General features: G+C 70.2%; 43 protein-coding genes and 3 pseudogenes (1 of these 46 only partly in view). 22 read left to right on the forward strand and 24 right to left on the reverse strand.

Translation table 11 applies throughout. The features are described 5' to 3' along the window. Positions 1–129: 129 nt before the first annotated feature. On the forward strand, positions 130–1620 hold the full coding sequence (locus AB5J53_RS33135; RefSeq protein WP_369249281.1) for an AAA family ATPase: 1491 nt from the start codon (positions 130–132) through the stop codon (positions 1618–1620). 9 nt (positions 1621–1629) lie between these two features. On the opposite strand, the gene AB5J53_RS33140 is transcribed toward AB5J53_RS33135, so the two are convergent. Both AB5J53_RS33140 and AB5J53_RS33145 read right to left on the reverse strand, forming a co-directional pair. Continuing rightward, positions 1630–2520 carry an aldo/keto reductase gene (locus tag AB5J53_RS33140; RefSeq protein ID WP_369249282.1) on the reverse strand — a complete coding sequence of 297 codons (891 nt, stop codon included), beginning with the start codon at positions 2518–2520 and terminating at the stop codon, positions 1630–1632. 1 nt (position 2521) lies between these two features. Then, a complete protein-coding gene (locus tag AB5J53_RS33145) occupies positions 2522–3457 on the reverse strand; it encodes an NAD-dependent epimerase/dehydratase family protein (protein ID WP_369249283.1) in 936 nt (311 codons plus the stop codon). Positions 3458–3522: 65 nt separating this feature from the next. Here AB5J53_RS33145 and AB5J53_RS33150 point away from each other — a divergent pair, with 65 nt between their 5' ends. After that, positions 3523–4044 (forward strand): Lrp/AsnC family transcriptional regulator, encoded by a 522-nt coding sequence (locus AB5J53_RS33150; RefSeq protein ID WP_369249284.1) that lies wholly within the window; start codon positions 3523–3525, stop codon positions 4042–4044. On the opposite strand, the gene AB5J53_RS33155 is transcribed toward AB5J53_RS33150, so the two are convergent. Beyond that, positions 4031–5020 (reverse strand): hypothetical protein, encoded by a 990-nt coding sequence (locus AB5J53_RS33155; protein ID WP_369249285.1) that lies wholly within the window; start codon positions 5018–5020, stop codon positions 4031–4033. The two genes, AB5J53_RS33150 and AB5J53_RS33155, sit on opposite strands and share 14 nt — an antisense overlap. Before the next feature lie 68 nt (positions 5021–5088). Between AB5J53_RS33155 and AB5J53_RS33160 the strand changes: the two genes are divergently transcribed. The 3 genes from AB5J53_RS33160 (at position 5089) to AB5J53_RS33170 (ending at position 8321) form a co-directional block, all read left to right on the forward strand. Further along, entirely contained in the window at positions 5089–5574 is a 486-nt protein-coding gene (locus AB5J53_RS33160; RefSeq protein ID WP_369249286.1) for a MerR family transcriptional regulator, read from the forward strand. Between the two features lie 5 nt (positions 5575–5579). Continuing rightward, positions 5580–5912: a thioredoxin gene (gene trxA / locus AB5J53_RS33165; RefSeq protein ID WP_369252619.1), complete on the forward strand. Its 333-nt coding sequence runs from the start codon at positions 5580–5582 to the stop codon at positions 5910–5912. Between the two features lie 180 nt (positions 5913–6092). Then, entirely contained in the window at positions 6093–8321 is a 2229-nt protein-coding gene (locus AB5J53_RS33170) for a UvrD-helicase domain-containing protein (RefSeq protein ID WP_369249287.1), read from the forward strand. Between the two features lie 166 nt (positions 8322–8487). Here the strand turns inward: AB5J53_RS33170 and glgB are convergent, their stop codons facing one another. The 5 genes from glgB to AB5J53_RS33195 form a co-directional block, all read right to left on the reverse strand. After that, on the reverse strand, positions 8488–10968 hold the full coding sequence (gene glgB / locus AB5J53_RS33175) for a 1,4-alpha-glucan branching enzyme (RefSeq protein ID WP_369249288.1): 2481 nt from the start codon (positions 10966–10968) through the stop codon (positions 8488–8490). 44 nt (positions 10969–11012) lie between these two features. Further along, positions 11013–12446, reverse strand: coding sequence for a maltokinase (locus AB5J53_RS33180; RefSeq protein WP_369249289.1), 1434 nt, complete (start codon positions 12444–12446; stop codon positions 11013–11015). Between the two features lie 132 nt (positions 12447–12578). Further along, entirely contained in the window at positions 12579–14279 is a 1701-nt protein-coding gene (gene treS, locus AB5J53_RS33185) for a maltose alpha-D-glucosyltransferase (RefSeq protein ID WP_369249290.1), read from the reverse strand. Then, positions 14276–16432: an alpha-1,4-glucan--maltose-1-phosphate maltosyltransferase gene (locus tag AB5J53_RS33190; protein ID WP_369249291.1), complete on the reverse strand. Its 2157-nt coding sequence runs from the start codon at positions 16430–16432 to the stop codon at positions 14276–14278. The genes treS and AB5J53_RS33190 overlap by 4 nt, the downstream gene beginning before the upstream one ends. Before the next feature lie 196 nt (positions 16433–16628). Further along, positions 16629–17831: a S8 family peptidase gene (locus AB5J53_RS33195; RefSeq protein WP_369249292.1), complete on the reverse strand. Its 1203-nt coding sequence runs from the start codon at positions 17829–17831 to the stop codon at positions 16629–16631. Between the two features lie 370 nt (positions 17832–18201). Here AB5J53_RS33195 and AB5J53_RS33200 point away from each other — a divergent pair, with 370 nt between their 5' ends. Continuing rightward, the gene (locus AB5J53_RS33200) at positions 18202–20820 is read left to right on the forward strand and encodes a glycosyltransferase family 1 protein (protein WP_369249293.1); all 2619 of its coding nucleotides are present in this window, start codon (positions 18202–18204) and stop codon (positions 20818–20820) included. A gap of 63 nt (positions 20821–20883) precedes the next feature. Here the strand turns inward: AB5J53_RS33200 and AB5J53_RS33205 are convergent, their stop codons facing one another. The 8 genes from AB5J53_RS33205 to AB5J53_RS33240 form a co-directional block, all read right to left on the reverse strand. Next, on the reverse strand, positions 20884–21384 hold the full coding sequence (locus AB5J53_RS33205; RefSeq protein ID WP_189188825.1) for a DUF1990 family protein: 501 nt from the start codon (positions 21382–21384) through the stop codon (positions 20884–20886). 92 nt (positions 21385–21476) lie between these two features. Further along, positions 21477–23135 (reverse strand): M4 family metallopeptidase, encoded by a 1659-nt coding sequence (locus AB5J53_RS33210; RefSeq protein WP_369249294.1) that lies wholly within the window; start codon positions 23133–23135, stop codon positions 21477–21479. A 300-nt stretch (positions 23136–23435) separates the two neighbouring features. Beyond that, positions 23436–25478, reverse strand: a complete 2043-nt coding sequence (locus AB5J53_RS33215) for a M4 family metallopeptidase (RefSeq protein ID WP_369249295.1) — start codon at positions 25476–25478, stop codon at positions 23436–23438. A gap of 531 nt (positions 25479–26009) precedes the next feature. Further along, positions 26010–26435, reverse strand: a complete 426-nt coding sequence (locus AB5J53_RS33220; protein WP_369249296.1) for a zinc-binding dehydrogenase — start codon at positions 26433–26435, stop codon at positions 26010–26012. A 212-nt stretch (positions 26436–26647) separates the two neighbouring features. Beyond that, entirely contained in the window at positions 26648–28405 is a 1758-nt protein-coding gene (locus AB5J53_RS33225; protein ID WP_369249297.1) for an ABC transporter ATP-binding protein, read from the reverse strand. Then, complete coding sequence (locus AB5J53_RS33230; RefSeq protein ID WP_369249298.1) at positions 28402–30189, reverse strand: ABC transporter transmembrane domain-containing protein; 1788 nt, start codon at positions 30187–30189, stop codon at positions 28402–28404. The genes AB5J53_RS33225 and AB5J53_RS33230 overlap by 4 nt, the downstream gene beginning before the upstream one ends. Before the next feature lie 178 nt (positions 30190–30367). Then, a complete protein-coding gene (locus AB5J53_RS33235) occupies positions 30368–32239 on the reverse strand; it encodes an ABC transporter ATP-binding protein (protein WP_369249299.1) in 1872 nt (623 codons plus the stop codon). After that, the gene (locus tag AB5J53_RS33240) at positions 32236–34182 is read right to left on the reverse strand and encodes an ABC transporter ATP-binding protein (protein WP_369249300.1); all 1947 of its coding nucleotides are present in this window, start codon (positions 34180–34182) and stop codon (positions 32236–32238) included. Before AB5J53_RS33240 ends, AB5J53_RS33235 begins: the two co-directional genes overlap by 4 nt. A 183-nt stretch (positions 34183–34365) precedes the next feature. On the opposite strand from AB5J53_RS33240, the gene AB5J53_RS33245 reads away from it, so the two are divergent. From AB5J53_RS33245 to AB5J53_RS33260, 4 genes are read left to right on the forward strand one after another with little or no spacing between them, the layout of a single operon-like run. Then, a complete protein-coding gene (locus AB5J53_RS33245) occupies positions 34366–35268 on the forward strand; it encodes an ABC transporter ATP-binding protein (RefSeq protein ID WP_369249301.1) in 903 nt (300 codons plus the stop codon). After that, on the forward strand, positions 35265–36041 hold the full coding sequence (locus AB5J53_RS33250) for an ABC transporter permease (protein ID WP_369249302.1): 777 nt from the start codon (positions 35265–35267) through the stop codon (positions 36039–36041). Before AB5J53_RS33245 ends, AB5J53_RS33250 begins: the two co-directional genes overlap by 4 nt. 26 nt (positions 36042–36067) lie before the next feature. Next, a complete protein-coding gene (locus tag AB5J53_RS33255; protein ID WP_369249303.1) occupies positions 36068–37324 on the forward strand; it encodes a sensor histidine kinase in 1257 nt (418 codons plus the stop codon). Beyond that, positions 37314–37955 carry a response regulator gene (locus tag AB5J53_RS33260; protein ID WP_369249304.1) on the forward strand — a complete coding sequence of 214 codons (642 nt, stop codon included), beginning with the start codon at positions 37314–37316 and terminating at the stop codon, positions 37953–37955. Before AB5J53_RS33255 ends, AB5J53_RS33260 begins: the two co-directional genes overlap by 11 nt. A gap of 16 nt (positions 37956–37971) precedes the next feature. Here AB5J53_RS33260 and AB5J53_RS33265 read toward each other — a convergent pair. The 3 genes and pseudogenes from AB5J53_RS33265 to glgX form a co-directional block, all read right to left on the reverse strand. Beyond that, positions 37972–39383 (reverse strand): annotated as a pseudogene (locus tag AB5J53_RS33265) (sulfatase). A gap of 81 nt (positions 39384–39464) precedes the next feature. Next, the gene (locus AB5J53_RS33270; RefSeq protein ID WP_369249305.1) at positions 39465–39560 is read right to left on the reverse strand and encodes a putative leader peptide; all 96 of its coding nucleotides are present in this window, start codon (positions 39558–39560) and stop codon (positions 39465–39467) included. A 214-nt stretch (positions 39561–39774) separates the two neighbouring features. Then, the gene (glgX, locus tag AB5J53_RS33275; protein WP_369249306.1) at positions 39775–42042 is read right to left on the reverse strand and encodes a glycogen debranching protein GlgX; all 2268 of its coding nucleotides are present in this window, start codon (positions 42040–42042) and stop codon (positions 39775–39777) included. 151 nt (positions 42043–42193) lie between these two features. Between glgX and AB5J53_RS33280 the strand changes: the two genes are divergently transcribed. The 7 genes and pseudogenes from AB5J53_RS33280 (at position 42194) to AB5J53_RS33310 (ending at position 50273) form a co-directional block, all read left to right on the forward strand. Continuing rightward, positions 42194–43411 carry an Ig-like domain-containing protein gene (locus tag AB5J53_RS33280; RefSeq protein ID WP_369249307.1) on the forward strand — a complete coding sequence of 406 codons (1218 nt, stop codon included), beginning with the start codon at positions 42194–42196 and terminating at the stop codon, positions 43409–43411. A 178-nt stretch (positions 43412–43589) separates the two neighbouring features. Continuing rightward, complete coding sequence (locus AB5J53_RS33285; protein ID WP_369249308.1) at positions 43590–44837, forward strand: Ig-like domain-containing protein; 1248 nt, start codon at positions 43590–43592, stop codon at positions 44835–44837. Between the two features lie 78 nt (positions 44838–44915). Continuing rightward, positions 44916–45683, forward strand: coding sequence for an enoyl-CoA hydratase/isomerase family protein (locus AB5J53_RS33290; protein WP_369249309.1), 768 nt, complete (start codon positions 44916–44918; stop codon positions 45681–45683). A 331-nt stretch (positions 45684–46014) separates the two neighbouring features. After that, on the forward strand, positions 46015–46518 hold the full coding sequence (locus AB5J53_RS33295; RefSeq protein ID WP_369249310.1) for an ATP-binding protein: 504 nt from the start codon (positions 46015–46017) through the stop codon (positions 46516–46518). A 1111-nt stretch (positions 46519–47629) separates the two neighbouring features. After that, positions 47630–48387, forward strand: a pseudogene (locus AB5J53_RS33300) (polysaccharide deacetylase family protein). Between the two features lie 5 nt (positions 48388–48392). Beyond that, entirely contained in the window at positions 48393–49574 is a 1182-nt protein-coding gene (locus AB5J53_RS33305) for a YncE family protein (protein WP_369252621.1), read from the forward strand. Positions 49575–49664: 90 nt separating this feature from the next. Then, a complete protein-coding gene (locus tag AB5J53_RS33310) occupies positions 49665–50273 on the forward strand; it encodes an ADP-ribosyltransferase (RefSeq protein WP_369249311.1) in 609 nt (202 codons plus the stop codon). A 190-nt stretch (positions 50274–50463) separates the two neighbouring features. Here the strand turns inward: AB5J53_RS33310 and AB5J53_RS33315 are convergent, their stop codons facing one another. After that, entirely contained in the window at positions 50464–51102 is a 639-nt protein-coding gene (locus AB5J53_RS33315) for an N-acetyltransferase family protein (RefSeq protein ID WP_369249312.1), read from the reverse strand. An 81-nt stretch (positions 51103–51183) separates the two neighbouring features. Here AB5J53_RS33315 and AB5J53_RS33320 point away from each other — a divergent pair, with 81 nt between their 5' ends. Next, entirely contained in the window at positions 51184–52098 is a 915-nt protein-coding gene (locus tag AB5J53_RS33320) for a MerR family transcriptional regulator (protein ID WP_369249313.1), read from the forward strand. 48 nt (positions 52099–52146) lie between these two features. Then, positions 52147–52359, forward strand: coding sequence for an EF-hand domain-containing protein (locus tag AB5J53_RS33325; protein WP_369249314.1), 213 nt, complete (start codon positions 52147–52149; stop codon positions 52357–52359). A gap of 69 nt (positions 52360–52428) precedes the next feature. Here AB5J53_RS33325 and AB5J53_RS33330 read toward each other — a convergent pair whose 3' ends face one another. Next, positions 52429–53349 (reverse strand): AraC family transcriptional regulator, encoded by a 921-nt coding sequence (locus tag AB5J53_RS33330; protein ID WP_369249315.1) that lies wholly within the window; start codon positions 53347–53349, stop codon positions 52429–52431. 101 nt (positions 53350–53450) lie between these two features. Between AB5J53_RS33330 and AB5J53_RS33335 the strand changes: the two genes are divergently transcribed. Next, a complete protein-coding gene (locus AB5J53_RS33335; protein WP_369249316.1) occupies positions 53451–54446 on the forward strand; it encodes a zinc-dependent alcohol dehydrogenase family protein in 996 nt (331 codons plus the stop codon). A gap of 78 nt (positions 54447–54524) precedes the next feature. Beyond that, positions 54525–55208 (forward strand): annotated as a pseudogene (locus tag AB5J53_RS33340) (NADPH-dependent F420 reductase); the annotation flags it as partial. An 11-nt stretch (positions 55209–55219) separates the two neighbouring features. On the opposite strand, the gene AB5J53_RS33345 reads toward AB5J53_RS33340, so the two are convergent. Next, the gene (locus tag AB5J53_RS33345) at positions 55220–55768 is read right to left on the reverse strand and encodes an MOSC domain-containing protein (RefSeq protein WP_369249317.1); all 549 of its coding nucleotides are present in this window, start codon (positions 55766–55768) and stop codon (positions 55220–55222) included. Between the two features lie 38 nt (positions 55769–55806). Here AB5J53_RS33345 and AB5J53_RS33350 point away from each other — a divergent pair, with 38 nt between their 5' ends. Continuing rightward, positions 55807–56481 carry an HAD-IA family hydrolase gene (locus AB5J53_RS33350; RefSeq protein ID WP_369249318.1) on the forward strand — a complete coding sequence of 225 codons (675 nt, stop codon included), beginning with the start codon at positions 55807–55809 and terminating at the stop codon, positions 56479–56481. Here the strand turns inward: AB5J53_RS33350 and AB5J53_RS33355 are convergent. Together AB5J53_RS33355 and AB5J53_RS33360 are read right to left on the reverse strand one after the other, a co-directional pair. After that, entirely contained in the window at positions 56455–57012 is a 558-nt protein-coding gene (locus tag AB5J53_RS33355; RefSeq protein ID WP_369249319.1) for a glycoside hydrolase family 25 protein, read from the reverse strand. The two genes, AB5J53_RS33350 and AB5J53_RS33355, sit on opposite strands and share 27 nt — an antisense overlap. 213 nt (positions 57013–57225) lie before the next feature. Further along, positions 57226–57671 carry the 3' portion of an L-serine ammonia-lyase gene (locus AB5J53_RS33360; protein WP_369249320.1) on the reverse strand. 922 nt of this gene lie beyond the right edge of the window, so the window shows 446 of its 1368 coding nt (coding positions 923–1368); its start codon lies beyond the right edge, outside the window; its stop codon occupies positions 57226–57228.

Below are 57671 nucleotides of genomic sequence, written 5' to 3' on the forward strand. Positions count from 1 at the left end.
GGGTCATCGGCCTCATGGAAACGCACACTTGGTGACACTCGCCCCAAATGCTTTGACCAGCCATCGCGTTCGGGCCCACGCTGGGAGATCTCGGATTCTGAGAGTGGGCCGGACGGCGCGGAGGCGGGCATGGACGAGACCGAGATCATCAGTAGTTCGGAGCACAAGGCCCGGCGCGCCGCGGAGGGGGAGAGTTCGCCGCTGTCGCTGGAACAGGTCGGCGAGCTGTTCAACCAGTTCCTCGACGCGGTCGCGCGGCCAAAACCCCAGGTCGCGGACGGCCGCAATCTCGCCGAGCGGATGCGCGCGCATCTGGGCACGGCACCCGGGGACCAGCCGGTGGTCAAAGCCGCGTACGCCCCCTACGACCTGCCCAATGTGCATCTGGCGGTGGAGCGCTGGTTCGCGGCCGAGGGGCGTTCGTACGAGCTGATCGGCATGCGGGGGTCCTCGCACCACGGGGATCTGACACTGGGCGAGATCCTCGAATCCGCCGACCGTTACAACCGGTTCGTGATCGGCGCGGTCGACTACGCGCATCTGCCGATCTCGCCCGACGAGGAACTCGCCTGTGTCTCCTTCGGGTTCTACCTCGGCCGGGAGGGCGACGAGCGGTTCGCGGTGCTGCTGCGCGGGCCGGCGGACGAGTACGGACGCAACAAGGTCGAGATCGAAGTCCTCGCCCAGGGAAAGGAGTTCGCGGACCGGCTGCTCGCCGAGATCGACGCGCTGGTCCGCGAACACAACATCTTCCGCGGACAGGTCCTCTCCTTCGAGGGCTCCGACTTCGGCCACGGCCTGGGCCCGTTCCGCTTCCACCGGCGTCCGGGGCTCACTCGCGAGGAGATCGTGCTGCCGGAAGGACTCTTGGACCGGGTGGAGCGGCAGGTGGTCGGGGTGGCGCGCCGCCGCGAGCGCCTCCGCGCCGCCGGTCAGCACCTGCGCCGCGGCCTCCTCCTCTACGGCCCGCCCGGCACCGGCAAGACCCATACGATCCGCTACCTCCTTTCCCACCTCCCGGAGTTCACGGTCGTCGTCCTGGCCGGCACGAGCATCGACGCCATCGGCCCCGCCTGCGCACTGGCGCGCATGCTGCAGCCCGCGCTCGTCGTCCTGGAGGACTGCGACCTGATCGCCGAGGCCCGCGACTACGGCGGCGGCGAACAGCCCCTGCTCTTCCAGGTGCTGAACGAGATGGACGGCCTCGGCGACGACGCCGACGTCGCCTTCCTGCTCACCACCAACCGCGCGGATCTGCTGGAACCCGCCCTCGTCCAGCGCCCCGGCCGCGTCGACCTCGCCGTCGAGATCCCCGTCCCCGACGCCGAGGGCCGTGCCCGCCTCCTGACCCTGTACGGCTCCTCCCTCGACCTCGGCAAGGACCTCACCGACGAGATCGTCACCCGCACAGAGGGCACGACGGCATCGTTCACCAAGGAGCTCGTACGACGAGCCGTACTGATCGCGGCCGAGCGGGAGGCGGAGCGGACGGAGCCGGAGGACCTGCGGGCGGCGGTGGACGAACTCCTGTCCGACCGGGACCGTTTGACGCGTCGGCTGCTGGGGGTGCGCGATCCCGACCAGGACGACGAGTTCATGCTGACGCGCGATGACGACTGAGCCTGCCGCTCAGCGGCCCGCCGCCGCGTCCAGCCGCGTCAGCTCCTCCGCGTCCAGCACCAGGTCCGCCGCCCCCGCCGAGTCCCGGATCGTCTCCGGGCGGCTGGCGCCCGGGATCGGGATCACGTTGGGGGAGATAGCCAACAGCCAGGCCAGACAGATCTGCTGGGGGCTCACGCCGCGCTCGCGGGCCACCGCGTGGAAGGCGCCGAAGGCGTCGTCGGACGCCACCGTCGAGGGGCCGTCCAGGGAGCTGCGCGAGATGCCGCCGAGGGGGCTCCATGGGAGGAAGGCGAGGCCGAGTTCGGCGCAGAGGCGTAGCTCCGGCTCGCTGTGCCGTCCCGCGGGGGAGTACTGGTTCTGGACCGAGACGAGGCGGTCGCCGAGGATCGCGTGGGCCCGGCGGATCTGGTCGGTGGTCGTGTTGGAGATGCCGGCCAGGCGGATCTTGCCCTCGTCGAGGAGTTCGCGCAGGGCGCCGAGCGAGTCCTCGAAGGGGACGGTGGGGTCGGGCTTGTGGAGTTGATAGAGGCCGATCGCCTCGACGCCGAGCCGCTTCAGGGACGCCTCCGCGGCCGACTTCAGGTGCCGTGGGGACCCCGTCACCGTCCAGCTGCCGTCGCCAGGTCTGCCGCGGCCGCCCTTCGTGGTCACCAGCACCTCGCTGGTGTCGCTGCCGTACGTCGCCAGGGCGCGGGCCAGGAGCCGTTCGTTGTGGCCGGGCTCGGCGCCGGGCAGGTGGTACGAGTCCGCCGTGTCGAGGAGGGTCACGCCCGCGTCGAGGGCGGCGTGCACCGTGGCCAGGGCCCGCGCCTCGTCCGGGCGGCCCTCGATGGACAGGGGCATCGCGCCGAGGCCGATCGCGCCGACGCGGAGATCTCCAAGAGGTCTGGTTCGCATGTCAGTCGTCCTTTCCGAGCGTCTCGGCGACCGCGCGCGGCAGCCAGTCCCTCGACTCACCGAAGGTGAAACCGAGCCGCGTGGCCCGGGAGTTGTCCATCCCGTACGAGCGGGCGAACGAGAACGGCGAGACCTCCCCGACCTCGACGCTCCGGAAGACCGTCCTGCCCTCCGGGATGTGCACGGCCACCGCCTCGCACAACTCCTCGGTGCTGAGCACCCCGTGGGAGGCGGCGTTCACCGGCCCGGTGAAATCCTCGCCCGCCGCCCAGGCGAGGAAGTCCGCGACCTCCTCGACATGGATGTACGTCGCCGGGTGGTTCACGGCGGGCACGGCGATCGGTTCGCCCGTGCGGATACGGTCGGTGTAGTGGTCGAGGCGGCCGGTGAAGTCGTCGTTCCCGCCCAGGACATGGGCGACGCGGACCGCCACGTACGGGAACGCGGGCTCGGCCCCTCGGGTGCCGGCGAAGACCGCCTCGGCCTGCCGCTTGCCCTCGCCGTAGTGCGAGTCGAGGAACTCCGGGTCGTCCCAGGGGAGTTCGAGATCGAAGGCGACGGTACGAGGGTCCACGGCGTCCTCGCGTACGAGGGCCGCCGAGTCCTCGTACTCGTACACCTCGACGGTGGACGTCATGACGTACCGCCGCGCGCGCCCCGCGAATACCCTTCGGGCGATCTCCGCCTGCCGGGGCGTATAACAGACCTGGTCGATGACGACGTCGAAAGTCCGCGAACCCAGCGCCTTCTCCAGGGAATTCTCGTCATTGCGGTCGGCGACCAGGTGAATTGCCCCCTCGGGCGGCGCCGACGAACCGCGATTGATGACGGTGACCCGGTCCCCGGCGGCCATCAGCCGCGCTGTCAGACGCTTTCCGAAATACCGGTTCCCGCCGATGACGCATATCTCGCGCACGGTGCCCTCCCCGCTTCTCATTCCTTGTGCTCCTGCGCTGTGGTCATAATTCTCCCGACATAGGGGTGAGCTCTGAAGGGGGAGTCATGGGAGATCCGGCCGCGGCACCGAAGGAACCACGGCAGCTGCGCGCCGCCGCCAACGAAACGTCGGTGGCCTTCGACGCGCTCGACCGGCAGATCCTGGAGCTGTTGCAGAGCGATGGCCGGATCAAGCTCAGCGAGCTGGGCCGCCGCGTCCGGCTGAGCCCGGCGGCCGTCGCCGAACGCGTCCGGCGCCTGGAGTCCACGGGCGCCATCACCGGCTACGGCGCCCACGTCGCACCGGCCCGCCTCGGCTACGGCATCCAGGCCTTCATCCGCGTCAACCCGCACGGCGGCTACACCCTGAAGCACCCCAGGACCCTGGAGCTCCTGTCCCGCCCCGAGGTCGTCGAGGTCCACCACGTGGTCGGCGAGGACTGCTGGATCCTCAAGGTCGCCGTCGAGGACACGATCCACCTGGAGGACGTCCTGGAACAGACCTCCGCCCTGGGGCGTACGACGACCTCGATCGTGCTGTCCTCACCGGTGCGCCGGAAGCCGCTGCTGCCGCCTATTGGACGCTGACGCGGTGGGGGTGGGCGGGGTCGGCGGGGCACACGAAGAGGTACCCGGTGCCCCAGCGGCCGACGGCGACCTCCGTCGGCGTCTTGATGCCATCCGCACCGACGAGGGGGAGATCCTCCAGCGGTGTCCAGCTGGACTCACGCCCGTCCCACTCGTAACTGGCGATGGCGAGCAGCATCTCCATGGGCTGCCGGCACTCGGCGCAGTCCGTGCGGGCCGGGTCCGTCACGTGCCATGAGGCGTACCCGCCGACCTTCCAGCCAGGCGCGATCGACAGATCGGTCTGGTATGTGAAGTCCTCGGTGTCCCACTCGTCGATCACGTCCCGCAGCGGCTCCGGGAGCAGATCGGAGTACTGGTGCTCCACCACCTGTTCCGGATGCAGGACGCATGGCTCGGGTACATAGACGTCCGACCCGACGACTTCCGGCTCGGGCTGTGGGTCCAACACATGTGTGACGGCACTGGAGTCGCGCCAGCGCAGCTGCAGCGACATCCCGTATCCGGTCGGGCCGTGCCGGTCGAACGGGCACCAGAACACCTGGAGGAGGTCGCGGTCGGGCGGCCCGGCGGTCAGGTCGGGTATGTCACGCCGGTAGAGCTGCGTCAGACCGATCATCGGGATCGGGTCGGTGTCCGTCAGCCACGGCGCGTGGCGCCCGCGCCGCAGCGAGCCGAGGATCTCGCGTTCCTCGTCGGTGGGCCCGGGCCGTTCCGTACGCGCCCACGCCTCGGCCAGAATGCGCCGCCGGCGCCTGATGTCCGCGGGCCGCTCCCCGCTGCTGCGCCGATGCGGCTCCGTGCACGCCGGCCAGGGTTCGTCGGCGGGCCACAGCAGCGGCCCGCCGACCGAGCTGTCCGCGGCAGAGGGCTTCCCGGGGCGCGGGTGCAGACGCGTGGTCGTACGCCGGTGGGCGTCCAGCCCGGGAAAGAGTGCCTCCACGTCGAGGGGGCGCGGCGGGGTCGTACGCCTCATCGGGCCAGTCACAGGATCGGGTCCTCACTGTTTGCATTGACGTCGGCGTCAAGGATTACCGTCAATGCATGCGAATCGGCGAGCTGGCGGCGCGGGCCGGGACGACCACGCGGACTCTGCGTTACTACGAGTCGCGGGGACTGCTGCCCGCGCGGCGGGGCGAGAACGGGTACCGGACGTACGACGAGCACGACCTGAGGCTGCTGCGGCAGATCAGGACGTTGCAGGACTTCGGGTTCGACCTGGAGGAGACGCGGCCCTTCGTGGAGTGTCTGCGGGCGGGGCACCCGGAGGGCGACTCGTGCCCCGCTTCGCTCGCGGTCTACCGCCGCAAGCTCGGCGAACTCGACGCGCTGATCGACGAGTTGCAGTCGGTGCGCGCGAAGGTCGGTGAGCAGCTGGCGCGGGCGGAGCGGGCGCGCGACGAGCTGGCGGCCGACGCGGAGGTTCCGGGCGGTCCGCAACCCGTATGCGCTGTGTTTTCCCGGGGGACGCAGCATCCCATGGCCGCTGCGCGGCGGGCCGGACCGCCGGCAGGAAAAACAGAAGGGTGACCGGAGTGTTGAACGTGGCAGGCGTGGCCGAGGTGACGGACGCGGACTTCGAGGCGGAGGTGATCGGGGCGGATCTGCCCGTGCTGGTGGAGTTCACGGCCGACTGGTGCGGACCGTGCCGGCAGCTGGCACCGGTGCTCAGCGACATCGCCTTCGAGGAGGGCGACCGGCTCAAGATCGTGCAGCTGGACGTGGACAGGAACCCGCAGACGACCATCGCGTACGGCGTCCTGTCGATGCCCACGTTGATGGTGTTCCGTGACGGCGAGCCCGTGAAGTCGATGGTGGGTGCCCGGCCCAAGCGACGGCTGCTGGAGGAGTTGTCCGACGTGCTGTAACCCGCCGGACCACAAGAAATCCCCCGAGCGCAATTGCGCTCGGGGGATTTCTTTGCGTATATTCAATGGTTCGCGACTTCAAGGGGATTGAGTCGCGGAGAAGTTCACAGGGCAGAGTATATCCGGGCGGGAGTGGAATTGTCAAACAGGGGCTCACACACAGAATTTCCCGACGATGAATTGCGGCAAGAGCAAGAATTCATCGACGGGCTGTACGCGCGCGTGGACGCCCTGCGCGGTGTCACGGAGGCATCCGTGGGGGACGCGCTCGCGCAGGGCAACACGCCCATGCAGGCCAGGCTCGAACGGGACGTCCTGGTCGCCGAGCGCTCGGGCCTGCTCGCCGCGCTGAACGCCGTGGACGGTTCGCTCTGCTTCGGCCGCATCGACCTCACCAGCGGCATCAGCCACCACATCGGCCGGATCGGCATCCGCGCCGACGACACCGAGCACACCCCGATCCTCATCGACTGGCGGGCCCCGGTCGCCCGCCCCTTCTACCTGGCCACCGGCCACACCCCCATGGGCCTGCGGCGCCGACGGCACCTCACCACCGACGGCCGGCGCGTCACCGACCTGCACGACGAGATCCTCGACCTGGGGGACCACGAGCGGACCGGGCACGAGGACCCGACCGGTGACGCGGTGCTCCTCGCCGCGCTCAACTCGGCGCGCACCGGACGCATGAGCGACATCGTGCAGACCATCCAGGCCGAGCAGGACCAGATCATCCGCGCGCCGTACCGGGGTGTGCTGGTGGTGGAAGGCGGTCCAGGCACGGGCAAGACGGCCGTGGCGCTGCACCGCGCCGCGTACCTGCTCTACGAATACCGGGAACTGCTCGCCAAGCGCGCCGTCCTCATCGTCGGCCCCAACCCGGCCTTCCTCGGCTATATCGGCGAGGTGCTGCCCTCGCTCGGCGAGACCGGCGTCCTGCTGGCGACGGTCGGCGAGCTGTTCCCCGGCGTGAAGGCGACGGCGATCGACACCCCCGAGGCGGCTGCCGTGAAGGGCCGCGCCGACATGGCCGAGGTGCTGGCCGCCGTGGTCCGTGACCGCCAGGCCCTTCCCGACCCGGTCATCGCGATCGAGCACGACCGGGACATCCTGATGCTCGACGCCGGGCTCGTCCGGGTCGCCCGCGAGCGCACCCGCGAGACCGAACTGCCCCACAACGTCGCGCGTGAGCACTTCGAGGGCCACATCCTCAACACCCTCACCGACATGCTGGCCGAACGCATCGGCACGGATCCGTTCGACGGCTCGAACCTCCTCGATGCGAGCGACATCACGCAGATCCGGGACGAGCTGGCCGAGAACCCCGAGGTGTGGGGCGCGATCGACCAGCTGTGGCCGCGGCTCACCCCGCAGCGGGTGGTCGCGGACTTCCTTGCCGAGCCGGAGGGATACGTCTCGCAGGAGGAGGCGGTGGCGATTCGGCGACCGGTCACCCGGGAGTGGACCACCGCGGACGTCCCCCTTCTCGACGAGGCCGCCGAGCTGCTGGGTGAGGACGACCGGGTGGCCCGGGCGCTTGCCGACCAGGAGCGTCGCACCCAAGTCGCGTACGCCCAGGGCGTCCTGGATGTCTCCTACGCCTCTCGTACCTACGAGTTCGAGGACAAGGACGAGGAGGACTCCGAGGTCCTGTCCGCGCACAACATCATCGACGCCGAGCGGATGGCCGAGCGGCACGAGGAGGATGACCACCGCAGCGCCGCCGAGCGGGCGGCGGCCGACCGGACCTGGGCCTTCGGCCACATCATCGTCGACGAGGCGCAGGAGCTGTCGCCGATGGCGTGGCGATTGCTGATGCGGCGGAGTCCTACGCGGTCGATGACGCTCGTCGGCGACCCCGCGCAGACCGCCGAGGCGGCGGGGGTGGGGTCGTGGGAGGAGATCCTCTCCCCGTACGTCGAGGACCGGTGGGAGCACACGCGGCTCGCCGTCAACTACCGGACCCCGTCCGAGATCATGGACGTCGCGGCGGGGGTGGTGCGGGCGGAGCGTCCCGGGTTCGAGCCGCCTCGGTCCGTACGGTCCACCGGGGTACGGCCGTGGGTGCGCGACGCGGGTGACGATCTTCCCGGCGCCGTCGCCAAGGCCGTGGCCGAGCTGACGCCGGTGGAGGGCCGGGTCGCAGTCATCGCCCCGCGTTCCCTGCACGCCTCGCTCGCCGGGCGGCTGGACGGGGTGACGGCGGGTGCCGAGCCCGACCTCACCCGCGCCGTCGTCCTTCTCGACCCTCGGCAGGCCAAGGGGTTGGAGTTCGACTCCGTGCTCGTGGTCGAGCCCGCGCTGTACGGGACGAGCGACCTGTACGTCGCGCTGACCCGGGCTACGCAGGCGCTGGGGGTGCTCCACACCGGGGAGTTGCCCGAGTCGCTGAGGGGGCCGGGGCTGGTGTAAAGGCGGGTTTCTTCGCCCCCTCCGCCCCTTCCCGTCCCGTATCTGGGGCTCCGCCCCAGACCCCGTTCGCGCAGTTCCACGCGCCCCTTTTCGGGGGCGCGGGGAACTGCGCAGTCTTTTGGCGGGGGTCTGGGGGCGGCAGCCCCCAGGTAGGGGCGGAGGACGCTTAGGCGGGTCGCAGCCAGATGGTGGCCAGGGGTGGCAGGGTCAGTTGGATGCTGGCGGGGCGGCCATGGGCGGCGTGGGGTTCGGGTTTGATGGGGTCGGGGTTGAGGACGTCGCTGCCGCCGTAGCGGGCGGTGTCGGTGTTGAGGATTTCGTGCCAGGCGGGGATGTCTTCGGGGACGCCGAGCCGGTAGCCGTGCCGGACGACGGGGGAGAAGTGGGAGAGGGCCAGCAGGGGGGTGCCGTCGGCGGCGTGGCGCAGGAAGGCGAAGACGTTGTCGTCGGCGGCGTCGCCGGTGATCCAGGCGAAGCCGGCGGGTTGGGTGTCGCGTTGCCACAGGGCGGGGGTGTGGCGGTAGATGCCGTTGAGGTCGCGGACGAGGTCGCGCACGCCGCGGTGGTCGGGTTCGGCGCTGTAGGCGGGGTCGAGGAGCCACCAGTCGGGGCCGTGTGCCTCGGACCATTCGGCGCCCTGGGCGAACTCCTGTCCCATGAAGAGGAGTTGTTTGCCGGGGTGGGCCCACATGAAGCCGAGGTAGGCGCGGGTGGTGGCGCGTTGCTGCCACCAGTCGCCGGGCATCTTCGACACGAGTGAGCGTTTGCCGTGGACGACTTCGTCGTGCGAGATGGGCAGGACGTAGTTCTCGCTGTAGGCGTACACCATCGAGAAGGTCATCTCGTTGTGGTGGTACTTGCGGTGGATGGGCTCATGGGCCACGTAGTCCAGCGAGTCGTGCATCCAGCCCATGTTCCACTTCAGCCCGAAGCCAAGACCCCCGAAGCCACCGGGGCCGATGTGGTCGGTGGCCCGCGTGACGCCGTCCCACGCCGTGGACTCCTCGGCAATGGTCACGACTCCGGGGTTGCGGCGGTAGACGGTGGCGTTCATCTCCTGGAGGAAGGCGACCGCGTCGAGGTTCTCCCGGCCGCCGTGTTCGTTGGGGACCCATTGGCCCGGCTCGCGGGAGTAGTCGAGGTAGAGCATGGAGGCGACCGCGTCCACCCGCAGCCCGTCGATGTGGAACTCCTCGCACCAGTACACCGCGTTGGCGACCAGGAAGTTGCGCACCTCGCGGCGTCCGTAGTCGAACTCCAGGGTGCCCCAGTCGGGGTGCGCGGCCCGCAGCGGGTCCTCGTGCTCGTACAGGGTCCGTCCGTCGAACTCGGCCAGGGCCCAGTCGTCGCGCGGGAAGTGTGCGGGCACCCAGTCCATCAGCACGCCGATCCCGGCCCGGTGCAGCGCGTCGACCAGGTGCTTGAAGTCGTCCGGGGTGCCCAGCCGGGCCGTGGGCGCGTAGAACCCGGTGACCTGATAGCCCCACGACCCGCCGAAGGGATGCTCGGCGATCGGCATCAGCTCCACGTGGGTGAAGCCCAAGTCCGAGACGTAGGAGGGAAGTTGATCGGCCAGCTGGCGGTACGTCAGCCCGGGCCGCCAGGACGGCAGATGCACCTCGTAGACCGAGAACGGGGCTTCGTGTGCGGGCCTCAGTGCCCTCCCGGACATCCACTCCGCGTCCCGCCACACATGATGGGAGGCGTGGACGATCGACGAGGTGTTCGGCGGAGCCTCGGTGCGGCGGGCCATCGGGTCGGCGCGCAGCGTGCGCGTACCGTCGGGGCGGGTGATGTCGAACTTGTACAGCTCGCCCTCGCCGATCGAGGGCACGAACAGCTCCCACACCCCGGAGGAGCCCAGCGACCGCATCGGGTATCCCGTGCCGTCCCAGAAGTTGAAAGTGCCGGCCAGGCGTACGCCGCGTGCGTTGGGGGCCCACACCGTGAAGCGGGTGCCGGTCACGCCCTGGTGCACCATCGGCTCCGCGCCGAGCGCCCGCCACAACTGCTCGTGCCGGCCCTCGCCGAGCAGATGCAGATCGAACTCGCCGAGCGCGGGCAGGAAACGGTACGCGTCCTCGGTCTCCAGAACCGTCCCCTCGTACGCCACGACCAGCCGGTACGACTCCGGGACCGCGCGCAGCGGCAGCAGACCCGAGAAGAAACCGTCCCCGTCGTCGTGCAACTCGGCGCGCAGGTCGTCCGTCACGACGGTCACCGCCAGCGCGTACGGGCGGAAGGCGCGGAAGGCCACCCCGCCCTGCACCGGATGGGCTCCCAGCACACCGTGCGGATCGTGATGTGTGCCGTTGAGCAGTCGCTCCCGGTCACCGGGGTCGACGCCGGCGAACACGGGAGCGCTGTCGGCGGCAGGCTCCGGCGCCTTCTTCGAAACCTTCGCGGCCTTGCTCACGGTGGCCTTCTTCCCGGCAGCCGCGCTCCCGGCGACCTTCTTTGCAGCGGCCTTCTTACCCACGGCAGCCGTCTGCGCGGCGGCGGCCTTCTTACCGGCGGCGGACTTCTTGGCCGTCGTTTTCCCCTCAGCGGCCTTCTTCACCGCCGTCTTCTTCGCGGCAGCCGACTTCTTCGTACCGTTCTTCTTCGGACTGTCGGGACTGTCGTCGGACGGAGGGCGGGGAGTCACGGGCAGGGCCTCCTCGGCAGGATGAGGTGGGGAAGGGGGAAAGGTCAGGGCGATGCGGCGAGTCGGCGTATCGCCGCCATCGGCACCGGCAGCCAGTCGGGCCGGTGCCGGGCCTCGTACAGGACTTCGTAGACCGCCTTGTCCGTCTCGTAGGCGCGCAGCAGTAAGGGGTCGGTGCGCGGGTCGACGCCGGAGACCTCGGCGTACCCGGTGCAGTAGGCGGCCCGGCAGGCGTCGGCCCAGCCGGCTACCGGGGGACGGTGCGAGTGGGCCGCGTAGTCGAAGGAGCGGAGCATGCCCGCGATGTCCCGCGCCGGAGGCTGTGGCATGCGGCGTTCGGCCAGGGGTTTCGACGGCTCGCCCTCGAAGTCGATGAGGGACCACTGCCCGGACGGTGAGCGCAGGCACTGGCCGAGGTGCAGATCGCCGTGGATGCGCTGCGCGGTCCAGGTGTGGCCCTCGGCGGCGAGGTCGGCCAGCGCCTCGAAGGCGCTCCGCAGCCCGGGAGCGTACGGACGCAGCGCCGGCACCGCCTGCGCGGCCGCCTCCAGGCGCTCGGTCATGCCGTCGACCAGCAGTCGCATCTGAGCGTGGCCCAGCGTGACCGTGGGCAGCGCGCGGGCGAGCGCCGTGTGCACCTCGGCGGTCGCACGGCCCAGCGCCCGCGCCTCGGAACCGAAGCCACCGGGGTCGCCGAAGCCGCTGAGGTCGCCGAAGTCCTCACCCTTGGCCAGCTCGCGCAGCGCCAGCTCCCAGCCGTCCGTGGCGCCCCGCACGAAGGGCTGGAGCACACCGAGTACGTACGTCTCCTCGCCGAGGTCCGCCATCATCCACGCCGCCGGAGCCGGTACGCGGGCGCAGCCCTCGCGGGACAGCATGAGCGGAAGCTCCAGGTCCGGGTTGGTCCCCGGCACCATCCGGCGCAACAGCTTCAGGATGAACGTATCTCCGTAGACTATGGACGAGTTGGACTGCTCCGAGGTCACCAGGCGCGGCACCAGATCGTCCCGGATCTCCTGCCGCCGGTCACGCTCGAAGCGCAGCTCCCCGATGCGGGCCTGTGTGCGCAGCGCTTCGAGGAGGACGTCGGCGGGGCGCGGGTCGTGCAGCGCCTCGTACACCGTGCGACCGGCCAGCGGCCCCTCCTCCAGATGCCCGATCAGCGCGGGCGCGAGCCGCGGCGGGAGAGCCTCGCGTACGCCGATCAGCAGCTGGTAGCAGTCCCCGGGGTGCGGGGCGGCACCCTGGGTGGGGGTGAGCGGCTGATGTGCGCGAACGAGCAGGTGCAGCAGACCCAACGTGGCCGTGGGTGGCAGTAGTTCCACCCCCGCCACCAGCGAGAATCCGGTCACCGGACGCCCTTTGCCCGCGAACCACCGCTGCCGCGGCAGCCACTCCCGCAGCAGCGGATCGAGGGAGTCGAGCAGTTCGGGGCGTGCGACGGCGGCCGTGGAAGAGTGGGTTACGGCTTCCGACATGGCGTCGCGTCCTTTCCCCAGAGATCCAGGGACCCACAGACCCAAGACCCGGAGATTCGGGACCGGGGGAGTCGGGGTGTTAGTGATGCGTGCCCAGGGCGGGGCGGGAGAAACCGCCCCGCCGTCCGGGTTCTAGACGGCGTCCTTGCGGAGCCGGAACCAGTAGAAGCCGTGGCCTGCGAGGGTGAGCAAGTACGGCAGCTCACCGATGGCCGGAAAACGCACTCCGCCGATCAGCTCGACCGGGTGCCTCCCGTTGAACGCCCGCAGGTCCAGTTCGGTGGGCTGGGCGAAGCGGGAGAAGTTGTGGACGCACAGGACCAGGTCGTCCTTGTACTCGCGCAGGAAGGCGATGACCGCCGGGTTCGAGGACTGGAGTTCCGTGTAGGAGCCGAGGCCGAAGGCTTTGTTCTGCTTGCGGATCTCGATCATGCGGCGGGTCCAGTGCAGCAGCGAGGAGGGCGACGACATGGACGCCTCGACGTTGGTGACCTGGTAGCCGTAGACCGGGTCCATGATCGTGGGCAGGAACAGGCGGCCCGGGTCGCAGGAGGAGAAGCCGGCGTTGCGGTCGGGGGTCCACTGCATCGGGGTGCGCACGGCGTCCCGGTCGCCGAGCCAGATGTTGTCGCCCATGCCGATCTCGTCGCCGTAGTAGAGGATCGGTGAGCCGGGCAGGGACAGCAGCAGGGCGGTGAAGAGTTCGATCTGGTTGCGGTCGTTGTCCAGCAGCGGGGCGAGCCTTCGCCTGATCCCGATGTTGGCGCGCATGCGCGGGTCCTTGGCGTACTCCGCGTACATGTAGTCGCGTTCCTCGTCGGTGACCATTTCCAGGGTCAGCTCGTCGTGGTTGCGCAGGAAGATGCCCCACTGGCAGCCGGACGGGATGGCCGGGGTCTTGGCGAGGATTTCCGACACCGGGTAGCGGGACTCGCGGCGTACGGCCATGAAGATGCGCGGCATGACGGGGAAATGGAACGCCATGTGGCACTCGTCGCCGCCGGAGGGGAAGTCGCCGAAGTAGTCGACCACGTCCTCCGGCCACTGGTTCGCCTCCGCCAGCAACACCGTGTCCGGATAGTGCGTGTCGATCTCCTTGCGCACCCGCTTGAGGAACTCGTGCGTCGCCGGAAGGTTTTCGCAGTTGGTTCCCTCCACCTGGTAGAGGTACGGCACCGCGTCGAGCCGGAAGCCGTCGATGCCCAGGTCCAGCCAGAACCGCAGCGCGGAGATCATCTCCTCCTGCACCGACGGGTTCTCGTAGTTGAGGTCGGGCTGGTGGGAGAAGAAGCGGTGCCAGTAGTACTGCTTGCGGACGGGGTCGAAGGTCCAGTTGGAGGCCTCGGTGTCGACGAAGATGATGCGGGCGTCCTGGTACTGCTTGTCGTCGTCGGCCCAGACGTAGTAGTCGCCGTAGGGGCCGTCCGGGTGGGTGCGGGACTCCTGGAACCACGGGTGCTGGTCGCTGGTGTGGTTCATGACGAAGTCGATGATGACGCGCATGCCGCGCTGGTGGGCCGCGTCGACGAACTCGACGAAGTCGGCGAGGTCACCGAACTCGGGCAGGACGGCGGTGTAGTCGGAGACGTCGTACCCGCCGTCCCTGAGGGGGGACTTGAAGAACGGGGGCAGCCACAGGCAGTCGATGCCCAGCCACTGGAGGTAGTCCAGCTTCGCGGTCAGGCCCTTGAGGTCGCCGACGCCGTCGCCGTTGCTGTCCTGGAAGGAGCGGACCAGGACCTCGTAGAAGACGGCACGTTTGAACCAATCGGGATCGCGGTCCCTGGCCGGTGTGTCCTCGAACGTATCCGGGACGGGCTCGTTGACGATCATGTTGTGGGTGACCCTCCGATCTGCGGTGAGGACGGTCGCAGGACGGTGAGGATGTGCGCGGGCCTATGCCCTGGCTCGAGACGCACATAGTTGGCCCTGCCCCAGTGGTAGGTCTCGCCGGTGAGCTCGTCGCGCACCGGCACGGACTCGTGCCAGTCCAGGCCGAGTTGCGGCATGTCCAACGAGACCGTGGCCTCCTGGGTGTGGTGAGGGTCGAGGTTGGCCACCACCACAACCGTGTTCGAACCGCGTGCGTCCGCTACAGACTTCGAGTAGGCGATCACCGCCTCCTTGTCCGTGTGATGGAAATGGAGGTCGCGCAACTGACGCAGCGCGGGGCTGCGCCGCCTGATCGCGTTGAGCGCGCCCACCAATGGCGCGATGCTACGTCCGTCACGCTCCGCCGACTCCCAGTCGCGCGGCCGCAGTTGGTACTTCTCGGAGTTCAGATACTCCTCGCTGCCGTTGCGCAGCGGGGTGTTCTCACAGAGTTCATACCCACTGTAGATCCCCCAGGTCGGAGACAGCGTCGCGGCGAGAACCGCCCGTACCTCGAAGGCCGGCCGACCGCCTCGCTGCAGGAACTCGTGCAGGATGTCCGGGGTGTTGACGAAGAAGTTGGGCCGCATGTACGCGGCGGCCTCGCCCGACAGCTCGGTGAGGTAGTCGGTCAGCTCCTCCTTGCTGTTGCGCCAGGTGAAGTAGGTGTACGACTGCTGGAAGCCGATGGCCGCGAGCGTGTGCATCATCGCCGGGCGGGTGAACGCCTCCGCCAGGAAGACCACGTCGGGGTCGGTGCGGTTGATGTCCGCGATCACCTGTTCCCAGAACACCACCGGTTTGGTGTGCGGATTGTCGACACGGAAGATCCGTACGCCATGGCTCATCCAGTGCCGCAGCACACGCAGCGTCTCCTGGACCAGGCCCGGCATGTCCTTGTCGAAGGCGATCGGGTAGATGTCCTGGTACTTCTTCGGCGGGTTCTCGGCGTACGCGATCGTGCCGTCCGACCGGTGGTGGAACCACTCGGGGTGCTTCTCCACCCACGGGTGGTCGGGGGAGCACTGGAGCGCGAAGTCGAGGGCCACCTCCAGGCCGACGCCCGCGGCCCGGCGTACGAACGCGTCGAAGTCGTCGATCGTGCCCAGGTCCGGGTGGACCGCGTCGTGGCCGCCCTCCGGGGAACCGATCGCCCAGGGCACACCGACGTCGTCCGGGCCCGCGGACAGACTGTTGTTGGGACCCTTGCGGAAGGTCGTGCCGATGGGATGGATCGGGGGCAGGTAGACGACGTCGAAGCCCATCTCCGCGATCGCGGGAAGGCGTTCGGCCGCCGTACGGAACGTGCCATGAGGATGCTCCGGACTGCCCTCCGAGCGCGGGAAGAACTCGTACCAGGAGCCGTACAGCGCCCGCTCCCGCTCCACCTGCAGTGTCAACGGCTCCGAAGACGTGATGAGTTCGCGCAGCGGATGGCGGGCGAGGATCTCGTCGACCTCAGGGGTGAGGGCGGCGGCGAGGCGGGCCGAGGCGGGGCGGTCGAGGTCGCGCAGCGCGTCGACGGTCCGCAGGATCGTGTCCCGGCGGCCCTTGCTCTTCGGCACTCCGGTGGCCGCCCGCTCGTGCAGCCGGGCGCCCTCCTCGAGGACCAGTTCCGTGTCCATGCCGGCCGGGATCTTGATGCCCGCGTGGTGCCGCCAGGTGGTGATCGGATCGCCCCACGCCTCTACCGCGTACGTCCAGCGGCCCTCCTTCCCGGCGGACACCGTGGCGCCCCAGCGGTCGGTACCGGGGGCCAGTTCGCGCATCGGGGTCCAGGGGCCGGTGCGGCCGTCCGGATCACGCAGGACGACGTTCGCGGCCACCGCGTCATGGCCCTCGCGGAAGACCGTCGCCGAGATCTCGAAGGACTCGCCGACCACCGCCTTCGCGGGACGGCGGCCGCCGAGGACGATCGGGCGGACGTCGACGACGGGGATGCGCCCAACGGTCGTGCCGGTGGTGCTCGTGGTGCCGGTGGTGGGGGCGCGGGTCTCGGCCCTGGTCTCGGCGGAGGGTTTCTCCGTGGTGCGGGGATCGGCGTCGGTCGTGCGTATGGGGGTTGCGTCGGAGGTGGTCGTCGGGGGTGGCGACGTGTGGTGCGTTGCGGGCATGACCGCTCCTGTCCGCGTCAACGTGGGTGGGCGGATGAGGGTGTGGGGAGGTGGGGCCTGCGGGGCGTACCGGAGGAGCCTTCCCACCCTATTCGGGTGGGCAATCCGGCACTTTGTTAACTACTCACGCGTATGTCTACACACAAGACCGGCCTCGTCCTGTGAGGTCGAGGCCGGTCGGTGTCCCCGGGGCCCGCTAGGGGTTGTTGACCTGCAGGAGCTTGTTCGGTGAGCCGAGCCCCGCGCCCGAGATCTTCCCCGAAACGGCCTGTTTTACCAGCGCTTTGGCCACTTGGGCGGGCGTGGCCCTGGAATGGTCGGCCAGATAGAGCGCGGCCGCGCCCGCCACGTGCGGGCTCGCCATCGACGTACCGGAGAAGGTCGCCTTCCCCGTGTCACTCGCGTAGGACGCCGAGGTGATCGCCACGCCGGGCGCGAACAGGTCGAGCGCCGAACCGGTGTTCGAGAAGCTCGCCCGTGCGTCCGTCTTGTCGCTCGCGCCGACCGTGAGGGCCTGGCTGACCCGGGCCGGGGAGTAGAGAGCGGCCGGAAGTCCGTCGTTGCCCGCCGCCACCGCGTAGGTCACTCCGGAGGCGATGGAGTTGCGGACGGCGGCGTCCAGCTGGGAGTTCGCGAACCCGCCCAGGCTCAGGTTCGCCACGGCCGGTTTCTTCGCGTGCTTGGTCACCCAGTCGATGCCCGCGATGACCTGCGCGGTGGTGCCGGATCCGGCGTTGTCGAGGACGCGGACGGCGACGACCTTGGCCTTCTTGGCCACGCCGTACTTGGTGCCCACGATGGTCCCGGCGACATGCGTGCCGTGCCCGTTGCCGTCCTTGGCCGTCTTGTCGTTGCCGACGAAGTCCCAGCCGTAGCTCGCCCGGCCGCCGAAGTCCTTGTGCGTGATCCGGATGCCGGTGTCGATGACGTACGCGGTCACGCCGGCGCCCGCCGATTCGGGCCAGGTGTAGCCCTTGTCGAGCGGCAGGTTCGGCTGGTCGATGCGGTCCAGGCCCCACGACGGCGGGTTCTTCTGGTAGTGGTCGAGTTCGACCCGGGTGTCCTGGACGACGGAGGCCACGAGGGAGTCGGCCGCGAGCCGCCGGGCCTGCTTCTCGTTGACCTTCACGGCATAGCCGTTGAGGGCCGTGCCGTAGGTGTGGCTGATTCTCGCCCCGTACTTCTCGGCGATGCCCTTTCCCGCCGACGACGGAGCCTGTGTTCCCCCCTTGAGTGTCACGATGTAACTCCCGCTGACGGAACCGGGATCGCCGGCGCCGAGTATCTGCCCCTCCGGGGCGGCGTGCGCGGGCAGGGTGATGGCCGAAAGCACCGCGGCCGTCGTGACCGCGGTGAGGCCCCCCGCCCAGCGCAGACGCCTCTGTCTCGTCTGTGCCATGACTTGAGTTCCCCTCCTCAACTCGGCGTACGGGGGCCGGAGCCGGCCGAGGTGGGTGGATCCGGCCGTACGCCACCTGGCGAGCCTCTCGTGCGGCGTGAAGCACCACAAGGCCGCCCAGGAGGGCGGAATCGGCCATATCGGCCGTGGCGTACGCGTGAAGGTTGCGGCGAATTCCCGCCGAAGTCACATAGTCCGCCCGATCGACTGACCGGGCCTCGATGCGCCGTGTTGCGAAGGCACCCTCGCCGCTACCGTCGTGGGTGACGAAGGACGCACAAGGGCGTGTGTCCCTCTTCGGCGTACGTCCTGCCACATACGCCCTCCTGCCGCCTACGTCCTCCGTTACGTCCTCCGTGAAGGTGGAATTGTGAAGGCAATCCGCAGATTCACCGTTCGACCCGTACTCCCCGAAGCCCTTCACCCGCTCAGTGACCTGGCACGCAACCTCCGCTGGTCCTGGCATGCCGAGACCCGCGACCTCTTCCAGTCCGTCGACCCGGAGCGCTGGGCCGCCTCGGACGGCGACCCCGTCCGCCTGCTCGGCAGTGTGTCGACCGGGCGCCTCGCGGAGCTCACCGAGGACCGCCGCTTCCTGCGCCGCCTTTCCGCGGTCGCCGACGATCTGCGCGACTACGTGACCGGCGACCGCTGGTACCAGTCCCAGTCCTCCGAACTGCCCGCCGCCATCGCCTACTTCTCGCCCGAGTTCGGCATCACGGCCGCGCTGCCGCAGTACTCCGGGGGCCTCGGCATCCTCGCGGGCGATCATCTGAAGGCCGCCAGTGACCTGGGCGTTCCGCTGATCGGGGTCGGTCTGCTCTACCGGCACGGCTACTTCCGGCAGACCCTGTCGCGCGACGGCTGGCAGCAGGAGCACTATCCGGTCCTGGACCCGAACGAGCTGCCTCTGGTGCCCCTGCGCGAATCCGACGGCACCGTCGCCCAGGTCTCGCTGGCCCTCCCCGGCGGACGTGCGCTGCGGGCCCGGATCTGGCTGGCCCAGGTCGGCCGTGTCCCGCTCCTCATGCTCGACTCCGACGTCGAGGAGAACGACTTCGGCGAACGCGGGGTGACCGACCGGCTGTACGGCGGCGGCAGCGAGCACCGCCTGCTGCAGGAGATGCTCCTCGGCATAGGAGGGGTGCGCGCGGTACGGACGTACTGCCGGCTCACCGGCCACCCGCAGCCCGAGGTGTTCCACACGAACGAGGGGCACGCGGGCTTCCTCGGCCTGGAGCGGATCGCCGAACTCGCGGACCACGGGCTGGACTTCGAGTCCTCCCTGGAGGCGGTCAGGGCCGGCACGGTCTTCACCACCCACACCCCCGTGCCCGCCGGGATCGACCGCTTCGACCGGGAGCTGGTGGCCCGCCACTTCGGTACGGACGCCGAACTCCCGCGCATCGACGTGGAACGGATCCTGGGCCTCGGCATGGAGACCTACCCCGGAGGCGAGCCGAACCTCTTCAACATGGCGGTGATGGGGCTGCGCCTCGGACAGCGGGCGAACGGGGTCTCGCTGCTCCACGGTCACGTCAGCCGGGAGATGTTCTCGGGCCTGTGGCCGGGATTCGACCCGGAGGAGGTCCCGATCACCTCCGTGACCAACGGCGTGCACGCGCCGACCTGGGTGGCCCCGGAAGTCTTCCGCCTCGGCGCCCGGCAGATCGGCGCGCAGCGCACCGAGGACGCCTTGACGGTCGGCGGCTCGGACCGCTGGGACGCGGTGGCCGAGATCGCGGACCAGGAGATCTGGGATCTGCGCAGGGTGCTGCGTGAACAGCTGGTGCTGGAGGTACGGGAGCGCCTGTACGCGTCCTGGCGCCAGCGCGGCGCCGGTAGCGCCGAACTGGGCTGGATCGACGGGGTGTTGGACCCGGACGTCCTGACCATCGGCTTCGCGCGCCGCGTCCCCTCGTACAAACGCCTGACCCTGATGCTGCGGGACCGCGACCGCCTCATGGATCTCCTTCTGCACGCCGAGCGCCCGATCCAGATCGTGGTCGCGGGCAAGGCCCATCCCGCGGACGACGGCGGAAAACGCCTGGTCCAGGAGCTGGTCCGGTTCGCGGACGACCCGCGAGTACGTCACCGGATCGTGTTCCTGCCCGACTACGGGATGGCGATGGCGCAGAAGCTGTACCCGGGGTGCGACATCTGGCTGAACAACCCGCTGCGCCCCCTGGAGGCCTGCGGGACCTCCGGCATGAAGGCGGCGCTCAACGGCTGCCTGAACCTGTCCGTCCTGGACGGCTGGTGGGACGAGTGGTTCCAGCCCGACTTCGGCTGGGCGATCCCGACGGCGGACGGTACGGCGACCGACGACGACCGTCGCGATGACCTGGAGGCGGCGGCGCTGTACGACCTGCTCGAAAAGCGCGTGGCCCCCCGCTTCTACGAGCGGGGCCAGGGCGGCCTGCCCGACCGCTGGATCGAGATGGTCCGCCAGACGCTGACCCACCTCGGCCCGAAGGTGCTCGCGGGCCGGATGGTTCGCGAATACGTGGAGCGCCTGTACACCCCGGCGGCCCGCGCCCACCGCTCGCTCACCGCGGACACGGCCCGCGAACTGGCCGCCTGGAAGTCCCGCGTCCGGGCCGCCTGGCCGCAGGTCACCGTCGACCACGTCGAGGCCTCCTCCGCCACGACGACCGCCGAACTCGGCACCACGCTGTCCCTGCGCGTCCGCGTGGGCCTCGGCGACCTCGCCCCCGACGACGTCGAGGTCCAGGCCGTCGCGGGCCGTGTCGACTCCGACGACCGCATCGCGGACGCGGTGTGCGTGCCGCTGAAACCGGCGGGCGGCCCGGACCTGGAGGGACGCTGGGCGTACGAGGGCCCGCTCTCCCTGGACCGCACCGGCCCCTTCGGCTACACGGTCCGGATCCTGCCCACGCACCGCTTGCTCGCGTCGAGTGCGGAGGTGGGGCTGGTGGCGGTGCCGTCGGAGGAGATGGGGGAGGGGGCGGGGGTTCTGATGCGGTGAGGTGAGGCGCCGGTTGCGCGGAGGGCCCCCTCACCTCTCAGGCCTGTCGAATCACCGGGTCCGTCAGCTGTCCAGGCCCGCGCACAACCGGCGCAGTACCTTCCCGCACCTCTGGGCGTACGCGTGCTGGAGTCCCCGTGTGGCGGCTCCGCCCGCGCGGGCGTACCACTTGGCCGCGCGGCTGAAGGCGGTGATGGTGAGCCAGACGGTGCCGTCGCCCGTGCGGGTGATGACGAAGGACTCCTCGCCGCACTCGGGATGGCCGGAAAGCGTGCCGTAGGCCCAGGCGGTGCGGCGGGGCTCCTCGGCCGTCCAGACCACGCGACAGGGGGCCTTGATGGGGCCGAGGCCGACCGTGACGTCGACTCCGGGGGCCGCCTTGTCCGCGTCGGCGGTGATGCCGACGCCCAGCGCGCGATGCATTTCCCAGGTCATGAGGGCCTCGGAGGCGCGGCGGAAGACGGCCTCGCCCTCGCCGATCCGGGAGCGGACGTGCAGTCGGTGGAAGCCCGGCGGGCAGCGGTCCTCGCGGGTCGCGCCCACGTCCTCGTACGTGTAGGGCATGGGGGACAGCGTAAGGCGGTACCCGGAGTTGCCCTCTCTCCGGGTACCGCCATCGTTCAACTGCGCGAGAACTGGCTCTCGTTACGTGAGGGCTAGCTCACGTTGACCGCGGACCAGGCCGCGGCCACCGCGTTGTACTCGGTGCTGCCGGAGCCGTACAGGGCGGCCGCCGCCGAGAGCGTGCCCGTGCGGGCGGCCTTGTAGTTCGTCGTCGACGTGAAGTACGTCGTCAGCGCCTTGTACCAGATCTGCAGCGCCTTGGCGCGGCCGATGCCGGTGACCGTGGAGCCGTTGGACGTCGGGGAGTTGTAGCTGACCCCGTTGATCGTCTTGGCGCCGCTGCCCTCCGAGAGGAGGTAGAAGAAGTGGTTCGCCACGCCCGACGAGTAGTGCACGTCGAGGTTGCCGACGCCGGAGGACCAGGAGTCGGCGGAGCCGCCGTCCTTGCTGGGCTTGTCCATGTAGCGCAGCGGGGTGCCGTCGCCGTTGATGTCGATCTTCTCACCGATGAGGTAGTCACCGACATCCTTGGAGTTCGCCGCGTAGAACTCGACGCCGGTGCCGAAGATGTCGGAGGTGGCCTCGTTCAGACCGCCGGACTCACCGCTGTAGTTCAGACCCGCGGTGTTGGCCGTGACGCCATGGCTCATCTCGTGGCCGGCCACGTCCAGGGACGTCAGCGGGTGGGTGTTGCCGTCACCGTCGCCGTACGTCATGCAGAAGCAGCTGTCGTCCCAGAACGCGTTGACGTACGCGTTGCCGTAGTGGACGCGGGAGTAGGCGGCGACGCCGTTGTTCTTGATGCCGCTGCGGCCGAAGGTGTTCTTGTAGAAGTCCCACGTCTCCTGCGCACCGTACGCGGCGTCGACGGCCGCGGTCTGGTCGGTGGTGGAGCTGGAGGCCGCGCCGGTGCCCCAGACGTCGTCCGCGTCGGTGAACAGGGTGCCCGCCGACGAGCTGGTCGTGTGCGACTTGTTGTACGTCTTGTGGCTGCCGCGCGTCCCGTCGGTCAGCTGGTACGTCGAGCCCGACTTGGTGGTGTTCAGGGTGACGTCGCCCGAGTACAGGCTGTGGCCGGTGCCGGTCTCGATGCCCTGGTACTCGTAGAGCTTCTTGCCGGTGGCCGCGTCGGTGATGACGTGCAGCTCGTTCGGGGTGCCGTCGTCCTGGAGACCGCCCACGACCGTCTCGTACGCCAGGACCGGGGTGCCGGAGCCCGCCCAGATCACCTTGCGGGGCGCCTTGTCGGCCGTGGTCCTGTCCGAGCCCGCGGACTTCGCGGCGGTCAGCGCCTGCTTCTCGGCCTTGGCGGCGGCGATCTGCGGCTTGAGGGAGGCGACCTTGATGGTGGCCTTCGTCGCCTTGGTCACGCTCTGGGTCTTGCCGGGCTTCTGGTGGACGACCAGGTCGCCGCCGAGGACCGGAAGGCCGTTGTACGTGCGCTCGTAGCGGGTGTGGACGGTGCCGTCGGCGTCCTTGACGACGTCGCGGACGACCAGCTTCTCCTTGGCGCCGAGGCCTATCTCCTGAGCCGTCTCGGTGCTCGTGGCCTGGGCCTTGTGGATGAGGGTCGTACGCGCCGCCGAGGACAGCTGGACCGGGGCGCCGGCGAGGGTCGTCCTGCCGTCGGGGGTCGCCTCGGGCTGGGCGGAAGCGCCGGTGGTCATACCGGTGGCGAGCAGGGCTCCGGCCGCGACAGCGGTGGCTATGGCCAGAGTGGTGCGCTTGTGACGCGCGTAGAGGGGGGTCACGCAAGCTCCTTTTGTGGGGGCGACCGAACGGCGTGGGGTGGCCGAACGGAAGTGTGAAGTTGCGGTGCGGGTGAGCCGTGCGGTGGAAGAGTGCCATCTGGGGCGCGTACATGTCAGGAGCCCATAAAGACCTTGGCCGAAAATCGTCCTTTGGGTGAACAGTGGGGTGCTCTTTGTGCGAGGTCGATCTTCGTCAAGTGGCAACAAAACGCGGGCCAGGACCTGGCAAAGGGGGTGCCGCCCCGGGGAGTTGAACCTCCGGGACGGCGCCCTGTCCTTGCCGCGGAATTCACCAGCGGTCTACGGGAAGGTCAGCTTCCAGCTGTTGATGTAGCCGGTGTCCTGCGCCGCCTGGTCCTGGACCTTCAACTTCCAGGTGCCGTTGGCGACTTCGGAGGACGCGTTGACCGTGTAGGTCGCCTGCACGTTGTCCGCCGAGTCGGAGGAGCTGAAGTTCTTCAGGCGGTACGTCGACCCGTCCGGAGCCACCAGGTCGATGACCAGGTCGCCGCGCCAGGTGTGCACGATGTCGACGGCGACCGCGAGGTTCGACGGCGCGTTGCCGGTGCGGCCGCTGACCGTGATCGACGAGGTGACCGCCGCGCCGTTGTCCGGAATCGATACGTCGGCCATGTTCTCGAACGACGTGCCGCCGCCGCCACCGCCCGGACGTGAACCGACGTTCACGGCCGCCCACGCGTTCTGCACGGCCGTGTACTCGGCGCTCGTCGTACCGTACAGCTCACCCGCCGCCGCGAGCGTGCCGGTACGGGCCGCCGCGTAGTTGGTGGTCGAGGTGAACTTGGTGGTGAGCGCCCGGTACCAGATCTGCAGCGCCTTGTCGCGGCCGATGCCGGTGACCGGAAGGCCGTCCGAGGTCGGCGAGTTGTAGCTCACGCCGTTGATGACCTTGGCGCCGCTGCCCTCGCTCAGCAGGTAGAAGAAGTGGTTGGCGACACCCGACGAGTAGTGCACGTCGAGGTTGCCGACACCCGAGTACCAGGAGTCGGCGGAACCGCCGTCCTTGCTGGGCTTGTCCATGTAGCGCAGCGGGGTGCCGTCGCCGTTGATGTCGATCTTCTCGCCGATGAGGTAGTCGCCGACGTCGGAGGAGTTGTTGGCGTAGAACTCGACGCCGGTGCCGAAGATGTCGGACGTCGCCTCGTTCAGACCGCCGGACTCACCGGAGTAGTTGAGGCCCGCGGTGTTGGAGGTGACGCCGTGGCTCATCTCGTGGCCCGCGACGTCCAGCGAGGTCAGCGGGTCGGCGTTGCCGGACCCGTCGCCGTACGTCATGCAGAAGCAGCCGTCGTCCCAGAACGCGTTGACGTACGCGTTGCCGTAGTGGACGCGCGAGTACGCACCCACGCCGTTGTTCTTGATGCCGCTGCGGCCGAAGGTGTTCTTGTAGAAGTCCCAGGTCTCCGCGGCGCCGTAGTGCGCGTCGGCACCGGCGGTCGCGGCGTTCGACGTGGTGCCGTTGCCCCAGGTGTCGTTCGTCTGGGAGAACAGCGTGCCGGTGCCGGACGTCCCGTGGTTCAGGTTGTACGTCTTGTGGGCGCCGCGGGCCCCGTCGTTCAGCGTGAAGGTGGAGCCCGACTGGGTGGTCGTCAGGGTCACCTGGCCGCTGTACTGGGTGTTGCCGATGCCGTTCTTGATGCCCTGGTACTCGTAGAGCTTCTTGCCGGTGGCGGCGTCGGTGATGACGTGCAGCTGGTTCGGCGTGCCGTCGTCCTGAAGACCGCCGACCACCGTCTCGTACGCCAGGACCGGCGTGCCGCTCGCCGCCCAGATCACCTTGCGGGGCGCGCGGTCCGCGTCGGTCTTCTTCGACCCCGCGGCCTTGGCGGCGGACAGGGCCTGCTTCTCCGCCTTGGAGGCGGCGACCGCGGGCTTGAGGGTGGCGACCTTGAGGGTGGCCTTCGTCGCCTTGTAGACGTGCTCGGTCTTGCCCGACTTGGCGGTGTCGACCACCAAGTCGCCACCGAGGACCGGGAGTCCGGCGTACGTCCGCTCGTAGCGGGTGTGGACGGTGCCGTCGTGGTCCTTGATGACATCGCGGGCCACCAGGCTCTCCTTGGCCCCGAGGCCCAGGTCCTTGGCGGTGGTCGCCTTGGCCGCGTTGGCGTCGCGTATGAGCTCCGCGCGCTGCGAAGGGGTGAGCTTCATGGCGACCGCGCCGGGGTTGACCTTGCCCGCCCGAGGTGCCTTCTCCGGGGCGGCGCTCGCGGCGCCCGACTGGACGGCCGCGGCCAACAGGGCGGAGACGCCGACGAGGGCGACGCCCGCGACACGGCGCTTGGTGATGTGGGAGGTGCGTCTGTGGGGAGAACTGCTACTCAACACTGACTCCTTCTGCGTGGCCGCGGGTCGCGCGGCCAGGGGAGACCGGACGATGGGTGACCCGTCCGGGCAGAACAGGGCGGTACGCGGAACCAGGTGCATGGGGTGTCGTACGTACAACACAGCGACACAGCTATGGGGTTGCTGTGAAGTAACCGTGGGAAGAGTGGCAGGGGATCACGCTCCCTGTCAGGAGCGCATCAAGAACTTGGCCGGAAATGGTTCGTTGTCCGGGTGGTCATGTTCGGTATACGAACCCTTTGTTGGACGGTGTGCGGATCTTCTTCGGATCTTCTCCGCCGCTTCCCGGGCGCGTGAGAGGAAATTCGCTCCACCGACATGCCCCGGGAACCGACCCGCAGCAGATCCGGCAGGATCCTGCCGTGCAACCGGCGGTCCGCCGGACCGCCGCTCCCACGAAGGGAGTTGACGGTGCGGTGAATCCCGTATCCCAACTGGCTGGACGCCGGCGACAACGCCTGGCAGCTCGTCGCGGCGGTGCCGCGCTCGCTGCCCCGCCCGGAGCCGGCGTCACACCGTCACGACGACCTTCGCGCGGACGTGCTCCACTTCCATGTAGCGGATGGCCTCCGGCACCTCGCTCAACGAGCCGTACGTCCGGTCGATCACCGGAGCGAGCTTCCCGGCCTCGACCAGTTCCCGCAGTTCGCGGGGTTCGCGCAGCGTCATGCGGACGGTGTCCAAGGGGAGCGGTCGGGGCGGGATCCAGCCGGGCCGGGTCAGCAGGACCAGTTCCGGGTCGGCGCGGTGCTCGGTCTGGCCGTCGGCGCCCGCGGTGCTCAACTCGGCACGGCGGGACTTGAGATGACTCCGGACCCGGACGAACAGGTCGACGCCGCGGTCCCGGCTCGCCAGCCGCTGCGGAGCCCAGGCGAGCGCCGCCGCCACGATCGCCACCAGTAACCCCGCCACGGCGACGGTCGTCTCCAGCCCCATGTCTCCCCCTGGTCCGACGGGCTGATCATTCAACCAGGGAATGCGGGGCCGGGGGGGTTTGTTCGCCCCCTCCGCCCCTACCCGTCCCGTATCTGGGGGGGGCTGCCGCCCCCCCCAGACCCCCCGCATCGCGCTGACGCGCTCGTCCTCAAACGCCGGACGGGCTGAAAATCAGCGGGGCGAAAGAAGCTCCGACCGGGCCCCGCCGCATGTCAGCCGCCCGAAGACCGTCGCTCCCCGTGCCACGAATGCCACAGCGCCGCGTACGCCCCCTCGGCCGCCACCAGCTCGTCGTGCGTGCCGAGTTCGGTCAGGCGGCCGTCCTCCATCACGGCCACCCGGTCCGCGTCGTGCGCGGTGTGCAGACGGTGCGCGATGGCGATGACGGTGCGCCCTTCGAGTACGGCGGCCAGCGCGCGTTCCGTATGGCGGGCGGTCGTCGGGTCCAGGAGCGCGGTCGCCTCGTCGAGGATCAGCGTGTGCGGGTCGGCCAAGGCGACCCGGGCCAGGGCGAGTTGCTGGGCGCGGGAGCCGTCCACCCAGTGGCTCTCGGGGCCCAGCCGGGTGTCCAGGCCTTCCGGCAGCTCCTCGGCCCAGTCCTCGGCGCCGACCGCGGCGAGGGCCGCCCACAACTCGGCGTCGGTGGCAGCGGGTTCGGCGATCAGCAGGTTGTCCCGGACCGTGCCGAGAAACACGTGGTGCTCCTGGGTGACCAGGACGACCTGCCGGCGCAGCTGCTCGGGGTCGAGCGCGACGATCGGGACCCCGCCGACCGTCACCGTGCCGGTGCCCGGCGCGTCGACGCCCGCCAACAGCCTGCTCAGGGTGGTCTTCCCTGCGCCGGACGGTCCGACCACGGCCAGCCGCTCCCCGGGCCGCACGGTCAGATCGACCCCGCGCAGCACCTCGCCCCCGCGCTCGTAGGAGTAGCGCACACCGGTCACGTCGATCCGGTCGTCCGCCGGGGTGGGGGAGCCGGACGGTACGGCCTGCGGAGCCCGGGCGAGGCCCTCCACACGGGCGAAGGAGGCGCTGCTGGACTGCAGTTGCTCGACCCGGTTCAGGATCTGGTCCAGCGGTTCGCCCAGCTGGCGCATGTACAGGGCCGCGGAGACCACGACACCCAGGCTCATCGCACCCCGCGCGTGCAGGGCGCCGCCCACCAGCAGCACTCCGACCACGGGAATGACGTACGAGATCTCCACGGCCGGGAAGAACACGCTGCGCAGGAACAGCGTCCACATCCGTTTCCGGCGGGCGGTCTCCAGCGCGTCCCGGCTGGCGGCGGTCCGGCGCTTCTGCAGTCCGAACGCCTCGACCGTGCGGGCGCCGGACGCGGTCGCCGCGAGGATCTCGGCGACCTCCGACGTGGCGGCGCCCTCGGCGAGATAGCCGGTGCGGGCCCGGCGCAGATACCAGCGCAGCGCGAACCAGATGCCGACCAGGCCGAGCACCCCGCAGCCGCCGAGCAGCGGGTCGATGACGAAGACCGCGCCGAGGATGAACAGCGCCTGGGCGGAGGCGATGAGCAGCTCGGGTCCCGCGTCGCGCAGGGTGTTGCCCACCACGGTGACATCGGCGGTGCCACGCGCGGTCAGGTCGCCCGTGCCCGCCCGCTCCACGACCGAGGCCGGCAGCGTCAGCGCCCGCTCGACGAACTCCTCCCGCACCCGCGCCAGCGTCCGCTCCCCGAAGCGGTACCCCACATACCGGGCCCACCGTGCCAGCAGCAGCTGCGCCAGCGAGCACACCAGGATGACGAACGCCAGCCGGTCCACGGCGTCCACACCCTCCCCGGCCCGTACGTCGTCGATGATCCGCCCGAGCAGCCAGGGCCCGACCAGACCGGCCCCGGCGGCCAGCACGTTGAGGCCGAGCACGGCGGCGAAGGCCCGCCCGTCCGCCCGGATCAGCCGCACCGACGCCCGGCGCACATCGGCGGGCTCGGCGATCGGCAGGTGTGCGCTCATCGCACGGCCTCCTCGGCGTCGACGGCCGACCGCGGGTCCGTGTCCGCCTCCGGCTCCGCATCCGCCTCCGGCTCCGAGTCCGCCTCCAGATCCGTGTCGCGGGCCACCAGCGCGCGGTAGCCCGGCTCCCCGTCGAGGAGGTCGCGATGGGTTCCTACGGCCGTGACCTTGCCGTCGACCAGGAAACACACGGTATCCACCTGGTCCAGCAACAGCGGCGAGGTGCTGGTGACGACGGTGGTACGGCCGGAGCGCGCGGTGCGCAGCCGGGCCGCGACGGCCGCCTCGGTGTGCGCGTCGAGCGCCGAGGTGGGTTCGACCGCGAGCAGCACCTCCGGGTCGGCAAGGAGCGCCCGCACGAGACGGACCCGCTGCCGCTGGCCGCCGGAGAGACTGCGGCCCTGCGCGTCGACGGCCGAGTCGAGACCGTCCGGCAGACCGAGGACGATGTCGTCCGCCACGGCCGCGTGCACGGCCCGTGCCACGGCTTCGTCGTCGTGCTCCCGGCTGCCCGAGACCAGCTCGCGCAGGGTGCCCGCGAACAGATCGGCCTCGTTGTCCGCGACCAGGATCCGCTCGCGCACCTGCGGCAGGGCGATCTCGTCGAGCCGTACGCCGCCCCAGGTCACCGCCGATTGCGCATACCGGCCGAGGCGGTCGACCACGGCCGCGGACTCCGCGGGTCGGGCACCGACCAGCGCGGTCAGCTGCCCCGGCACCACCCGGACTCCGGACTCCGGATCATGCAGCGCCGCGGGCGAGGAGGGCGCGTCCAGCGCGTCCGCGCGACTGGCGGCGGGCTGCAGGGCCAGGAACCGTGCGACGCGCCGGGCGGCGACCACGCCCCGGCTGAGCTGGTAGCCGCACTCGATGACGAAGGCCACCGGCATCACGAGGACCGCGACATAGCCGTAGACCGACACCAACTCGCCGACCGTGATGTCCCCTTGGGCGGTCAGCCGGGCCGCGAGCCACGTCACCACGGAGAGGAAAAGCGTCGGCAGCCCCGTGCCCAGCGCCTGGAGCCAGCTGGTCGCCGACCCGACCCGGTACCCCTGCGCCCGCAGCGCCTGCGAGTCGCGGCGGAAGGCGTCGGCGAACAGCCCCTTGCCGCCCAGGCCGTTGAGGACCCGCAGGCCGCCGGCCAGGTCGCCGATCCGGGCGGTCAGCACGCCCTGCCGCTCGCGGTACTCCGTCTCCGTGCCCTGCAGTCTCCTCATCAGCGGCCCGATGAGCACGGCGATCAGCGGCACCCCGAGCAGGATCACCACGGCCAGCTGGAGTGAGACCGACAGCAGCAGCACCGCCACCACGCCGTAGGTGAAGACCGCGGCCAGACCGGGGCCGACGACGGTCAGCGACACGCTGATCGTCTGCACGTCGCCGACGCCGATCGTGACGACCTCCCCGGCCCCGACCTGGCGCGACAGAGCGGCTCCCAGCCGGGTCGAATGCTCGACCACGACCTTGACCGTACGGAAGTTGGCGTCCATCCGGAGCTTGGTCATGGTGCGGTGCCGCATCACGCCCAGCCAGGCGTTGAACACTCCGATGGCCAGCACGGCGGCGGTCCAGCCGACCAACGCGGACTGGTCGCCCGGCTCCAGACCGTCGTCGATCGCGCGGGACAGCAGATACGGCGTCAGCGCCAGGAGCGCCATCCACACGCTGGCGATCAGCGCGCCGGCGGCGGACCGTCCCGCCTGCCGGGTGATCAGCCACCACAGATACCGCCAGCCACCACGACAGTCCGGCGTCCCCGGATCCTCGTACGCGTCGATCATCAGCTCCCCCTTCTTTGTCCGCCCCCTCCGCCCCGTTCCGTCCCGTACCTGGGGCTGCCGCCCCAGGCCCCCGCCAGCGGCCTCAACGGCCTCGTCCTCGAACGCCGGACGGGCTGAAATAAACCCTTCCGGCGTTCGAGGAGCGGGGTCTGGGACGGAGGGGGCGAAAGGACCTTCCTCAAGCCAGACTGTCCCGCCAGGCCCTGTGCAGATCCGCGAACCGTCCCGTTCCCGCGATCAGTTCGGCCGGGCCGCCGTCCTCGACGATCCGCCCGTGCTCCATCACCAGGACACGGTCGGCGATCTCCACCGTCGACAGGCGGTGCGCAATGACCACGGCCGTACGGCCGCGCAGGACCGTCGCCATGGCGCGCTGGACCGCCCGTTCGCCGGGGATGTCCAGGGAGCTGGTCGCCTCGTCGAGGATGAGGACCGCCGGGTCGGCGAGCAACGCCCGGGCGAAGGCGACCAGTTGGCGCTGACCGGCCGAGATACGGCCACCCCGTTTGCGTACGTCCGTGTCGTAGCCCTCGGGCAGGACGCTGATGAAATCGTGGGCGCCGATCGCCTTCGCGGCCCGCTCGATCTCCTCGCGGGACGCGTCGGGGCGGCCGATCGCGATGTTCTCGGCGACCGTGCCGGAGAACAGGAACGCCTCCTGGGTCACCATCACCACACCGCGCCGCAGTTCGGGCACGGAGAGATCGCGCAGATCGACACCGTCGAGGAGGACCCGGCCCTCCGAAGGGTCGTAGAAGCGGGCCAGGAGCTTGGCCAGCGTCGACTTGCCCGCGCCCGTCGAGCCGACGACGGCCACCGTCTGCCCCGCGGGCAGTGTGAGCGAGAAGGAGGGAAGGACCTCGCCGCCGGTCCGGTACGCGAAGCGGACGTCGTCGAAGACGACCTCGCGACCGGGGTGCTCGGACGCGAGAGCGGGCAGCCGCCGCGGCGCGGACGGCTCCGGCACGGACGGAGTCTGGGCCAGCAGGCCGGCGATCTTCTCCAGCGAAGCCGCCGCGGACTGGTAGGAGTTGAGGAACATACCGAGCCTGTCGATCGGGTCGTACAGGCGGCGCAGATACAGCACCGCGGCGGCCAGCACACCCAGCGCCAGCGAACCCGAGGCCACCCGGTACGCGCCCCACAGCACGATCCCGGCGACCGCCGTGTTGGCGACGAGGCGGGAGCCGAGGACATAGCGGGCCATCTCCAGCAGGGCGTCGCCGTTCGTCTTCTCGTGGCGCCGGTTGAGCACCTGGAAGTCCGCGTCGTTGGCGGCCTCCCGGCGGAACGCGCGCACCGGGCGGATGCCGTTCATCGTCTCCGCGAACTTCACGATCACGGCGGCGATCGCGGTCGACCGGAGGGCGAAGATACGGCCCGCGCGGTGCTGGTAGAGGCGGATGAGCAGATACAGCGGGACGAAGGACGCCACCGCCACCGCGCCGAGGCCCAGGTCCAGCCAGAGCAGCATCGCCGAGATGTAGACGAAGGACAGGATGACCGTGACGAGCTCCTGCAGGCCCTCGCTGAGCAGCTCGCGCAGTGACTCGACGTCCGTCGTGGAGCGGGAGATCAGCCGGCCCGAGGTGTAGCGCTCGTGGAAGTCGATGCTGAGCGCCTGCGCGTGGCGGAAGATCCGGCCGCGCAGATCGAGCAGCACGTCCTGGTTGACGCGGGCCGAGGCGAGGATGAAGGCGTACTGGAGTCCGCCGGAGGCCAGCGAACACAGCAGGTACGCGACGCCCACCGCGATGAGCGGGCCGTGGTCGCCCAGCCGGAACGCCGGTACGGCGCGGTCGAGGGCGTACGCGACGAGCAGCGGGCCCGCCTGCACCGCGGCCTGCTGGAGCAGCAGCAGGACGGTGGTCACGACCACGCGGGCCCTGAGCGGGGCGAGCAGGGAGCGCAGGAGAGCGGCGGTCGCGCCCGGGGGAGTGGGGAGGACGTCGCGGTCGAAGGGGTCCTTGTACTCCGAGGGGTCCTGCGCCGGTCCGTTCCCGTCCTTGTCCCTGTCCTTGTCCGGCGCGGTTGTTGTGGGCGCCGTCATCGGTGGGCCTCCTCGTCGCCTGACATCAGATGGGCGTACTCGGCGTTCGTGTGCAGCAGTTCCTGGTGGGTGCCGACCGCGGCGATGCGGCCGCCGGAGAGCAGGGCCACGCGGTCGGCGAGCAGGACCGTGGACGGGCGGTGCGCCACGATCAGGGCGGTCGTCTCCGCCAGGACGCGGCGCAGGGCGGCCTCGACCGCGGCCTCCGTGTGGACGTCCAGGGCCGACAGGGGGTCGTCGAGCACCAGGAAGCGGGGGCGGCCGACCACCGCCCTCGCCAGGGCGAGGCGTTGGCGCTGGCCGCCCGACAGGCTCAGGCCCTGTTCGCCGACCTGGGTCGCGGTGCCCTGCGGGAGGGCGTGCGCGAAGTCGGCCTGGGCCACGGCGAGGGCGCGGTCCAGCTCCGGCCGGCCGGCGTCGTCGTTCCCGCCCATGAGGACGTTCTCGCCGACGGTCGCCGAGAAGAGGGTGGGCTCTTCGAAGGCGACGGCGACGAGTTCGCGGAGTTCGTCGCGGGGCATCGCGGTGATGTCCCGGCCGTCCAGGGTGATGCGGCCGGACGTCACCTCGTGGAGGCGGGGGACGAGGGCGGTGAGGGTGGTCTTGCCGGTGCCGGTGGCGCCGACCAGGGCCATGCTCTCGCCGGGGCGGATGTGGAGGTCGATGTGCTCCAGCACGGGGTTCGCGTCCGCGGGGGCATCCGGATAACGGAACTGGACGTTGTGGAACCGAAGTCCGCCGTCCCTGGACCCCGCTGAATCGGTATCCGGCGCCGCAGGCTGTGCCCACCCTCCCCCAAGCTCTCGGCTGCGCTCGAGCAGGGGGGACCCCCATCGCCCTGCGGAACGATTGCCCACAGCGGTAGCGGTGTCGGCCTCGGTCGACTCCGGCTCAGCGTCCATCACCTCGAAGTACCGCTCCGTAGCCGTCGCCGCCTCCTGGCTCATGGCGAGGAGGAAGCCGATGGAGTCGACGGGCCAGCGCAGGGCGAGGGCCGTCGAGAGGAAGGCGACCAGCGTGCCGGCGGAGAGGTGGCCGTCGGCGACCTGGACGGTGCCGAGGACGAGGGCGGCGCCGATGGCGAGTTCGGGGAGGGTGACGATGACAGCCCAGATGGAGGCGAGGAGGCGGGCCTTGACGAGTTCCGTGCCGCGCAGGGTGCGGGACAGCTCGCGGAAGGCGCGGGCCTGGCTGCGATGGCGGCCGAAGCCCTTGATGATGCGGATGCCGAGCACGCTCTCCTCGACGACCGTCGTCAGATCGCCGACCTGGTCCTGCGAGCGCCGGGCCACCTCCGAGTAGCGCCGCTCGAAGATCCAGCAGACGATCACGACGGGGACGGCGGGAGCGAGCAGCACCAGCCCGAGCGTCCACTCCTGGGCCAGCATGATGGCCACGCCCACCAGGATCGTCACAGCGTTGACCAGCAGGAAAGTCAGCGGGAACGCCAGGAACATGCGCAGCAGCATCAGGTCCGTGGTGCCCCGGGACAGCAACTGGCCGGAGGCCCAGCGGTCGTGGAAGGCGACCGGGAGGCGCTGCAGATGCCGGTAGAGATCCGCCCGCATCCCCGCCTCGACCCCCGCCAGCGGCCGCGCCACCAGCCACCGCCGGAGCCCGAACAGGCCGGCCTCGGCCACCCCGAGCAGCAGCAGATACAGCGCCCCGAGCCAGACGCCCGCCGGATCGTGGCCGGCCACCGGACCGTCCACCATCCACTTCAGGACGAGCGGGAACACCAGCCCCGTACAGGAGGCGACCACCGCGACGAAGGCCGCGCCGAACAGCCGCACCCGCACCGGCCGCACATACGGCCACAGGCGCAGCAGGCTGCGTACGGTCGAACGGCCGGCACGGTTCTCGGTCCCCGTACGGTCGTCCTGGTCGTCGGCTCGGTCCTCGGTTCCGGCACGGTCCTTGGTCACTGCATCTGGTGTGGGCATCACCGGCGAGCCTACGGTTCGGCACTGACAGCGCCCACCGAGTTTTGGCCGGACCTGCATCGTTCGATGGCCCTACGACCGGGGCGTTCGAGGGGTCGTACCGCCGCATCGACCGATCGGCCGATGCCGCTTCGAGCGCGATGGGCGATGTGCCCGGCCCCGGCCCGCCGGGATGCTCGAGACATGTCAGTCATCGAAGTCAGCGGACTGCGAAAGTCCTACGGCGGCCGGGCCGTCGTCGACGGTGTCTCCTTCACCGTCGAGGAGGGCGAGATCTTCGGGATCCTCGGCCCGAACGGGGCCGGCAAGACCACCACCGTCGAGTGCGTCGAGGGCCTCCGGATCCCCGACGCGGGCCGCGTCCGGGTCACCGGCCTCGACCCCGTCGCCGACCACGAGGAGACCAGCCGCGTCCTCGGCGCCCAGCTCCAGGAGAGCGAACTCCAGGCCAAGCTCACCGTGCGCGAGGCGCTGGAGCTGTACGCCGCCTTCTACCCGCACCCCGCCGACTGGCGCCCGCTCGCCGAACGCCTGGACCTCACCGCACGGCTCACCACCCGCTTCGGCAAGCTCAGCGGTGGCCAGAAGCAGCGCCTGTTCATCGCGCTCGCGCTCATCGGCAACCCCCGCGTGGTCGTGCTCGACGAACTGACCACCGGACTCGATCCGCGCGCACGCCGCGACACTTGGGCGCTCATCGAGGACGTCCGCGCCCAGGGCGTCACCGTCCTCCTCGTCACGCACTTCATGGAGGAGGCGCAGCGCCTGTGCGACCGGATCGCCGTCATCGACAAGGGTCGCCTCGCCGCCCTGGACACCCCGGCGGGCCTGATCCGCCGCTCGGCGGGCTCGACCGTCATCAGCTTCACACCGTCGGCACCGCTGGACGAGCGGGAGCTGACCGTGCTGCCCGCGCTCGCCTCCGTGGAGCACAAGGACGGCCGGATCACCCTGTCCGGCACCGACGAGACGGTCAACGCCGTCATCACACTGCTCGCCCGCCACCGCATCACCGCCCACCAACTCCGCGTGTCCGACGCCACATTGGACGACGCGTTCCTGGACCTGACGGAGGCCACAGCATGAACACCGCCGTCGCACGCCCCCGTGCGACCACCACCGTCGTCAACACCGCCGTACTGCGGACCGAGATCCGCCTCTTCCGCCGCGAACCCGGCGGCATCTTCTGGATCCTGCTGTTCCCCACCCTCCTCCTGGTGATTCTCGGCTCCATCCCCTCCTTCCGGCAGCCCGACGACTCCGTCGGCGGCCTGCGGCCCGTCGACGCCTACGTCCCGGTGGCCGTCCTGCTCGGCCTGATCGTCGGCGGCCTGCAGTCGATGCCGCAGACCCTGACCGGCTACCGCGAGCGCGGCATCCTGCGCCGGATGTCCACCACGCCCGTACGACCGAGCGCCCTGCTGTCCGCGCAGATGGCGGTGTACGGAGGGGCGGCCCTGGTGTCGGCGCTGCTCGCGCTCGCCGTCGGACGGCTCGCGTTCGACGTACGGCTGCCGAAGCAGCCCTTCGGGTACGCCTTCGCACTGCTCCTCGCCGTCCTGGTCGCCCTCGCGCTGGGCGCCGTGGTCTCGGCCCTGTCCCGTACGACGAAGATCGCGGGCGCGATCGGGTCCGCCGTGTTCTTCCCGATGATGTTCTGCGCGGGCGTGTGGCTGCCGGTGCAGGCCATGCCGGACACCCTCGCCCGGATCGTGGGCTACACCCCCTTCGGAGCGGCCGCGCAGGCCCTCGACCAGGCGGCGGCGGGCCACTGGCCGGGCTGGACCCACCTGGGCGTGCCGGCGGTGTGGATCCTGCTGCTGACGGGTGCGGCGAGCCGCTGGTTCCGCTGGGAGTGAGGACTGTCGTGCCCGACACTGGGCCCATGGCGCAGGACGTGGCGGGAGTCGAGCAGCGGTGGGCGGTGATCAACCACCGGGCGCCGTACTGGCTGCTGGTGGTCGCCGCGGTCCTCGCGGTGCCGACCGCGGGCCTGGTCGGCATGGGGCCCGGCGACTGGTACGCGGTCGGGGGTCTGGTCGCCGCCGGGCTGGTGCTCCAGGCGTGGTGGGGCACCGTCCCCGGCACACAGCGCGGGCCGTCCGCCACCAGCATCTGCTACTACACCGTCCGCTGGGTCATCGCCTTCGCCCTCACCTGGATCAACCTGTTCTTCTGCTTCTACGCGTTCACCGGCTACTTCGGCGCCCGCCGGCTGCTGCCGCGGCCGCTGCGGAGCGTCGGACTGTTCGCCACCGCCGTCACCATGGCCGGTGCGCAGTCCGGCGGGATGCCTCCGCACGGGGGGACCCAGTGGCTGCTCTTCGGGGCGATCCTCGCGATCACCCTCGTCCTGGTCGCCGTCTTCGACCGCCTGGCCGCCACGGAGGACGAACGCGCCCGCGTCCAGGCCGAGACCATCGCCGAACTGGGGCGCACCAACACGGCTTTGCAGCAGGCCCTGGACGAGAACGCCGCGCTGCACGCCCAACTCCTCGTGCAGGCACGGGAGGCCGGGGTCGCAGACGAGCGCCGCCGCCTCGCCGCCGAGATCCACGACACCATCGCGCAGGGCCTGACCGGGATCATCGCCCAGCTCCAGGTCGTGGCGAACACGCCCGACCCGGCCGCCGCCCGCGAACACCTGGGCCGCGCAGCCGACCTGGCCCGGCACAGCCTCGGCGAGGCCCGCCGCTCCGTGCAGAACCTCGCACCGGTCGCGCTCGTCGACGACGGTCTGCCCGAGGCGCTCAAGAAGACGGTCGCCGAATGGGGCGAACGCACCGGTGTACGGGCCGAGTTCACGCTCACCGGAACCGCCGAACAGCTGCACGACGAGGTCTCGGCCACCCTTCTGCGCATCGCCCAGGAGGCCCTGTCCAACGCCGCGCGGCACGCGGCCGCCTCGCGCGTCGGGGTGACCCTCAGCTTCATGGACGAAGAGGTCACCCTCGACATCCGCGACGACGGCCACGGCTTCGACCCCGTCGCCGTCCCCGAGCGCACCGGCACCGGAGGCTTCGGCCTCGACGGCATGCGCGCCCGCGCCGAGCGTATCGCCGGGGCGCTCACCGTCGAGTCCGAGCCGGGCCAGGGTACGGCGGTGTCGGCTCGCGTACCGTTGGTGCGCCATGACCGATGACGTGCCCATCTCCCTGCTGATCGTCGACGACCATCCCGTCGTAAGGGACGGTCTGCGCGGCATGTTCGAGTCCGCGCCCGGTTTCGCCGTCCTCGGCGAGGCGGCCGACGGCGTGGAAGCCGTGTCGCTGGCGGTGAACCTCGACCCGGACGTGGTCCTGATGGACCTCCGCATGCCCGGCGGCAACGGCGTCGAGGCCATCGCGGAGCTCACCCGTCGCGGCGCCCGCGCCAAGGTCCTCGTGCTGACGACGTACGACACGGACTCCGACACGCTCCCCGCCATCGAGGCGGGCGCCACGGGCTATCTCCTCAAGGACGCCCCGAGGGACGAGCTCTTCACGGCGGTCCGCGCGGCGGCCGAGGGCCGTACGGTCCTGTCCCCGGCGGTCGCCTCCCGCCTGGTCTCGGCCGTACGCACCCCCACCACCGCCTCCGGGACCCTCTCCGCCCGCGAACGCGAGGTCCTCGCCCTGGTCGCCAAGGGCACCTCCAACCGCGAGATCGCCCGTGTCCTGTTCATCAGCGAGGCCACGGTGAAGACCCATCTCACCCACCTGTACGCCAAGTTGGGCGTCAACGACCGCGCGGCGGCGGTGGCGGTGGCGTACGACCGCGGGATCCTCGGCTAGCCGTGCGCGTGGTTGGCTAGGCGGCCGGATACGGCAGCAGACCGCCCCCGATCTTCTCCCACGCCGCCTTGAGCTCGGCGAGCAACGCGGGCTTGTCCGGCGCGAGGTCGGCCTGCTCGCGCGCGTCGTCGGCGAGGTTGTAGAGGTGATCCTTGCCGCTCGCGTCCTGGTAGTACTTCCAGTCCCCGCGCCGCAGCGCCCGGTTGCCCCGCACCCGCCAGAACAGCTCCCGCTCGGGCAGTTCCTCCCCCCGGAGCAGATAGCCCGCGAGGCTGGTGCCGTCCAGCGGATACGCCGGGTCGGGCCGGGCGCCGCCCAGCTCCAGCAGGGTCGCGGTCCAGTCGGGCGAGTAGTTCGGCTCGTGGCTGACCTGGTGACCGTCGATCCGGGCCGGCCAGCGCACGATGGCCGGCACCCGGATGCCTCCCTCCAGCAGCGAGGCCTTCTCGCCGCTCAGCGGCCACAGGTACGAGAAGCGCTCGCCGCCGTTGTCGCTGGCGAAGAACACCAGCGTGTTCTCCTCCTGCCCGGAACGGCGCAGCGCGGCCAGCACCTCGCCGACGGCGGCGTCGAGGCTCTCGACCATCTGTGTGTACTTCTCGACCGAGCCGCCGTCGTTGTGCAGCAGCGCGGCGGTGACCTCGGCCTGGCTCCTGGCGGCCCTGATCTTCGCGGCGATCTCGGCACCGGTCTCCGCGTCGTCCTCGGCGAGCCAGGGCCAGTGCGGGGTGGTGAAGTTGAGGTTGAGGAGCCACGGCTTGTCGTGCACCCGGCCGACGTACTCCACGGCCCGCTCGGTCAGGACCTCTGTGTAGTACCGCAGGTCCTTGTACTCCGCGTCGCCCTCGTAGAGGTCGTAGGACCCGAGCTGACCGAGCTTGGAGAAGTACTCCAGCACACCGCCGAAGTTGCCGAAGAACTCGTCCCATCCCGACTTGGTGGGGCTGTAGTCGGGCAGCCAGCCGCAGTGCCACTTGCCGATCAGCGCCGTGGCGTAGCCCGCTTTCTTCAACAGCGAGGCCAGGGTGGGGTGTTGGGGGTCGAGTCCCTGGGCGCGGTTCGCGATGGGCTCGGCCAGCCCGCCCTTCGTACGCCCCGGATAGCGCCCGGTGTACAGGCTGAACCGGGTCGGCGAGCAGGTGGCCGACCCGGAGTACGCATCGGTGAACCTGACCCCCTGCCGCGCCAGCCGGTCCAGGTTCGGCGTCCTGATGTGCGTGCGCCGTACGACGAGAGGTCGGCCCAGCCCAGATCGTCGCCGAGGATGACGAGGAGGTTGGGCCGCCGGCCGGAGCCGGAGGAGGCGGTACGGGCCTGGAACGGGCGTTCGGCGGGGGCTGCTTCGGCGGCGGTGGCCGTACCGGCGACGGCGGTGACGGCACCACCACCGATCAGACCACCGAAGGCCCGACGGGATATTTCGGACATGCGGGTTCCTCGGGACAGACGTGTCCTACGACGGGACACGAAGAAGGAAATGAAGAAGGGAGGGCGGGGGAGACTGCGGGCTCAGCGACAGATGGCGCTGGACTGCCGGCACAGGTCGACGTGGCGCCGCTCCACGAGCGCGACGAGCGCGCACGGGTGATCAGCGGAGGGCCTCATGGCCACGGACGGTGCCAGCGGGAAGGCTGAGCCGTCAAGCCACCGTCCATGGTGTGGACGGCCCCTTCAGGGGCGCGGGGAACTGCGCGACAAGCCCCCACCGGTCGGCACCCAAAAGACAACCCAGGGGGGTCTGGGGGGGAGCCCCCAGGTACGGGTCGGGCAGGGGCGGAGGGGGCGAGACCGCATCCCTCAGCGGCTCCGCCGCGGGCCCTCACCCCACCACCCGCAGCAGCAACACCGCCCGAGCCGGCACCGTAATCCCCGCCCCCGCCCGATGCACCACCCCGGGCGCCACCCCCTGCTCCTCCCGAGACGTATCGACGACCACCTCGTACCGCTCCGCCCAAGGCGACCCCGGCAGCACAAAACTCACCGGCCGGTCCCCGGCATGCAACACGGCGAGGAAACTGTCGTCCACGACAGGCACCCCCCGCGCGTCCCGCCCGGGGATGTCCCGCCCGGACAGATACATCCCCAGCGTCGCCGCGGGCGCGTACCAGTCGCGCTCGGTCATCTCCGTCCCCCGCGCGGTGAACCACGCCAAGTCCCGCAACCCGTCCGCCGAATGCGCCCGCCCGGAGAAGAACGCCCGCCGCCGCAGCACGGGATGCTCGTGCCGCAGGGCGATCAACCGGGACGTCAGCTCGAACAGCGCCCGCCACCCGGGATCGTCGAGACACGACCAGTCGACCCAGCTGATCTCGTTGTCCTGGCAGTACGCGTTGTTGTTCCCCCGCTGAGTCCGCCCGAACTCGTCCCCGGCGACCAGCATCGGCACCCCGGTCGACAGCAAGAGCGTCGTCAGCAGATTTCTCAATTGCCGCCGCCGCAGGGCCCGTACGCGCTCGTCCCCCGTCTCCCCCTCCGCCCCGCAGTTCCACGATCGATTGTCGTCGGAACCGTCCCGATTCCCTTCCCCGTTCGCCTCGTTGTGCTTGCGCTCGTACGAGACGAGATCCCGCAGCGTGAACCCGTCATGGGCGGTCACGAAATTCACCGAGGCGTACGGTCGCCGCCCACCCCACGCGTAGAGATCACTCGACCCGGACAGCCGATATCCCAGATCCCGCACATCGGGCAGCGCCCCGCGCCAGAAATCCCGCACGGCGTTGCGATACCGGTCGTTCCACTCCGTCCACAGGGGCGGGAAGGATCCCACCTGATAGCCACCGGAGCCCACGTCCCAGGGCTCCGCGATCAGCTTCACCCGCCGCAGCACCGGATCCTGGGCGATGACGGCGAGGAACGGCGAGAGCATGTCGACGTCGTGCATCGACCGCGCCAGCGCGGCAGCCAGATCGAACCGAAAGCCATCCACCCCCATCTCCGTCACCCAATACCGAAGCGAATCGGTGATGAGCCGCAACACATGCGGCTGCACCACGTGCAGCGTGTTCCCGCACCCCGTGTAGTCCGCGTACCGGCGGGCGTCCGACTGCAGCCGGTAGTACCCCCGGTTGTCGATGCCGCGCAGCGACAGCATCGGGCCCAATTCGTCCGCTTCCGCCGTGTGGTTGTAGACCACGTCGAGGATCACCTCGATACCGGCGGTGTGCAGCGCACGTACCATCCGCTTGAATTCGCCGACCTGCTGCCCGGTCGTCCCGGAGGCGGCATAACCCGCGTGCGGTGCGAAATAGCCGATCGAGTTGTAGCCCCAGTAGTTCCGCATGCTCTTGCGCAGCAAATGGTCCTCGTGCGCGAACTGGTGCACCGGCAGCAGCTCCACGGCGGTCACCCCGAGTTTCACGAGATGCTCGATGGCGGCCGGGTGCGCCAGTCCCGCGTACGTGCCCCGCAGTTCCTCCGGAATCCCGGGGTGCAGTCGCGTGAACCCGCGCACATGCAGTTCGTAGATGACCGAGTCCGCCCACGGGGTCTTCGGGCGGTGGTCGTCCGACCAGTCGTCGTCGTCATGGACCACGACACCCTTGGGGACGTACGACGCCGAGTCGCGGTCGTCGCGCACGGTGTCGGCCACCTGCTGCTGGGGCCAGTCCCGGACATGCCCGTACACCTCGGGCGGCAGGCTGAAGTCGCCGTCGACGGCACGGGCGTACGGGTCGAGGAGCAGCTTCGCCGGGTTCCAGCGGGCGCCGGTCCACGGGTCCCAGCGGCCGTGCACGCGATAGCCGTAGCGGCGGCCGGGCAGCACACCGGGGACGAAGCCGTGCCAGATCTCGTGGGTGAGTTCGGTGAGCGGGACACGGGTCTCGTGGATCTCGCCGTCCCGCTCGTCGAAGAGGCACAGGTCCACGGCCTCCGCGCCGCCCGCCCAGAGGGCGAAGTTGGTGCCCGCGGCGCCGTCGGGGCCGACGCGGAAGCGCGCCCCGAGCGGGGTCGGGGCGCCCGGCCACACGGACACGGCGGGCGTCGGCGACCGCCGGGCGCCGTTCAGCGCGGGAGCCGACTGCGCGGGCAGCCCGCCGCCCGCGGCACGTCCCTCCTGGACTGCCTCCTGCTCGGGTGCGCTCGACACCGGTCAGCCTCCCGCGGCTCGTGGAACGACCCGGAAGGAAGCGTGCGGCGTCCCGGCCGCGGCTCCCCTTCGCGTCGTCCTCCCCACTGTTCTGCCCAGAGCGTGGCTCGCACTCACGTTTCCCCAGAGGGGCACAGTCGTTGGGCCCACTGTGAAGCACGTACAGACGCGCGCGCGGCGCGCAGGGGCCGCGCTGGCCGCCGTACTGACCTGGGCCGGCCTGCTGGCCGGAGCCTCCGGCTGCACCTCGGACGGGATCGACCGGGTGTTCGGCAAACCACAGGCCCCCGAGGACGCCATCCGCGTCTCGCCGGCCGACAACAGCAAGGGCGTACGCCCAAAAGAGGCAATCAAGGTATGGGTGCCCAGCGGGCGCCTGGAGTCCGTGAAGGTCGTCAAGTCCCAGGACGCGCAGGAGTCCCCGGTGCCGGGGCACATCGCCGACGACGGCCTGACCTGGAAGCCCGACGACGCGCGGGTCGCCCTGGCGGCCAAGTACACCGTCGACGCGGTGGCCCTCGACGGACGCGGGCGGCGCTCGGCGCGGCACACGACGTTCACGACGGCCGTCCCCGACGAGCGGTTCATCGCCTATGTCACCCCGGAGAACCGATCCACCGTCGGCACCGGAATGATCGTTTCGCTCTCCTTCAACCGGGAGATCAAGAACCGGGCCGCCGTGGAGCGCGCCATCCGGGTGAAGGCCGAACCCGCCGTCGAGATCCGACCGCACTGGTTCGGCAAGAGCCGCCTCGACTTCCGTCCCCGGGACTACTGGAAGCCGGGCACGAAGGTCACGGTCGGGCTGCATCTGCGGGACGTCGAGGGGGCACCCGGCGTCTACGGACTCCAGTACAAGACCTTCGCGTTCACCATCGGACGCAGCCAGGTCTCCCTCGTCGACGCCGCCGCGCACACCATGGAGGTACGCCGCGACGGTGACCTCGTCGCCACGGTGCCGATCACGGCGGGCGCCCCCAACAGGACCACGTACAACGGGAAAATGGTCGTCATGGAGATGCTCGAAGTGACGCGGATGAACAGCCGCACGGTCGGCTTCGGCGGCGAGTACAACATCCCGGACGTCCCCCACGCGATGCGGCTCACCGACACCGGCACCTTCCTGCACGGCAACTACTGGGCGCCGGACGCCTTCGGCAACACCAATGTCAGCCACGGCTGCGTGGGCCTGGAGGACGTGAAGGGCGGCAGTTCGGACACCCCGGCGGGCTGGTTCTTCGACCGCAGCCTCATCGGGGACGTCATCGAGGTCGTCAACAGCAATGACAAAACGGTCGCTCCCGACAACGGGCTCGGCGGGTGGAACATGGGCTGGAAGGAGTGGAAAGCGGGGGGCGCGGTGAAGTAGCCCGATATGGGGCACTTGCATGACGCACTCCAGTGGCGCCCCGTTCGGCCGAAGTTGGGACTGAACAGTGACATACCCGGGGAGCCATCGCTCCAGGTCGTGTGATTAATTAGCGCGATACGCGCGTGGGACGCGCTGGAGTGCGGGCCTGATCAGGCCGTGCGAGGGGAGAACAACTTTGAACGGGCGACCGATATCGGGGGCGTCGGTTGGCGCGCGGACACACGGGAAGCGGGGAGTTCTGGCGCTGCTCCTTGCCGCCCTGCTGCTCGCCGTGACCGCCTGCGGCGGCGGAGGGGGCAAGGACTCCGGGTCCGGCTCGGGGGACGGCAAGGACAAGGGCTCCAGTACGGCGGACACCAAGGCCTCGCAGGCCGTCGTGACCGTGGCCCCCAAGGACGGCGCCGACGACGTCAAGACCAGCGGCGCCCTCAAGGTGACCGCCGTCAAGGGCAAGCTGACCGAGGTTCAGGTCGAGGACACCAAGGGCAACGCGGTCGACGGCGAGATAACGGGCGGGGGCGCCACCTGGACGCCCTCGACCCACCTCGCCTCGGCCACCAAGTACAAGGTGCACGCGGTGGCCAAGGACTCCGACGGCCGTGAGGCCGCCGAGGACTCCGCCTTCACCACGCTCACCCCGAAGAACACCTTCGTCGGCATCTACACGCCCGACGACGGCTCCAAGGTCGGCGTCGGGATGCCCTTCTCGATCCACTTCACGCGGGGCATCACGCACCCCGACGCCGTCGAGAAGGCCATCAAGATCAAGACCGAGCCGGCGGTCGACGTCGAGGGCCACTGGTTCGGCAACGACCGCCTCGACTTCCGTCCCGAGCAGTACTGGAAGGCCGGTACGAAGGTCAGCGTCACCCTCAACCTCGACGGCGTCGAGGGCCGGCCGGGCGTCTACGGCAAGCAGGCCAAGACCGTGAACTTCACCATCGGCCGCAGCCAGGTCTCCACGGTCGACGCCAAGACCCACAAGATGGTCGTCAAGCGCGACGGCAAGGTCATCAAGACCATCCCGATCACCACGGGCAAGCCGGGCTACGACACCTGGAACGGCCAGATGGTCATCAGCGAGCGCCTCAGGGTGACCCGTATGAACGGCGAAACGGTCGGCTACGGCGGCGAGTACGACATCAAGGACGTGCCGCACGCCCAGCGCCTGACCAACTCGGGCACCTTCATCCACGGCAACTACTGGGGCGGCGGCGCCTTCGGCAACTACAACGCCAGCCACGGCTGCATCGGCGTACGCGATGTGCGCGGCGGCTACGACAGCGATGTGCCGGCCGCCTGGTTCTTCGACAACTCGATCGTCGGTGACGTGGTGGTCGTGAAGAACTCCAACGACAAGACGGTCGCTCCGGACAACGGCCTCAACGGCTGGAACATGTCCTGGTCGGACTGGACGAAGTAAACGCTCGTCGTACGGGCCGGGTGTGCTGTGACTCAGCACACCCGGCCCGTTGTCGTTAACGCCTACTAACCTGCTCCCATGACTGTGCATCTCGAAGTGGCCGAAGGCGTCGGCACCATCCGTCTGGACCGCCCGCCCATGAACGCGCTGGACGTCGCCACGCAGGACCGGCTCAAGGAGCTCGCCGAGGAAGCCACGGGCCGGGCGGACGTCCGCGCCGTGGTGCTGTACGGCGGGGAGAAGGTGTTCGCGGCGGGCGCGGACATCAAGGAGATGCAGGCCATGGACCACGCCGCGATGGTCGTGCGGTCCCGGGCTCTGCAGGACTCCTTCACCGCCGTCACCCGCATCCCCAAGCCGGTCGTCGCCGCCGTCACCGGGTACGCGCTCGGCGGGGGCTGCGAGTTGGCGCTGTGCGCCGACTACCGCATCGCCGCGGACAACGCCAAGCTGGGCCAGCCGGAGATCCTGCTCGGCCTGATCCCCGGCGCCGGCGGCACCCAGCGGCTGTCCCGCCTGATCGGCCCCTCCAAGGCCAAGGACCTCATCTTCACCGGCCGCATGGTCAAGGCGGACGAAGCCCTGTCGCTCGGCCTGGTGGACCAGGTCGTCCCGGCCGACGAGGTGTACGCCGCCGCGCACGCCTGGGCCGCGAAGCTCGCGCAGGGCCCGGCGATCGCGCTGCGCGCCGCCAAGGAGTCGATCGACGCGGGCCTGGAGACGGACATCGAGACGGGACTCGCGATCGAGCGGAACTGGTTCGCGGGCCTGTTCGCGACGGAGGACCGTGAGCGGGGGATGCGGAGCTTCGTGGAGGAGGGCCCGGGAAAGGCGAAGTTCCTCTGAGCGCCCGTCGCCCGGCGACCCCGAGCCGCTCCCCCCTACGACGAAAGTCACTCTCCAAGTTCCGCTGATCCACTTGCAGTTGACGCGATGTCTTACCCGGTGTCCCCCGAAGGGGCGGTTTATGCGAGCCTTAAGGCAACCTTAAGCCTGCCTTGTCGGGGGACACTGGTGATTGCCCCCAAGTGGTAAGTACTAGCAGGTCAGGCGGGTTCCAATGCCCCCCGAACTGCCTGCGGCATATGCCGATCGGATGGTGCGGAATGATGCGTTCCGGGGGGCGTATTCCTTCGGAACGGCCCCGAAGGGGGCTCTGGGCGGCCATGATGGGGGCATGGCGGGGCTGGAGGGTATCGAACAGCCGCGGCGGCACGGGAGTGCGACCGCGGCGCGCTGGACGCCTGCGGTCGAGGATGAACGGGCGCTCAAGGCACTGGAGTTGTTCGGCAATCCGACAGAGGCGGAGGTGCCGTTGCCGTCCCGCCCGGAGTCCGCGGCCACCGCGCGGCGGCTCACACAGGTCGTGGTCCTGCGGCACTGGGGGCTGTCGCCGAAGATGACGGAGGACGCGGTCTTACTCGTCTCCGAGCTCGTCGGCAACGCCGTACGCCACACCGGTGCCCGCGTCTTCGGGCTCCGCATGCGCCGCCGCCGGGGCTGGATCCGTATCGAGGTCCGCGATCCCTCACGTGGCCTGCCCTGTCTGATGCCGGTCCAGGAGCTGGACCTGAGCGGCCGAGGCCTCTTCCTCGTCGACAAACTCTCCGACCGCTGGGGTGTCGATCTCCTGCCCCGCGGCAAGACCACCTGGTTCGAAATGCGCGTGGCCGACCGCTGAACTCCCCCCGGCACGCGGAAACCCCGGCCGCTGAGCAGCCGGGGCTCCTGAGGCACCGCGGAACGAATTGGGGTGTGAACCGCGGCACCGGCGACAACCATGGCCCGGGTCAATGGGTGGAGGTCGCACGCTGACTATCGCAGACGCGCTTGATTGATCCAAAAGCAGCGCCCGGTGAGCCCCATGTCCATGCAGGAACTTTGCGCCCCCTGTACCCGACACTTCCGGCTGCGGGCGGGATGGTCTTTCGCCACCGCCGCCCCTACCCGTCCCGTACCTGGGGGCTGCCGCCCCCAGACCCCCGCTTCGGCCTGAACGGCCTCGTCCTCAAACGCCGGACGGGCTGAAGACCTGCCGGCCGGGCTGGAGAGGGCAGGCGGGGTGGGTGGGATACACCCACAGCCGCGGACGCACACCGCGCGGACCCGTAGTCGCGGACGCACGTCACCATGGCGCCACAGTCACGGACGCACGCCACCACGGACCCGCAGTTGCAGACACGCGCGCAACCACGCAGCCACCGTTGCGGACGTGCGCCACCACGCACCCGCAGCGCAGACGCACGCCCCACGGAGCCGCAGTTGCGGACGCACGCCCCCACTCACCCGCAGTCGCCGACGCACGGAAGGGGCCGTGCCGGTACATCACATGCCCCGTCGCTTACGTGGTTGCCAACAAGCAGAGCTTGTAAGGCAAGCGATCTGCCACCGGCGACGGGGCGGATGTACCGGCACGGCCCCGACCCACCCACCGACGGAACGCGATACGCCCACCGGCGGCAAGGCGAAGCCACCCACCGGCGGAAAGGCGAAGCCACCACCGGCGGAAAGGCGAAGCCACCACCGGCCGAAAGGCGAAGCCATCACCGGCGGAAAGGTGAAGCCACCCACCGGCGGAAAGGCGGAATGGCGCAGCCGCCCACCGGCGGAACGCGACCCGCGCAGCCCCCCGATGGGGCCAATCGCCGCTTTTAAGGCCAACTCGCCCTTAAATGGTGCGAGTGACCACGCCCGCGCACCCCGCGCACCCCGCGCACCCCGCTCACCCGTCCACCGAGCACGACAACGTCGCCCGCACCCCACCGGACCGACGTACGGCACTACGCACGGGCATCGCACTCGCCGCCGGAACACTGACCGCCGGCTGCTCCACCGCAGGCGCCGTCGCGCCACCCCCAGCGGCCCACAGCGCACCCGCGGCCACGCCCGCCACCCCGGCCACACCCGCCGCGTCCCAGACCCCCGCCCCCACCCCCCACCGCTTCCCGACCCAGCCCGAGCAGATCACCCACGGCCCCGCACCCGCCCCCAAGTAGCCCTCACCTTCCACGGCCAGGGCGACCCCACCATCGCCAAGGCACTCCTCGGCGAAGCCGAGAAGGCCGGCGCGCGCGTCACCGTGCTCGCGGTCGGCACCTGGCTCGACGAGCACCCCGACATCGCCCGCCGCATCCTCGACGGCGGCCACGACCTCGGCAACCACACCCTGCGCCACCTCGACATCAACGCGATGCCGGAGGCGGACGCGAACGCGGAGATCCGCGGCTGCGCGGAGCGCCTGACGCGGCTCACCGGCTCGATCGGCACCTGGTTCCGACCGTCCCGCACCCCCCGCGCCTCCCCCCTCGTGGAACGGCTCGCCCGCACCGCGGGCTACCCGCACACGCTCTCCTACGACGTCGACTCGCTCGATTTCACCTCGCCGGGAGCGCCCGCCGTCACCCGCAACATCATGGGCGAGGTCCGCGCCGGTTCGATCGTGAGCCTGCACTTCGGGTACGCGGACACGGTCGCCGCACTCCCGGCCGTCCTCGAAGAACTCCACCGCCGCGGCCTGCACGCGGTCACCACCACGGAGCTGCTGAGCTGATGCAGATGCACCACACCACCATCAAGCGCGTACTGATCGCCGGCGCCGTCCTCGCCGCGCTCGCGGGCTGTGGCAGTGAGCCCAAGGAGCACGCGAACGAGGCCCTCGGCACCAAGGCCGCCATCCAGCCCGCTCCGCCGACGAAGGAGGCGGTCCGGGGGCTGCCCGGCATGCCCCCCGTGCTGGACCCGACGGACGTCTACGCCGCCGACCGCCCGAACAGGCTGTCCCCGGTGGTCAAGGACTTCCCCGCCCGTGTCTACGTCCCCAACACCCAGTCCAACACCGTCTCGGTCATCGACCCGATGACGTACCGGGTCATCGGGACGATCCCGGTCGGCGCCCAGCCCCAACACGTGGTCCCCTCATGGGACATGAAGACCCTGTGGGTCAACAACGACAAGGGCAACAGCCTCACGCCCATCGACCCGAAGACCGGCAAGGCGGGCAAGCCGATCAGCGTGCACGACCCGTACAACCTCTACTTCACGCCCAACGGCAAGTACGCCATCGTGATGGCCTCCCTCGACCGCGAACTGGTCTTCCGCGACGCCCACACCATGAAGCGCGTGAAGACCGAGCCGGTCAACTGCTACGGCGTCAACCACGCCGACTTCTCTCTCGACGGCCGCTACTTCATCGTGTCGTGCGAGTTCAGCGGCGACCTGCTGAAGGTCGACACGCAGAAGATGAAGGTGGTCGCGCAGGAGAAACTGCCGTTCCACGGCGCCATGCCGCAGGACGTGAAGATCTCGCCGGACGGCAAGAAGTTCTACGTCGCCGACATGATGGCGGGCGGCGTATGGATCCTGGACGGCGACAAGTTCACCAGGCCGACCCTCCTGCCCACCGGCAAGGGCGCCCACGGCCTGTACATCAGCCGCGACTCGCGCGAGATGTACATCTCCAACCGAGGCGAAGGCACCATCTCCGTCTTCGACTTCACGCAGAACAGGCTCACCAGGAAGTGGTACCTGCCCGAAGGCGGCAGCCCCGACATGGGCGGCGTCTCCGCCGACGGCAAGGTCCTGTGGCTCTCGGGTCGCTACGACTCCGAGGTGTACGCGATCGACACCCGCACCGGCATCCAGCTCGCCCGCATCCCGGTCGGCAGCGGCCCGCACGGCCTCGCGGTGTACCCGCAGCCGGGCCGCTACTCGCTCGGCCACACGGGCATCTTCCGCTGACGGGACCGCAGTTGACATCCGTGGGGTGACACGCCGCCGTACGGGTGATGATCCCCGACCCGCCGCCGAGGAACCGCGATCGTGCTTCCCATGATCACAACTCGCCTGCGGCGGCGGGCCGCTGCCGTCGTCCTCTGTCTCGGGGCCGTCTTCGCGACGTCCGCCGCGACCCCCGCCGCTCCCGCCCCGGCGACGGCCACCAAGGCGGCAGCGCCCGCCTGTCCCCAGTTCGCCGACCCGGTCAAGGCGGCCGCCGACCGCCGCGTGGACGTCGAACGCATCACCCCTGCCCCGGTCTGGCGCAAGACCTGCGGCACGCTCTACCGCAGCGACGGCCGCGGCCCGGCGACGGTCTTCGAGCAGGGCTTCTACCCCAAGGACGTCGTCGACGGGCAGTACGACATCGAGAAGTACGTCCTCGTCAACCAGCCCTCGCCGTACGTGTCGACGACGTACGACCACGACCTGTACAAGACCTGGTACAAGTCCGGCTACAACTACTACATCGACGCGCCCGGCGGTGTGGACGTCAACAAGACCATCGGCGACACCCACAAGTGGGCCGACCAGGTCGAGGTCGCCTTCCCGGGCGGCATCGCGCGCCAGTACATCATCGGCGTCTGCCCGGTCGACAAGAAGACCAAGACCGAGATCATGAGCGACTGCGAGAGCAACCCGAACTACGAGCCCTGGCACTGACTTCTAGGGCCTGTCCGGCGGATCATGTCGGAGACGCGGGGCTTGGCACGCCCATCTGCGGCGTTGTCGTCGGTTGCCGACGCTCCGCGTCGTCGCCCTCCTCCGCCTTGCAGCTGGACGCACCAAGCCCCGCTCACCTGTGCTTATGAGGCGCCGCAGCTCTCCTCCGACCTGATCCGCCGGACAGGCCCTAGCGGGCGATGAGCAGCGCCTCCGACCCCACCGGACGGTAACCGGCCGCCTGGAACGCCCGCATACTGCGGGCGTTCCCCGGTGAGATCTGGGCCCACACAGGTTCGCCCCCGCTCAGCTGCCGGGCGGCCGAGACGAGCGCACGCCCCAGCCCCCGGTGCCGTACGTCCTCGTCGACCTCGACCGCGACCTCCAGCCGGCCCGCGACCCCACGCCCCATCACGAGTACGCCGCCCTCGGTGGCCCACACCCGCACGTCGTCGCGGCGCCTGCGGGAACTGACGACCCGAGGATGGCCGGGGTCGTGGATCTCCTTCAGCTCGAGTGGCGGCTCGCCGGGGAGCGGGGAGCCGACCGTGAGCACGTCGATGGTGTCGCTCGACCGCCCCGTACGCTCCATCAGCGCCGCGAGGAACCGCGCGTTCATCGGCGCGGCGAGCGCGTCGCAGTCGACGGAGCCCAGCGCCTCGCGCACCCACAGGGGATCCTCGTCGGTGAAGACGACGGAATGAGCGGTGAAGGCGATGACTCCCGCGTCCCGGTGGGAATGCTGACGCACGACGGTGGTGGAGCCGTCGGGAGGCGGAAAGACACCACGGGCCGCCGCATCCAGAATGTCCCGCAGAGTGTCAGCCACGACCGCGCCCCCGCACCTCGAGTCCCCACGTGGAGTGCTCACCTTGAGTCTCCACCCACTGGAAGGCCCAGACTCCCAGACATGATCGACGACGGCACCGGACTTTTCACCATCGGAGAGCTGTCCCGGAGCACCGGCCTGTCCGTCCGCACCATCCGCTACTGGTCGGACGAGGGCGCCCTGCCCCCGGTGACCCGCTCCTCGGGCGGCTACCGCCTGTACGACGCGGCGTCCGTCGCCCGCCTGGAGCTGATCCGCACCCTGCGCGAGCTGGGCCTGGGCCTGGACGACGTACGCAAAGTGCTGGCGGGCGAGACGACGGTCGCGGAGGTGGCGGCCGCGCACGTGGTGGCGCTGGACGCACAGATCCGTTCCTTGAAGGTGACCCGGGCGGTGCTGTCGACCGTGGCGCGACGCGGTTCCACCGCGGAGGAGATGACACTCATGAACAAGCTGGCGCGGCTGTCGGCCGCGGAGCGCAAGCGCATCGCCGACGACTTCATGGAAGAGACCTTCGGGGGCCTCGACACCGCGGACCCCGACATCCGCACCCGGATGCGGTTCGGTCTCGCCGAGCTGCCCGAGGACCCCACGCCCGAGCAGGTGGACGCCTGGGTGGAGCTGGCCGAGCTGTTGCAGGACAAGGGCTTTCGCGCGCGCATGCGGAAGATGATCGAGTTCAACGCGGCGGACCGGGGCCCGGACGTGCCGGCCGGCACCTCCCTGTGGTTCATGAGCCGCCTGGTGCAGCTCGCGGGCGAGGCGCTGGAACAGGACATCGCCCCTGAGTCGCCCGGGGCCGAGGAGGTACTGCGCCAGCTGCTCGGCAACGCCGACCGCGCGGCCGTACTGGAACGCCTTCAGTCCGCGGCGCACGTCGAGATGGCCCGCTTCCGGGAGCTGAACGCGCTGGTCCGCGGCCTGGAGCCGCTGTCCGCACACCGCGAGGAGTTCGCCTGGGTGGTCGCCGCACTGCGCGCTCAGCTCGCCCGTTAATCTGACCTCCGTACACATGGCAGTAATGCACTACGAAGGGGCGGATCGGTGGCGGACATCGAGGAAGCACGCAAGCAGTTCGAGCGGATCGATACGGACGGTGACGGTTTCATCACCGCTGCCGAGTTCAAGACCGCCCTCGCCCAGGGCGGCGACTGGAACGTCACCGAGTCGGTGGCGGAGGCCATCATCGCCAGCCGCGACCTCAATGGCGACAAGGTCCTCTCGTTCGACGAGTTCTGGACCCACCTGAACAAGTGACACACGCGAAGGGGCGCCCACCGGTGATCCGGCGGGCGCCCCTTCGTCGTACAGTGCGGGCGGCGCTCATCAGGCGCGTCTGCGGTACTGCCCCGGCGCCACCCCGTACTCCCGTTTGAACGCCTTGGCGAAGGCGAACTCCGACGTGTAGCCGGTGCGTTGGGCCACCAGGCGCAGGGGGATGTCGTCGGTGCGGAGCAGGCGGCCCGCGGTCGTCATGCGCCACCAGGTGAGGTACGTGAGCGGGGGCTCGCCCACCAGCGTGGTGAACCTTCGGGCGAAGGCCGCGCGGGAGAGGCCGCCGAGGGCGCCGAGTTCCTCGACCGTCCAGGGGTGGGACGGGGCGCCGTGGACGGCACGCAGGGCCGCCGCGACCGCCGGGTCGGCGAGGGCGGCCGACCAGCCGGTGGGATGCCCGGAGCCGTGCCGCTCGCGCTGCCACCAGGCGCGCAGGATGTACAGCAGGAGCGTGTCGAGGAGCGAGGTGACGATCGTGTCGGAGCCCGGCTGGGGCTCTTCCAGCTCCATGCCGAGGAGTTCGACCGCGCCCCGCAGCGAGCGGTGGGCGCCGACGCGGGCGGGGAGGTGGACCACCTCGGGCAGCTCGGACAGCAGCGGATGCGCGCGGGCCCGGTCCAACTGGTAGGCCCCGCAGAGCAGAACGGTCGACGCGCCCGTCAACGGTCGTGGAGACGGCGGAGGTTCGGGCCACGTACCGTCCGGCCGCAGCCGTACGTCCTCCAGCGGTACGTCCACGTCGCTGGCCAGCGCGTGACCGCGGCCGTGCGCCATGAACGCCACGTCGCCCGGGCCGAGCGCCACCGGCTCCCCCTCCGCGGGAAGCAGCCACGCCGAGCCCTGCAGCACCACATGGAACCCGGCCCCGTCCGAGGACTCGAAGCGCATTCCCCAGGGCGCGTACTTGTCCTGGCGTCTGGAGTGCGGGCGCCCGGTGCGCATCGTGGCGATGGCGTCGCTGAGTACGTCCATGCCCATACGGTAGCGCGCCGGCATCGCGGCGAGACGAACGGACAGGAAAGCGAGACTGGCAGGCATGGATCGTCTCGCACCGTGCTCCTAGCGTCATGGGTATGTCATCCACCACTTCACGCACTGTGCTCTTTCACGAACTCGGCGGCCCGGACGTCCTGAAGACCGAGGACGTCGAGGTGCCCGCCCCCGGCCCCGGCGAAGTCCTCGTACGCGTCGAGGCGTTGGGCCTCAACCGCGCCGAGGCCCTGTTCCGCGCGGGGACGTACTACTACCAGCCCACCCTGCCCGCCTCGCGGCTCGGCTACGAGGCGTCCGGCACCGTCGAGGCGGTCGGCGACGGCGTCACCGAATTCGCCGTGGGCGACCCCGTGACGACCGGACCCGGCATCGAGATGAGCGCCCAGGGCGTGTACGCGGAACGCGTCGTGCTGCCCGACACGGCGGTCGTGCCGCGCCCGGAGACGGTGGACGCGGTCACCGGCGCGGCGGCGTGGCTGACGTACACGACGGCGTACGGCGCGCTCCTCGAGACCGCGGGGCTGAAGCCCGGCGACCATGTCCTGATCACCGGCGCGTCCAGCGGTGTCGGCACCGCCGCGATCCAGGTCGCCCGCCGCATCGGCGCGATTCCGCTCGCCACCACCCGGACCGAGGCGAAGAAGCGCCGGCTCCTCGATCTCGGGGCGGAGCATGTGATCGTCTCCGACGACGAGGACGTGGCGAAGGAGACCCGGCGGCTCACCGGCGGACCCGGCGCCGAGGTGATCTTCGACGCGATCGGCGGCCCGGGCTTCCGCCCGCTGGGCGAGGCGCTCGCGGAGGGCGGTGCGATGCTCGTCTACGGCTGGCTCGATCAGCGACCGGCCGAGCTCCCCTGGAACTGGCCGCTCACCATCCACACGTACGCCAATTTCGCCCTGACCTCGACGCCGGCAGGCCGCCGCCGGTCCACGGCCTTCCTGAACGCGGGCCTGCGCGACGGCGGATTCCGGCCACCGGTCGCCGAGGTCTTCGAGGGGCTCGACCGCATCCGGGACGCCCACCGTCTGATGGAGAGCAACGCGCACTTCGGCAAGATCGTGGTGAAACCCTGATGACGGTCACCCGAATGCCGTGCACCCCGGAATAGCGAGTCCGCCCCCGGGGTTGGTGAGCCCCATCAGGAGCATCAACCCCGGAAGGGCGTGTCTCTCATGAAGATCGGCATCATCGGCGCGGGCAACATCGGCGGCAACCTCACCCGGCGGCTCACCGGCCTCGGTCACGACGTCTCCGTCGCCAATTCCCGCGGTCCCCACACACTCACCGCGCTCGCCGAGGAGACCGGGGCGACACCCGTCAAGGTCGAGGACGCGGCACGCGGCGCCGAGCTCGTCGTGATCACGGTCCCGGTGAAGGCGGTCCCGAACCTGCCGTCCGGGCTGCTCGACGAGGCGGCGGACGGCGTCGCCGTCATCGACACCGGCAACTACTACCCCCAGCAGCGCGACGGAAAGATCGCCGCGATCGAGGACGAGGGCCTCACCGAGAGCCGCTGGACGGCCCAGCAGATCGGCCACACCGTCATCAAGGCCTTCAACGGCACCTACGCCCAGGACATCCTGGACCGCCCGCGCCCGGCCGGCGCCCCCGACCGCATGGCCCTCCCGGTCGCCGGCGACGACGAGGCCGCCAAGCGCGTCGTCCGCGCCCTCATCGACGACCTCGGCTTCGACACCGTCGACGCCGGCGGCCTCGACGACTCCTGGCGCCAGCAGCCCGGCACCCCGGTCTACGGCCTCCAGGAGGGCCTCGACGCGGTGACCAAGGCCCTCGCCGAGGCACCCCGGGAACGCTCGGCCGACTTCCGAGCCTGAGGCCCGACCCGCTAGACGATCCGCAGAGGCTGGTGCGGCCCGTCCGGCAACTCGACCCTGACCGAGTCCCCGGGCCGCACCACACCGCCTTCCCGTACGACACTCATGACACCGGACTTGTAGACGACGCCGCCGTCACCCCCGTCCTCCCTCCCGACGACCTGCTTGAGCAGCCCCTTCTGGAAGTTGTCGATCTGCGCGCACGGATTCCGCAGCCCGGTGATCTCGAGAACGGCCTCGTCCCCGAGGCGTATCAGCGCCCCGACCGGCAGCCCCAGCAGATCGACCCCCCGCGTGGTGACGTTCTCCCCGAGCTCCCCGGGAGCGACGGCGAAGCCGGCCTCGCGCAGTTCGTCGAACAGCTCCTCGTGCATGAGGTGCACCTGCCGCAGATTCACCTGCGAAGGATCCTTCTCCATCCGGAACCGGTGCTTCACCGTCGCCCCGGCATGCACGTCCCCCTCCACTCCGAGCCCGGCGAGCAGCCTGATGCTCTCCCGGTTCGGCTTGGTGAACGAGTACGTCCCATTGCTGCTGACCGCGGTGACGGTCCCACCCATGTCCTGCTCCCCGCTCGGCTGATGGCATGATCACGTCCGTGACCAGCGAAATCGTAAGGCCCGTTGCCGGAAAGTACGTCCTGTTCGACGTCGACGGAACGCTGATCGACGCGGTGGACAACCAACGCCGGGTCTGGGGAACGTGGGCGACGCGCTACGGCCTCGACCCCGACGAGGTCCACCGCGTGGCGTTGCGCACCCGCCCCCTGGAGACCTTCGCGACCGTCGCTCCGGACCGCGACCCGGGGGAGTGCCTGGCCGCCCTGCACGAGCTGGAGGACGAGGACGTACGCTCCGGCGTCTACTCGGCCTTCGATGGCGCCGCGGAGCTGCTCGCCGCGCTGCCGCCCCGGAGCTGGGCGCTGGTCACGTCGAACTACGAGCACCGGGTGCGCGGCCGGTTCGCCCGGACCGGTCTGCCCGCTGCGGAGGTGCTCGTCGATGCCGCCGCCGTCGAGGAGGGCAAGCCGTCGCCGGTGCCCTACCTGCTGGCGGCGAAGCTTCTCGGCGCCGAGCTGGCGGACTGTCTCGTGGTGGAGGACGCGCCGTCGGGAGTGGAGGCCGGGCTGCGGGCCGGTATGACAGTGTGGGGAGTCAACGCCCCCGAAGTGGACGGCGTCCACCGCCACTTCGGGAGTCTGCGCGAGGCGGTACCCGAGATCCTGGCCTTCGCGGCCGGGGAGCGCTCAGTCGCCGGCCGCCCAGTCGACTAGCGCGGCCTTGCTCGCGAAGTCGGCGACGTCCTTGTCCAGGGGGTCGTCGGTGTACTGGTGGAAGCGCCACTTCGCCTGGATGCGGGGCTTGCCCGCGGTCACATAGTCGGCGATCCACAGGCCGTCGCCCGCGTACGAGGTGGTGTCGACGTTCAGCCAGTAGTTGCGGTTGGTGTAGAGCACGACGCGGTGATCGGGCCGGAGTTCCTTCACCTTGCGGATGAAGCGGTCCTTCTCGGCGTTGCTGGCGTGGGTGCCGTCGCCGGTCGTCTCCCAGTCGACGGCGAGCAGGTCGCCCGCCTTCTCCGGGGCCTTGCCGACGAAGTACTCGGCCTGGGCGGTGATGTTGCCGGGCCACAGGAAGTGGTAGAAGCCGACCACGCAGTCGGCGTCGCGGGCCGTCTTCACCTGGGCGGTCAGCTTCGGGTTGACGTACGAGCGGCCCTCCGTCGCCTTGATGAAGACGAAGGAGAGGCCGTCGGTGTCGTACGAAGAGGATTGGTACGCGCTCACGTCGATGCCGCGCAGCATGGGACTCCCTGAAGTGCTGGTGGGGGGAACAGGAGTTGTGGTTGATTCCTGCCCCACCCTGGCACGGGTGATCCCCGCCGGCGGCGGGAACCTCAGCCGCTGGTGGCCACCGACCCCAGCGCCGCCGCGGCTTCGCCGACCAGTCCGAGGTGATCACGCTCCCCAAGGGGAACATCAACCTCCGCTCTGCGGAGGGAAGTTCAGCACGAGGGTTCAGCACTCGATGATGTTGACCGCCAGCCCGCCCCGCGCCGTCTCCTTGTACTTGACGCTCATGTCGGCGCCGGTCTCCTTCATGGTCTTGATGACCTTGTCGAGGGAGACCTTGTGGGAGCCGTCGCCGCGCATGGCCATCTTGGCGGCGGTCACGGCCTTCACGGACGCCATGCCGTTGCGCTCGATGCAGGGGATCTGGACGAGGCCGCCGACCGGGTCGCAGGTCAGGCCGAGATTGTGCTCCATGCCGATCTCGGCGGCGTTCTCGACCTGCTCGGGGCTGCCGCCCAGGACCTCGGCGAGGGCGCCGGCGGCCATCGAGCAGGCGGAGCCGACCTCGCCCTGGCAGCCGACCTCGGCGCCGGAGATGGAGGCGTTCTCCTTGAAGAGCATGCCGATGGCGCCCGCGGCCAGCAGGAAGCGGACCACGCCGTCCTCGTCGG

The organism is Streptomyces sp. R41 (genome assembly GCF_041053055.1).
In the GTDB taxonomy this organism is placed as follows: Bacteria; Actinomycetota; Actinomycetes; order Streptomycetales; family Streptomycetaceae; genus Streptomyces.

What these genes read in the sequence shown, in the direction of transcription:
- AB5J53_RS33135 (WP_369249281.1), top strand. Translation starts at nt 130, where the DNA reads ATGGACGAGACCGAGATCATCAGTAGTTCGGAGCACAAGGCCCGGCGC.
- AB5J53_RS33140 (WP_369249282.1), bottom strand. Translation starts at nt 2,520, where the DNA reads ATGCGAACCAGACCTCTTGGAGATCTCCGCGTCGGCGCGATCGGCCTC.
- AB5J53_RS33145 (WP_369249283.1), bottom strand. Translation starts at nt 3,457, where the DNA reads ATGAGAAGCGGGGAGGGCACCGTGCGCGAGATATGCGTCATCGGCGGG.
- AB5J53_RS33150 (WP_369249284.1), top strand. Translation starts at nt 3,523, where the DNA reads ATGGGAGATCCGGCCGCGGCACCGAAGGAACCACGGCAGCTGCGCGCC.
- AB5J53_RS33155 (WP_369249285.1), bottom strand. Translation starts at nt 5,020, where the DNA reads ATGAGGCGTACGACCCCGCCGCGCCCCCTCGACGTGGAGGCACTCTTT.
- AB5J53_RS33160 (WP_369249286.1), top strand. Translation starts at nt 5,089, where the DNA reads ATGCGAATCGGCGAGCTGGCGGCGCGGGCCGGGACGACCACGCGGACT.
- AB5J53_RS33180 (WP_369249289.1), bottom strand. Translation starts at nt 12,446, where the DNA reads ATGTCGGAAGCCGTAACCCACTCTTCCACGGCCGCCGTCGCACGCCCC.
- treS (WP_369249290.1), bottom strand. Translation starts at nt 14,279, where the DNA reads ATGATCGTCAACGAGCCCGTCCCGGATACGTTCGAGGACACACCGGCC.
- AB5J53_RS33190 (WP_369249291.1), bottom strand. Translation starts at nt 16,432, where the DNA reads ATGCCCGCAACGCACCACACGTCGCCACCCCCGACGACCACCTCCGAC.
- AB5J53_RS33195 (WP_369249292.1), bottom strand. Translation starts at nt 17,831, where the DNA reads ATGGCACAGACGAGACAGAGGCGTCTGCGCTGGGCGGGGGGCCTCACC.
- AB5J53_RS33205 (WP_189188825.1), bottom strand. Translation starts at nt 21,384, where the DNA reads ATGCCCTACACGTACGAGGACGTGGGCGCGACCCGCGAGGACCGCTGC.
- AB5J53_RS33220 (WP_369249296.1), bottom strand. Translation starts at nt 26,435, where the DNA reads ATGGGGCTGGAGACGACCGTCGCCGTGGCGGGGTTACTGGTGGCGATC.
- AB5J53_RS33225 (WP_369249297.1), bottom strand. Translation starts at nt 28,405, where the DNA reads ATGAGCGCACACCTGCCGATCGCCGAGCCCGCCGATGTGCGCCGGGCG.
- AB5J53_RS33230 (WP_369249298.1), bottom strand. Translation starts at nt 30,189, where the DNA reads ATGATCGACGCGTACGAGGATCCGGGGACGCCGGACTGTCGTGGTGGC.
- AB5J53_RS33235 (WP_369249299.1), bottom strand. Translation starts at nt 32,239, where the DNA reads ATGACGGCGCCCACAACAACCGCGCCGGACAAGGACAGGGACAAGGAC.
- AB5J53_RS33240 (WP_369249300.1), bottom strand. Translation starts at nt 34,182, where the DNA reads ATGCCCACACCAGATGCAGTGACCAAGGACCGTGCCGGAACCGAGGAC.
- AB5J53_RS33245 (WP_369249301.1), top strand. Translation starts at nt 34,366, where the DNA reads ATGTCAGTCATCGAAGTCAGCGGACTGCGAAAGTCCTACGGCGGCCGG.
- AB5J53_RS33250 (WP_369249302.1), top strand. Translation starts at nt 35,265, where the DNA reads ATGAACACCGCCGTCGCACGCCCCCGTGCGACCACCACCGTCGTCAAC.
- AB5J53_RS33255 (WP_369249303.1), top strand. Translation starts at nt 36,068, where the DNA reads ATGGCGCAGGACGTGGCGGGAGTCGAGCAGCGGTGGGCGGTGATCAAC.
- AB5J53_RS33260 (WP_369249304.1), top strand. Translation starts at nt 37,314, where the DNA reads ATGACCGATGACGTGCCCATCTCCCTGCTGATCGTCGACGACCATCCC.
- AB5J53_RS33270 (WP_369249305.1), bottom strand. Translation starts at nt 39,560, where the DNA reads ATGAGGCCCTCCGCTGATCACCCGTGCGCGCTCGTCGCGCTCGTGGAG.
- AB5J53_RS33290 (WP_369249309.1), top strand. Translation starts at nt 44,916, where the DNA reads ATGACTGTGCATCTCGAAGTGGCCGAAGGCGTCGGCACCATCCGTCTG.
- AB5J53_RS33295 (WP_369249310.1), top strand. Translation starts at nt 46,015, where the DNA reads ATGGCGGGGCTGGAGGGTATCGAACAGCCGCGGCGGCACGGGAGTGCG.
- AB5J53_RS33305 (WP_369252621.1), top strand. Translation starts at nt 48,393, where the DNA reads ATGCACCACACCACCATCAAGCGCGTACTGATCGCCGGCGCCGTCCTC.
- AB5J53_RS33310 (WP_369249311.1), top strand. Translation starts at nt 49,665, where the DNA reads ATGATCACAACTCGCCTGCGGCGGCGGGCCGCTGCCGTCGTCCTCTGT.
- AB5J53_RS33320 (WP_369249313.1), top strand. Translation starts at nt 51,184, where the DNA reads ATGATCGACGACGGCACCGGACTTTTCACCATCGGAGAGCTGTCCCGG.
- AB5J53_RS33330 (WP_369249315.1), bottom strand. Translation starts at nt 53,349, where the DNA reads ATGGACGTACTCAGCGACGCCATCGCCACGATGCGCACCGGGCGCCCG.
- AB5J53_RS33335 (WP_369249316.1), top strand. Translation starts at nt 53,451, where the DNA reads ATGTCATCCACCACTTCACGCACTGTGCTCTTTCACGAACTCGGCGGC.
- AB5J53_RS33345 (WP_369249317.1), bottom strand. Translation starts at nt 55,768, where the DNA reads ATGGGTGGGACCGTCACCGCGGTCAGCAGCAATGGGACGTACTCGTTC.
- AB5J53_RS33355 (WP_369249319.1), bottom strand. Translation starts at nt 57,012, where the DNA reads ATGCTGCGCGGCATCGACGTGAGCGCGTACCAATCCTCTTCGTACGAC.